50 protein-coding genes (2 of these 50 only partly in view) are annotated in these 57,671 nt (G+C 43.2%); 21 read left to right on the top strand and 29 right to left on the bottom strand.

Annotation, left to right across the window (positions count from 1 at the left end):
* From BCU34_RS20465 to BCU34_RS20475, 3 genes are all read right to left on the bottom strand, one after another.
* On the bottom strand, positions 1 to 1,299 hold the 5' portion of the coding sequence (locus tag BCU34_RS20465) for an SgrR family transcriptional regulator (protein ID WP_102478749.1). 393 nt of this gene lie to the left of the window's left edge; only the first 1,299 of its 1,692 coding nucleotides appear in the window; it begins with the start codon at positions 1,297 to 1,299; its stop codon lies beyond the left edge, outside the window.
* Between the two features lie 154 nt (positions 1,300 to 1,453).
* Positions 1,454 to 1,687, bottom strand: coding sequence for a DUF3389 domain-containing protein (locus BCU34_RS20470; protein ID WP_065675335.1), 234 nt, complete (start codon positions 1,685 to 1,687; stop codon positions 1,454 to 1,456).
* 72 nt (positions 1,688 to 1,759) lie between these two features.
* The gene (locus BCU34_RS20475) at positions 1,760 to 2,185 is read right to left on the bottom strand and encodes a hotdog fold thioesterase (RefSeq protein WP_048660192.1); all 426 of its coding nucleotides are present in this window, start codon (positions 2,183 to 2,185) and stop codon (positions 1,760 to 1,762) included.
* A 139-nt stretch (positions 2,186 to 2,324) separates the two neighbouring features.
* On the opposite strand from BCU34_RS20475, the gene BCU34_RS20480 reads away from it, so the two are divergent.
* Entirely contained in the window at positions 2,325 to 3,113 is a 789-nt protein-coding gene (locus BCU34_RS20480) for a M48 family metallopeptidase (RefSeq protein WP_102478750.1), read from the top strand.
* A 137-nt stretch (positions 3,114 to 3,250) separates the two neighbouring features.
* Here the strand turns inward: BCU34_RS20480 and BCU34_RS20485 are convergent, their stop codons facing one another.
* Positions 3,251 to 4,333 (bottom strand): site-2 protease family protein, encoded by a 1,083-nt coding sequence (locus tag BCU34_RS20485; RefSeq protein WP_102478751.1) that lies wholly within the window; start codon positions 4,331 to 4,333, stop codon positions 3,251 to 3,253.
* A gap of 357 nt (positions 4,334 to 4,690) precedes the next feature.
* On the opposite strand from BCU34_RS20485, the gene BCU34_RS20490 reads away from it, so the two are divergent.
* From BCU34_RS20490 to BCU34_RS20500, 3 genes are all read left to right on the top strand, one after another.
* Complete coding sequence (locus BCU34_RS20490) at positions 4,691 to 5,944, top strand: outer membrane protein transport protein (protein WP_102479729.1); 1,254 nt, start codon at positions 4,691 to 4,693, stop codon at positions 5,942 to 5,944.
* 18 nt (positions 5,945 to 5,962) lie between these two features.
* A complete protein-coding gene (locus tag BCU34_RS20495; protein ID WP_102479730.1) occupies positions 5,963 to 8,467 on the top strand; it encodes a VolA/Pla-1 family phospholipase in 2,505 nt (834 codons plus the stop codon).
* Positions 8,468 to 8,695: 228 nt separating this feature from the next.
* A complete protein-coding gene (locus BCU34_RS20500; protein WP_017060062.1) occupies positions 8,696 to 9,253 on the top strand; it encodes a PhnA domain-containing protein in 558 nt (185 codons plus the stop codon).
* 72 nt (positions 9,254 to 9,325) lie between these two features.
* Here BCU34_RS20500 and BCU34_RS20505 read toward each other — a convergent pair whose 3' ends face one another.
* Positions 9,326 to 10,240: a LysR family transcriptional regulator gene (locus BCU34_RS20505; RefSeq protein ID WP_048661999.1), complete on the bottom strand. Its 915-nt coding sequence runs from the start codon at positions 10,238 to 10,240 to the stop codon at positions 9,326 to 9,328.
* A 198-nt stretch (positions 10,241 to 10,438) separates the two neighbouring features.
* Here BCU34_RS20505 and BCU34_RS20510 point away from each other — a divergent pair, with 198 nt between their 5' ends.
* The 3 genes from BCU34_RS20510 to BCU34_RS20520 are packed head-to-tail and all read left to right on the top strand — an operon-like array spanning position 10,439 to position 12,891.
* Positions 10,439 to 10,651 carry a DUF1656 domain-containing protein gene (locus BCU34_RS20510; RefSeq protein WP_050620770.1) on the top strand — a complete coding sequence of 71 codons (213 nt, stop codon included), beginning with the start codon at positions 10,439 to 10,441 and terminating at the stop codon, positions 10,649 to 10,651.
* Positions 10,652 to 10,661: 10 nt separating this feature from the next.
* The gene (locus BCU34_RS20515; protein ID WP_102479731.1) at positions 10,662 to 11,522 is read left to right on the top strand and encodes an HlyD family secretion protein; all 861 of its coding nucleotides are present in this window, start codon (positions 10,662 to 10,664) and stop codon (positions 11,520 to 11,522) included.
* Between the two features lie 13 nt (positions 11,523 to 11,535).
* Complete coding sequence (locus BCU34_RS20520) at positions 11,536 to 12,891, top strand: FUSC family protein (RefSeq protein WP_102479732.1); 1,356 nt, start codon at positions 11,536 to 11,538, stop codon at positions 12,889 to 12,891.
* Positions 12,892 to 12,999: 108 nt separating this feature from the next.
* Here BCU34_RS20520 and BCU34_RS20525 read toward each other — a convergent pair whose 3' ends face one another.
* The 5 genes from BCU34_RS20525 to BCU34_RS20545 form a co-directional block, all read right to left on the bottom strand.
* Entirely contained in the window at positions 13,000 to 14,286 is a 1,287-nt protein-coding gene (locus BCU34_RS20525) for a DEAD/DEAH box helicase (RefSeq protein ID WP_004730920.1), read from the bottom strand.
* Positions 14,287 to 14,429: 143 nt separating this feature from the next.
* Positions 14,430 to 15,170: a DUF1223 domain-containing protein gene (locus BCU34_RS20530; RefSeq protein WP_102479733.1), complete on the bottom strand. Its 741-nt coding sequence runs from the start codon at positions 15,168 to 15,170 to the stop codon at positions 14,430 to 14,432.
* A 192-nt stretch (positions 15,171 to 15,362) separates the two neighbouring features.
* Entirely contained in the window at positions 15,363 to 15,551 is a 189-nt protein-coding gene (locus BCU34_RS20535) for a hypothetical protein (RefSeq protein ID WP_017079198.1), read from the bottom strand.
* A gap of 312 nt (positions 15,552 to 15,863) precedes the next feature.
* Positions 15,864 to 16,865, bottom strand: coding sequence for a TerC/Alx family metal homeostasis membrane protein (locus tag BCU34_RS20540; protein ID WP_102479351.1), 1,002 nt, complete (start codon positions 16,863 to 16,865; stop codon positions 15,864 to 15,866).
* 638 nt (positions 16,866 to 17,503) lie between these two features.
* Positions 17,504 to 19,243 carry a bifunctional metallophosphatase/5'-nucleotidase gene (locus BCU34_RS20545; protein WP_102479350.1) on the bottom strand — a complete coding sequence of 580 codons (1,740 nt, stop codon included), beginning with the start codon at positions 19,241 to 19,243 and terminating at the stop codon, positions 17,504 to 17,506.
* Between the two features lie 238 nt (positions 19,244 to 19,481).
* Between BCU34_RS20545 and BCU34_RS20550 the strand changes: the two genes are divergently transcribed.
* Entirely contained in the window at positions 19,482 to 21,281 is a 1,800-nt protein-coding gene (locus BCU34_RS20550) for an ATP-dependent endonuclease (protein ID WP_102479349.1), read from the top strand.
* 183 nt (positions 21,282 to 21,464) lie between these two features.
* On the opposite strand, the gene BCU34_RS20555 is transcribed toward BCU34_RS20550, so the two are convergent.
* Both BCU34_RS20555 and BCU34_RS20560 read right to left on the bottom strand, forming a co-directional pair.
* Positions 21,465 to 21,959, bottom strand: coding sequence for a DUF1097 domain-containing protein (locus tag BCU34_RS20555; RefSeq protein WP_017059817.1), 495 nt, complete (start codon positions 21,957 to 21,959; stop codon positions 21,465 to 21,467).
* A 204-nt stretch (positions 21,960 to 22,163) separates the two neighbouring features.
* On the bottom strand, positions 22,164 to 23,069 hold the full coding sequence (locus BCU34_RS20560; RefSeq protein ID WP_010429535.1) for a LysR substrate-binding domain-containing protein: 906 nt from the start codon (positions 23,067 to 23,069) through the stop codon (positions 22,164 to 22,166).
* Positions 23,070 to 23,342: 273 nt separating this feature from the next.
* Between BCU34_RS20560 and focA the strand changes: the two genes are divergently transcribed.
* The gene (gene focA / locus BCU34_RS20565; protein ID WP_076651292.1) at positions 23,343 to 24,794 is read left to right on the top strand and encodes a formate transporter FocA; all 1,452 of its coding nucleotides are present in this window, start codon (positions 23,343 to 23,345) and stop codon (positions 24,792 to 24,794) included.
* Between the two features lie 293 nt (positions 24,795 to 25,087).
* Here focA and BCU34_RS20570 read toward each other — a convergent pair whose 3' ends face one another.
* The 3 genes from BCU34_RS20570 to BCU34_RS20580 form a co-directional block, all read right to left on the bottom strand.
* Entirely contained in the window at positions 25,088 to 25,657 is a 570-nt protein-coding gene (locus BCU34_RS20570; protein ID WP_102433336.1) for a YceI family protein, read from the bottom strand.
* Entirely contained in the window at positions 25,654 to 26,193 is a 540-nt protein-coding gene (locus tag BCU34_RS20575) for a cytochrome b (protein WP_102433335.1), read from the bottom strand. Before BCU34_RS20575 ends, BCU34_RS20570 begins: the two co-directional genes overlap by 4 nt.
* A 153-nt stretch (positions 26,194 to 26,346) precedes the next feature.
* Positions 26,347 to 26,592 (bottom strand): DUF2164 domain-containing protein, encoded by a 246-nt coding sequence (locus BCU34_RS20580; RefSeq protein ID WP_065675359.1) that lies wholly within the window; start codon positions 26,590 to 26,592, stop codon positions 26,347 to 26,349.
* Positions 26,593 to 26,844: 252 nt separating this feature from the next.
* Here BCU34_RS20580 and BCU34_RS20585 point away from each other — a divergent pair, with 252 nt between their 5' ends.
* Both BCU34_RS20585 and BCU34_RS20590 read left to right on the top strand, forming a co-directional pair.
* A complete protein-coding gene (locus BCU34_RS20585) occupies positions 26,845 to 27,480 on the top strand; it encodes a hypothetical protein (protein ID WP_102433334.1) in 636 nt (211 codons plus the stop codon).
* 576 nt (positions 27,481 to 28,056) lie between these two features.
* On the top strand, positions 28,057 to 28,794 hold the full coding sequence (locus BCU34_RS20590) for an EAL domain-containing protein (RefSeq protein WP_102478855.1): 738 nt from the start codon (positions 28,057 to 28,059) through the stop codon (positions 28,792 to 28,794).
* Between the two features lie 167 nt (positions 28,795 to 28,961).
* Here BCU34_RS20590 and BCU34_RS20595 read toward each other — a convergent pair whose 3' ends face one another.
* From BCU34_RS20595 to BCU34_RS20605, 3 genes are read right to left on the bottom strand one after another with little or no spacing between them, the layout of a single operon-like run.
* Positions 28,962 to 32,021, bottom strand: coding sequence for an efflux RND transporter permease subunit (locus tag BCU34_RS20595; RefSeq protein WP_102478854.1), 3,060 nt, complete (start codon positions 32,019 to 32,021; stop codon positions 28,962 to 28,964).
* On the bottom strand, positions 32,018 to 33,073 hold the full coding sequence (locus tag BCU34_RS20600) for an efflux RND transporter periplasmic adaptor subunit (protein WP_102478853.1): 1,056 nt from the start codon (positions 33,071 to 33,073) through the stop codon (positions 32,018 to 32,020). The genes BCU34_RS20595 and BCU34_RS20600 overlap by 4 nt, the downstream gene beginning before the upstream one ends.
* Positions 33,073 to 34,161, bottom strand: a complete 1,089-nt coding sequence (locus BCU34_RS20605; RefSeq protein ID WP_102478852.1) for an efflux RND transporter periplasmic adaptor subunit — start codon at positions 34,159 to 34,161, stop codon at positions 33,073 to 33,075. Before BCU34_RS20605 ends, BCU34_RS20600 begins: the two co-directional genes overlap by 1 nt.
* 150 nt (positions 34,162 to 34,311) lie before the next feature.
* Between BCU34_RS20605 and BCU34_RS20610 the strand changes: the two genes are divergently transcribed.
* The gene (locus BCU34_RS20610; protein ID WP_102480545.1) at positions 34,312 to 35,052 is read left to right on the top strand and encodes a TetR/AcrR family transcriptional regulator; all 741 of its coding nucleotides are present in this window, start codon (positions 34,312 to 34,314) and stop codon (positions 35,050 to 35,052) included.
* A gap of 127 nt (positions 35,053 to 35,179) precedes the next feature.
* Here the strand turns inward: BCU34_RS20610 and BCU34_RS20615 are convergent, their stop codons facing one another.
* The 3 genes from BCU34_RS20615 to BCU34_RS20625 all read right to left on the bottom strand — a co-directional run bounded on the left by BCU34_RS20615 (position 35,180) and on the right by BCU34_RS20625 (position 37,421).
* On the bottom strand, positions 35,180 to 36,451 hold the full coding sequence (locus BCU34_RS20615) for a DEAD/DEAH box helicase (protein ID WP_108145169.1): 1,272 nt from the start codon (positions 36,449 to 36,451) through the stop codon (positions 35,180 to 35,182).
* Positions 36,452 to 36,508: 57 nt separating this feature from the next.
* Positions 36,509 to 37,120, bottom strand: a complete 612-nt coding sequence (locus BCU34_RS20620) for an ACP phosphodiesterase (RefSeq protein ID WP_102478502.1) — start codon at positions 37,118 to 37,120, stop codon at positions 36,509 to 36,511.
* A 172-nt stretch (positions 37,121 to 37,292) separates the two neighbouring features.
* Positions 37,293 to 37,421: a hypothetical protein gene (locus BCU34_RS20625; RefSeq protein WP_017059831.1), complete on the bottom strand. Its 129-nt coding sequence runs from the start codon at positions 37,419 to 37,421 to the stop codon at positions 37,293 to 37,295.
* A 448-nt stretch (positions 37,422 to 37,869) separates the two neighbouring features.
* On the opposite strand from BCU34_RS20625, the gene BCU34_RS20630 reads away from it, so the two are divergent.
* Together BCU34_RS20630 and BCU34_RS20635 are read left to right on the top strand one after the other, a co-directional pair.
* The gene (locus BCU34_RS20630) at positions 37,870 to 39,093 is read left to right on the top strand and encodes an aromatic amino acid transport family protein (protein ID WP_102478503.1); all 1,224 of its coding nucleotides are present in this window, start codon (positions 37,870 to 37,872) and stop codon (positions 39,091 to 39,093) included.
* A 148-nt stretch (positions 39,094 to 39,241) separates the two neighbouring features.
* Complete coding sequence (locus tag BCU34_RS20635; protein ID WP_048662013.1) at positions 39,242 to 40,666, top strand: methyl-accepting chemotaxis protein; 1,425 nt, start codon at positions 39,242 to 39,244, stop codon at positions 40,664 to 40,666.
* 406 nt (positions 40,667 to 41,072) lie between these two features.
* Here BCU34_RS20635 and BCU34_RS20640 read toward each other — a convergent pair whose 3' ends face one another.
* The 3 genes from BCU34_RS20640 to BCU34_RS20650 form a co-directional block, all read right to left on the bottom strand.
* A complete protein-coding gene (locus BCU34_RS20640) occupies positions 41,073 to 41,798 on the bottom strand; it encodes an HAD-IA family hydrolase (protein WP_048660219.1) in 726 nt (241 codons plus the stop codon).
* Between the two features lie 304 nt (positions 41,799 to 42,102).
* The gene (locus BCU34_RS20645) at positions 42,103 to 43,911 is read right to left on the bottom strand and encodes an HD domain-containing phosphohydrolase (RefSeq protein ID WP_102478504.1); all 1,809 of its coding nucleotides are present in this window, start codon (positions 43,909 to 43,911) and stop codon (positions 42,103 to 42,105) included.
* Positions 43,912 to 43,971: 60 nt separating this feature from the next.
* Positions 43,972 to 44,466 (bottom strand): hypothetical protein, encoded by a 495-nt coding sequence (locus BCU34_RS20650; protein ID WP_102478505.1) that lies wholly within the window; start codon positions 44,464 to 44,466, stop codon positions 43,972 to 43,974.
* Between the two features lie 248 nt (positions 44,467 to 44,714).
* On the opposite strand from BCU34_RS20650, the gene BCU34_RS20655 reads away from it, so the two are divergent.
* From BCU34_RS20655 to BCU34_RS20670, 4 genes are all read left to right on the top strand, one after another.
* Positions 44,715 to 45,191, top strand: coding sequence for a CreA family protein (locus BCU34_RS20655; protein WP_017059837.1), 477 nt, complete (start codon positions 44,715 to 44,717; stop codon positions 45,189 to 45,191).
* Between the two features lie 142 nt (positions 45,192 to 45,333).
* Complete coding sequence (locus BCU34_RS20660; RefSeq protein WP_017064646.1) at positions 45,334 to 46,638, top strand: inosine/guanosine kinase; 1,305 nt, start codon at positions 45,334 to 45,336, stop codon at positions 46,636 to 46,638.
* Positions 46,639 to 46,931: 293 nt separating this feature from the next.
* The gene (locus BCU34_RS20665) at positions 46,932 to 48,680 is read left to right on the top strand and encodes a formate--tetrahydrofolate ligase (protein WP_102478506.1); all 1,749 of its coding nucleotides are present in this window, start codon (positions 46,932 to 46,934) and stop codon (positions 48,678 to 48,680) included.
* 237 nt (positions 48,681 to 48,917) lie between these two features.
* Entirely contained in the window at positions 48,918 to 50,822 is a 1,905-nt protein-coding gene (locus BCU34_RS20670) for a diguanylate cyclase (RefSeq protein WP_102478507.1), read from the top strand.
* 35 nt (positions 50,823 to 50,857) lie between these two features.
* On the opposite strand, the gene BCU34_RS20675 is transcribed toward BCU34_RS20670, so the two are convergent.
* Entirely contained in the window at positions 50,858 to 51,463 is a 606-nt protein-coding gene (locus BCU34_RS20675; RefSeq protein WP_102478508.1) for a beta-phosphoglucomutase family hydrolase, read from the bottom strand.
* 87 nt (positions 51,464 to 51,550) lie between these two features.
* On the opposite strand from BCU34_RS20675, the gene arfB reads away from it, so the two are divergent.
* On the top strand, positions 51,551 to 51,961 hold the full coding sequence (arfB, locus tag BCU34_RS20680) for an alternative ribosome rescue aminoacyl-tRNA hydrolase ArfB (RefSeq protein WP_102478981.1): 411 nt from the start codon (positions 51,551 to 51,553) through the stop codon (positions 51,959 to 51,961).
* 93 nt (positions 51,962 to 52,054) lie between these two features.
* On the opposite strand, the gene BCU34_RS20685 is transcribed toward arfB, so the two are convergent.
* Positions 52,055 to 52,372: a helix-turn-helix transcriptional regulator gene (locus BCU34_RS20685; protein ID WP_048662017.1), complete on the bottom strand. Its 318-nt coding sequence runs from the start codon at positions 52,370 to 52,372 to the stop codon at positions 52,055 to 52,057.
* 201 nt (positions 52,373 to 52,573) lie between these two features.
* On the opposite strand from BCU34_RS20685, the gene BCU34_RS20690 reads away from it, so the two are divergent.
* Positions 52,574 to 52,900 carry a hypothetical protein gene (locus BCU34_RS20690; RefSeq protein WP_102431266.1) on the top strand — a complete coding sequence of 109 codons (327 nt, stop codon included), beginning with the start codon at positions 52,574 to 52,576 and terminating at the stop codon, positions 52,898 to 52,900.
* 85 nt (positions 52,901 to 52,985) lie between these two features.
* Here the strand turns inward: BCU34_RS20690 and BCU34_RS20695 are convergent, their stop codons facing one another.
* From BCU34_RS20695 to BCU34_RS20705, 3 genes are all read right to left on the bottom strand, one after another.
* On the bottom strand, positions 52,986 to 54,047 hold the full coding sequence (locus BCU34_RS20695; protein ID WP_102478980.1) for a S1 family peptidase: 1,062 nt from the start codon (positions 54,045 to 54,047) through the stop codon (positions 52,986 to 52,988).
* Between the two features lie 279 nt (positions 54,048 to 54,326).
* Complete coding sequence (gene gcvT, locus BCU34_RS20700) at positions 54,327 to 55,460, bottom strand: glycine cleavage system aminomethyltransferase GcvT (protein ID WP_102478979.1); 1,134 nt, start codon at positions 55,458 to 55,460, stop codon at positions 54,327 to 54,329.
* Positions 55,461 to 55,908: 448 nt separating this feature from the next.
* On the bottom strand, positions 55,909 to 56,532 hold the full coding sequence (locus BCU34_RS20705) for a helix-turn-helix domain-containing protein (protein WP_017105927.1): 624 nt from the start codon (positions 56,530 to 56,532) through the stop codon (positions 55,909 to 55,911).
* 441 nt (positions 56,533 to 56,973) lie between these two features.
* Between BCU34_RS20705 and BCU34_RS20710 the strand changes: the two genes are divergently transcribed.
* Positions 56,974 to 57,671, top strand: partial view of a serine hydroxymethyltransferase gene (locus BCU34_RS20710; protein WP_059018605.1) — the 5' portion only. It continues 595 nt past the right edge of the window; the window shows 698 of its 1,293 coding nt (coding positions 1-698); its start codon is at positions 56,974 to 56,976; the stop codon falls past the right edge of the window.

Below are 57,671 nucleotides of genomic sequence, written 5' to 3' on the forward strand. Positions count from 1 at the left end.
TTGTTTAAGCACAGTAACAATGGCCTTCGCGAGCGTAGGAAACATTGGGTGCTGGCATTGGTAAGCTAACTTTATTGCAGGCTTACTATCGGCTGGTGGACATTCCGGAACCTTTAACTTGATATCGTACCAACCAGGCTTGATGCCATAAGCATGCAAAACGCCCAAATCGATGACGGTCTCTTTTGGGATATGAACAAACAGATCAGCTGCATTCAATGCGTTAGACAAAAACTCCGCCCATGCGGGATCTTGTGCGATACCCTTCTTTCTATTGAGTAGTAAATACGTACAGCCCGGATCAAGTTCAACTTCATCGCTATCACCACGATCTGCCATTACTGGCTTAGAAAGACTTGGGTACACCATTGATGAATAAGCCTCATCGACCACCCAAACTTCAACGCGATCAATCAGCGGCCTAAAACCAAAATATCCGTTGAAAGCCGTTAACACGAGTTGTTTCTCGTCGTTCTTTTCGATGCGGTAAGGCCCTGTTCCAATCGGTCGAATATCGTAGTCTTCACCACGTAAAGTGACCGGTAAAGTGACTTTAGCGACCGATTCCGTTAGTGCGAGCGGAAAATACTTGTCTGGACGTGTGAGGAAAACATCTACAACACAATTTGCAGGTGAAGAGACATCTTTGATATGCGAAAACATGTTGAGAGGTTCAAGGGCAAGAAGTGTATCCACAACATGATTGGTTAACAGAGGTTCCCCGTTATGAAAACGAACACCTGGCCTCAAGAAGAACCGCCATTGATAGTCACTGATCTGCTGCCACGAGTGAGCAAGATCAGGCTGGAGCTGATCGTTTTCATCCAAACGCGTTAAACCACTGAAGACTTGGCAGGCGATGTGTTGCTCTGAACGACGCATAGACTTTGTCGGATTAAGCATGGATAGCGGACGATAATAAGGCAAACGAATGACCTGTTCGCCCTCTTGATATTGCACACCCAAGTAGTTTTGAATGACTTGGGTGAGTTTCGCAGCATTGTGATCAAGCACTGACAGCGCCTGTCCAATTTTGCCTTCCTGTAAGTAGCGTCTCGCTAAGTTCTCGCTCACATCACAACGATTTTGCTTAAAGATAAGTTGAGATAACTTCCCTCGACCCGCTGCCGGTAACCATTCGACCCATCCTTCTTCCTCAAGCTTGTTGAGTACCATTCGGGCATTACGACGGGTACAACAGAGCACATCCGTGATGTCGTCTAACTGAACATCAGAATCTTTACCATCGAAGTATTCAAACAGGGTTTCAAATTGAACGCGAAGTCTTGGGCTGCTCATAAAGAGGAAAACTTATTCAAAGGACATTGAATTCAGTTTCCCTATTTTACGGCCTAAAAGCAATATTACTGGCACAATTTTATTATGGATTATTGAGTATGACATCCTAAGACGTTATTCAATCTGAAGGGCTAAGTGCTTTTACAGCATAGGATTACATCACATCGCAGCCAGTTTCATTAGCGATCTCACGAAGCTGCTGTTCGTCGTCCAATTTTATCGACCATTTACACTCAGAGCCATTGGCTGAAATGACATTTGCCCCTTTTCCGATCAGTTGAATGGCATCAACTTGAGCTTGTAGCGTGACTCTATGTTCACCATCTAAACGAACAACCAGCTCATGTGCCGTTGCGATGACTTTTCCACTTTTAAACGTTATGACCATGGGATTCTCGGGCTACTTCTTTAAATACTAATAACTTCTTCTAAATACAAAAAACTGATGACTTTAAGTCTATTATCGCTTGTGTTTCTTTACAGCGATGGTTAAGCGGCTGGTGCAAACTAAACGTTGACGTTCATCTGTGATATTGATCTGCCATACTTGTGTCGATACACCAAGGTGAATGGGCTCAGCAGTACCGATGACGTTGCCTTCGCGCATTGATCTTACGTGGTTAGCATTGATATCGAGTCCAACGCAATAGTAGCCTTCTGGAACGCAGAAATTTGCAGCCAATGAGCCAAGTGTTTCTGCAAGCACAACTGATGCGCCTCCATGAAGCATGCCAAGTGGTTGATGCGTAAAATGACAAACCGGCATGGTTGCGACCAAGGAGTTATCGTTTACTTCGGTGTAAACAATGTTGAGGTGTTCAATTAAGGTATTTTTTGAGGTCGCGTTGAAGGTATCTAGGTCAACGGGCTTTTTCCAAATACTCATATAGGTTCCTTAATTATTGATCTTGTTATCGCGTGCATAGCTTTTTTCTATATTACCGCTGTTAGTTATCTTACAGCCCTTAGCTATTACGCAAGTTGATGTTAACATGCATAAAAACCGAATACACAGAGGATATTGTATGACGTCATGGATGAAGTTTGCCTCGCTTCTCACACTTGCAGGCCTAACCGCATGTAGCGCTTCTCCGACAGGCAGAAACCAATTGCTGCTTTTTTCAGATAAAGACATGTCTCAGCTCGGAGCACAATCTTTTGAACAAATGAAGAAAGAACAACCCATCAGTAAAGATGCCAACACTAACGCTTATGTACAGTGCGTAGCGAACAGTATTACTCAACACATTCCTAAGCAAGGTTTTAGTGAATGGGAAGTGGTGGTTTTTGATAGCGACCAAGTGAATGCATTCGCCCTACCTGGCGGAAAAATCGGTGTATACACAGGCTTACTTAAGGTTGCAGTTAATCAGGACCAACTCGCGACGGTTATCGGTCACGAAGTGGCACACGTTCTAGCGGACCACAGTAATGAGCGCCTTTCTCAGTCTCAAATCGCTAATACTGGCTTATCTATTACTAACGTCGCGCTAGGTGCATCAGAGTACAAGCAGTATCAAGGTATGACGATGGCCGCGTTAGGTTTAGGCGTTCAATATGGTGTTATTCTGCCGTATGGGCGAACTCAAGAGTCTGAAGCCGATGTTGTTGGCTTAGAGTATATGGCTCAAGCTGGGTTCGATCCAAACCAAAGTGTCAACTTGTGGCAAAACATGGCGAAAGCATCAGGTGGAAATCAGCCGCCAGAATTGCTTTCTACGCACCCTTCCCACAGTACGCGTATTAAAGATCTTCAAGCAACGATAAAGATGCTTCCTCAATCGGGTTCACTAAGACCAAATTGCAAAGCGTAGTCTAAGTTAGAATCGCTTAGTTGGTGTATCTACAAAAATGCCCTATCCATATTGGTTAGGGCATTTTTAGTTTCTTGCTAACTAACAGTTCAAGTGCACTATGCAGCTAAATGAATCCAACAACAGAAACTCACTGGTCAAGTACCAAGAATTTGTAAAGGTAGGCTCAATAGCTGATCACCTGTCGATGCAAAATACCAGATAACACCGATCAAACTGCTCACTAAACCCACATACCAAACGAACGACACGACTTGACCGTATTTGTCTAACGGCAACAAATGACTGTGATGACGCCCTTTCCATTCGAACAGTATTTCAACACTGCCCATGATCAATAAGAAACCAAACAGGGTTAAATTCAATTGATAACTCAATACCACGCCAGCAACAGCTGCCGCGACACACAATACAATGCCAAGCACACTGTTCATCGAGAAACTGATACTTTTAAGAACATGACCGCCATCAAGAGGCAAAATCGGCAGTAGATTGAACAGGTTTAACAAGGCATTAAATACCGCAAGCCCAGCAAAGAACATCTCGCCAGTCGCCCAGTACAACACCATAAATATCAACGACAATATCAAGCCAAACAATGGCCCCATGATCGAGATAACGACATCTTGCCAACGAGTATTAATCTTTTCGTCTGAAAGTGCTAACCCGCCAAGGAACGGGATCAAGTAGATCCCTTTTGTCTTCATTCCAAAGTATTTCATCGCTCTGATATGACCGTACTCATGGAACATTAAACAGGCGATTAAGGCCAGAGCAAACTGAATTGAAAACAACCATGAGTAAGCCGCTAAACTCGCGGAAGCAAGAACGACCTTAATTAGCTTAGCGCTTTTCAGCGCTTTCATGCCAAGCGACACCAACCCAATTAAGCTAAAACGCCTCTCTGGTTTAGGAGCAACAACAGGGGTTTGTTGCTCGATATCTTTGGTATTTCGATTGCCTTCGGTAATAGTTTGGCCATTAACCGATGCTTTATACGTCATCTCAAACGGTTGCCACTGAACGGTCGACTCAACGTGACACTGCAACGTTTCTTCTCCAGCACGTAGTGCAAATTCGTGTGTTCGTGCGTCTTCTTGGTCTGTGGTCGCATCTAATTGAGATACCAGAGTGTTGTCCCAATACAACTGTTGCCACCCTGCCATTGACCCTTCTAATCGAAGTGGTTTACCAAGAAACTCTATCGCGAGTAATTCCAAACTCAAATTCCAATTTAATGACTTCTAACGAGTGTCGATATTATGCCGATTTAGCGATCGGCGGTAAACATAAACAAAGTTGTTACATATTGAGCAATTGAACATTATTTGTACCAACAGCTAACATAAACATTCTGGTCACACCTCCAACCACAAATAAACTATTGATTGTAGTTATATTATTAGTGTTAAAGTGCCGCCCCTCGAAAATATAACCTCACAAAATAGCAACTATTTCTTTGACTTTATATAAAACATGAATTTAACATACTGTTTACATTGAGGCTTCGACACCAAAAATGCTCAGTGTGTTTTCAAACGATAATAATGAAATTCGATGCCCTAGGAGGGTCAAGGATGAAAACAATACAACGCTCTCTCGTTTCACTTTCTGTGCTATTTGCGTGCAATTCACTTGCGGCTGGCTTCCAAGTTGCTGAGCATTCTGCCTCAGGTCTTGGTCGCGCATTCTCAGGTGAAGGCGCTGTAGCCGATAACGCGAGTGTACTAGCGAGAAACCCCGCCGCAATGACCCTATTTGATACAGCCCAATTTTCAGGCGCGGTTTCTATCGTTGATCCCGAGGTAGACGTTACTCAAACCAAAATCAATGACAGCGACTTCAACCAAAAATCATCAGATGTCGCTCCTTTACAAATTGTCCCTGCTGCTTATTACATTAGTCCTATCAACGACAAATGGGCTTGGGGAATTGGCATGTTCACGACTTACGGAGTAGCCACTGATTACCCAGATGATATTTATGCAGGTGATTTGGCAGGTGACACATCACTAATTTCAGTCAACTTAAATCCAAATATCGCGTACAGAGTTAACGATAGTTTTAGTGTAGGAGCTGGCGTTAACTTTGTTTATGCAGAGGCCGAGCTCAACAGACACAAAGGCAGCCTTCCTGTTGGTGGCTCACCAAGTGACAAACTAATCTCGATGACTGGTGAGACTTTTGCTTTTGGTTGGAATGTGGGCGCGTTATATGAACTGAACGAGTACAACCGTTTTGGATTTGGTTACCGATCATCCGTTGAACTCGACTTTGATGACGGTGAGTTCACTGATTACACAGGTCTAAAAATGGAAAACGGCGCTCCTGGTAAAACCACAGGGCACCTAGAAATTGAACTGCCCGATATCTTCGAATTATCTGCTTTTCATCAACTTAACGATGCTTGGGCAATACACTATGGTTGGCAGTTAACTAAGTGGAGTAAGTTCAAAGAGTTAAAAGCCACTAGTTCAGATTGTAAAAACAATGAATGTTTCTTAAAAACCGAACATTACGAAGACAATCAAAGATGGTCTGTAGGTGCAACCTACATGGTTAATCAAAATTGGACGGTACGAGCGGGTCTAGCGTATGACGAGCAAGCTGGTGAAGCGACATTAAGCATTCCAGACAGCGATCGTATGTGGTATTCAGCAGGCCTCACCTATTCTATTTCAGAGAATATGACTGTCGATGCTGCATTTGCACTCGTACAAAGTGAAAGCGGTTCGTTTACCGAAACTGATGCGGCGGGACAAAAGCTTACATTTGATGCTGAAGGCGTTGCTTACCTTTCAGCGATACAACTTAACTACACCTTCAACTAACCGTACGGGAATAATTACATGAACAACAAATTTTCTTTATCTCTCGTATGCTCAGCATTACTACTTGCGGGCTGTGGGGACAATAGTGAAAGCTCTGGTGATTCAACAGCGGCACCTTATTCAGATGCAATCAACCAATCATTAGCTAGAAGTTCAAAAATTAGCTTCACTCTTCTAGGTAATGAAGCGGATGTTCCTCTTCCTTCATTTTTCTTGTTCGATACCAACGATCACACTCTAAATATTCCGTTAGATGCAAATTCAACGGGACTCTTGAATGATCCAAAAGTAGCCATGGGTGAAGCTGATGGTTGGAGTACTATCATGCCGTTCACTATCAATGTGAATCTTCCAAGTGATAGGACGCTGAAGAATGATGTCGTGATGATGGGTACGACACCGTTTAGCGCGCACCTAAATGCCGGTGTAAAAGTTGCTAAAGTGGATGTTGACCTGAGCACCGGTGTCATGTCTAACTTTACTGCTCTAACTGCTGGAGTTGACTACTTAGTGGTATCTAGCGATTTTAAGACCATACAAGTTTTACCTCTTAAAGGTTTAGATCCTAGCTCTGACTACATCTATGCATTAACTGACTCAATTGTTGATAGCGCAGATGAACCACTTGGAACATCAAGCTCTTACGCATCTTTAAAAACGAAAGATATTGACCAAGCAGGCTCGCTCGATTTACCACAGAAAATCATCCATCAAGTTGAAGCGTTGTTCGCTGGCTATGGTTCTGTATCAAGCTCAGATGAAATCATATACTCATCTTGGTTTACTACGGCGTCGGCAGGTAACGTTATGAACGGGACCAAAGCTGCAATTGCACAAACAGTTAGCCCCGCAGTTACCCCGTCTGATATATGGAAGAACCTAGCGAATCCAAATAGTATTTCGGAAGCTGATCTTGATAATCTGTATACATTTACAGTTGATGGAACGAAACAGGATTTTGCTACAGCTGTACAAGCTGACGCGATGTTTAAGAGTGCATTTGGTGACGATGCTGCAACACAATTAGCTGCGGGTTATAACACTAACTTTTCAACACCAGCAGCAGCTTCTATTCAAGTGTATCGAGGAACAGTTGAATTACCGTACTTCCTGTCAGATTCGTTAACTAACAATGCGTGGAAAACAACGCCTTGGCGCAGTGCGATGCCTAGTGTTTTAACTATCTTGAATGTACTCAGCTCAGGAAGTGACTCGGACAAAACAGCTATTGCTACACAGCTGGCAGGTTTAGGGATCACAGAGCCTGCTACTCAACTCTATCAAGCAGAGTACCAACAATTACTCATTGGAGAAAAGTTAACTCTTGCAAGCGGAGAGCAATTGGATAGCGCTAGAGTTATGACGAAATACAGCGCTGTACCGCAAATTCGAGCAGCAAAGTCAGTGCCATTCGTTATGTTTGTACCTGAAGGAGCAGCTATCGACAGCAGTTTACCAATTTTACAGTACCAACACGGTATCACTAGCATCAAAGAGAGTGCTTATGCTTTTGCGATGCAGCATATTGGCGGCGCACTTACTGGAGCAGCACCATACAAACCCTATGCAATTATTGCTATAGACCAACCACTTCACGGTCAACGCGCACTAAGTGCAGATGTTGTTACGACACCAACAACACCTACTGTATACATGAATCTTGAGTATTTACCTGTTGCACGAGATAACATCCGTCAGAGCGCCATTGATGGTCTTGGAGTTCGTTTTGCGTTAAATTCTGCTACTGATGCAGCATTTAGTAACCTCGACAAAACGAATGTGTCTCTATTTGGGCATTCTATCGGGGCGATTACAGGTATCAGCTCTTATACCGTTGGTAACAGTTCGTTGAACCCTGCTATTGATTCTATGTTTAGTTATACAAGTGCAACACTTGCTAACCCAGGTGGTGGCATTGCACCTTTCTTGCTTAAGTCAGGCTCGTTTTCTCCTGAGATTAAGCACACCGTGAGCCTATCAAGTGTAACCGAGTACCAAGCACATTATGTAAGTAACTGTGTGCCAGTCAGTAAGTCAGGTGGTGATTGCTTTAATGAATACTACACAGCCCTAAGTAATGATAGTGCTTCAGCCTCAGACAAAGCAGTCAAAGCGACAATCGATTCGACCCTTACTTCATTCACTTATGCTGCGCAAACAGTTCTAGATAACGTTGACCCATATAATATTGCATCTACAACTACGGGACCTGTGCTTGGTATTCAAGCGAATGGTGACGAAACGATACCAAACTCGGTCGCTGAGTTTCCAACAGCAGGTACCGAACCCCTGTTTAAAAAGTTATCCTTGGTTAATACTGCACTGGACTCTTCGGGAGACAAGCTGGCTTCGTATTTTGACAAAGCATCTTCAGAAGCAGACCACTCCACTGTAATTTCTCAGCAAAATGCTGGTGATGCAGCAGCCAACGCAGAAATGACCTCACAAATTGTACAATTTACCTTGTCGCAAGGTACTGGCATTGCAACCGTAACCGCTGGCTTGTTAGATGCGAGTAAGTAAGCGCATGAGCAAAATTTAATTTAACCAAATGCCAGCCTAACCGCTGGCATTTTTGTATCTGTCGTTCGAACAAGTCCCCTAGTTAACCGTTTGCATAAAACTTTAAAACACAAATGGTTGATCTCAGCTGAAATTAATCAAGACAGAATACCGTACGACCTCTTTCTTTATTGTAAATAAAGTGGATAATAGCCCCGTAATTTAATACCTAATAAATGTGAGTCCATTATGTCTTCTGAAGCTACTATGCTAGAACGCTGCCAATCTAAATGTGAACTATGTGGTTCTGATTCTTCTCTTACTGCATACGCAGTGCCGCCACACAGCCACGTAACAGTGGATCACGGCATCATGGTATGTGACAAATGTCTTGGTGAGATTGACGACCCTAAAGATATCAACCACTGGCGTTGTCTGACTGACAGCATGTGGAGTCAAGAAGCGCCAGTTCAAGTAACTGCATGGCGTCAACTTACTCGTCTGAACACAGAAAGCTGGGCTCAAGACGCGCTAGACATGATGTACCTTGAAGAAGAAACGTCAGTTTGGGCACAAATCGGTATGTCTGCTGATGACAAACCTCTTGACGTGAACGGAGTTGAACTTAAGAAAGGTGACGACGTAACAGTAATCAAAGACCTGCCAATCAAAGGTACTAACCAAGTGATTAAGCAAGGTACTGTTATCCGTGGTATCAGCGTTGGTGACGATCCTAAGCTTGTTTCTGGTAAAACAAACGGCGGTCAATCAATGTACGTAATCGCTGAGTTCTGCCGCAAGAAGTAATTCTTCTTTAAGCTGAACAAAATCTAAAAAGGCGCTAATGAATAATTAGCGCCTTTTTAATATCTCAAATTTTCACGGCTTAAGACTATGAATAAGTTGCTCACGGTACTCCTTAATGACAGACACCAAAGAGCCTTTGATACCACTGACTTGTTTTGAGTGCGGGCACCACAATGCAAATCCAAATTTGAATCCTTCCACCATTTGCGCAGAGTGAATGGGCTCTATTGAATGTTTTGAAAATTCAGAGGCGGTAAAAAATGCCTTAGGAAGAAGTGCCCACCCAAAACCCTCTTCAAGCATTTTGATCATTAGCGAAAGCTGATCAATCTCTTCATAGTCAGAGCTCACGATAATCTTTTCAGACATACCTTCGTCAATCAGAGACTTCAATACGAACTGTTTAGAGTTCCTTAGTGCGACTAATACTTCGTCTTTATCGATATGTGAGAGTTCTCCCCCTTTCTGTCCGAATGGGTAGAACTCAAAATGCCCAAGGAAAGTAGAATCAAAACTATGCATCGCCCGGCTATTGTGAGCATTCACAAGTCCAAAGTGATATTCCCCACTTTGTATTCCTTGTTTAATTTCGTTCTTATTCCTAACCAGAAAGTTCACTCGCATCATTGGGAAATCGTGCTTGAGTCGTTTACGTATATCGACCAACACACGTTGAGGAACGAAACTAGAATACGCGATTGTTATTTTCTCTAACCCACCATAAGAAAGGCTCAACGCCACCTTATCAAAAGTACGTGCTTGCTCAATCGTCTGTTTTGCGTAGTGATAAAGGAGGTGCCCGTCCTCTGTTGGTTCAACAGAGCGCCCGACTCTTTCAAAAAGATTCACCGCCAGATGATCTTCCAAGTTTGTAATCACCTGACCCACGGTCGTTCTGTGTTTATTGAGCTTTATCGCGGCTTTACTGAACGAAAGCTGTTCATAGACAGTCACAAACGCGAGAAGTTGTTCAATACTAAAATTCATGTTGATGTGCTTCGTTTCTTAATAATTCATTGAATTCAGAGTAAGAGATAGCAATTACTCTTTTACCCGTTTACAACCTTACTCTCTAGTATATACCTAAATTTACTTACTTTTGATGGATCTGGTCCTCTATATACGATTATTAACATTGAACTACTTCCGTTATCGTTACCTTCTCAAAACGATAGAGACAAACCCATGAACACAATGCCGCATGAACTCGTGTGGGGTGAAATCTATTTCCCTCCTTTATTATTGGTTATCGCGTTAGCTTATGTATTGACGATACTGACTGGCTCAATCGCAACAAAACTTGGGCTACATAAATATATCGCTTTTCCTGCAATTGCCGAATTAAGCCTAATCGTGATTTTCGTCGGCGTTATCGGCCAATTCATTACCATTTTCTGAGGCACTAACCTTGATTAAACGTTATCTCATCACGCTACTACTGGTCGTTGCTGCAAGCTCTGTGGTTTATAGCTATTACCAATCTTATTCGAGTACCCCCTGGACTAGAGATGGTCAAGTCAGCGCTTACATAGTTTCAATTACTCCCCGAGTTACAGGGCAAGTGACTAAAGTCCATATTGAGGACAACTCACAGGTGGCTAAAGGCGACTTACTGTTTGAGATCGACCCAAGCATTTATCAAGCGGCCTACAATAAAGCGTTGGCGGCACAGAAACAGGCTCGCGCGCTCTTAGCAAAAGCTAAAAACGAAGAGCAACGCGCGTTGAACTTAGAAAAGAGAACGCCTGGCGCAATGCCAGTGCTGACGTTGAATAACCTGAATAATGCAGTTGAGACAAACGCCGCTAACGTTGCACTAGCAAAAGCCAACGTTGAAGAAGCGCATTTAAATCTTGAATACACCAAAGTGTACGCGCCAACAAACGGTTACATCACGAACTTAAACCTACGAGAAGGCTCTCAAGTGGTCGCCAATACACCGGTAGTTGCGTTGATCGATGAAGACAGTTTCTGGATCGAAGGCTATTTCAAAGAAACTGATCTGGTTAATGTTAGCCCTAACGACAAAGCGCTTGTCACTCTTATGATGCACAACAATATTCAATTGGAAGGCCATATCAAAAGCATTAGCTTTGGCATTGCGACACAAGATGGCAGTACTGGTAATGACCTTCTTCCCAACGTGAACCCAAATTTTCAATGGATTCGCCTCGCTCAGCGTATACCAATTAAAGTAGTACTTGATAACGTGCCTGAAGACTTGCAACTTCGTGTCGGCATGACAGCTTCAATCAAAATAATCAAATAGTTGGATGGCATTTATGTTCAGTGCATCGACCAAAGAAGCAATTAAGGCTTCTCTCGCGATTGTTATCTCTATCTGCCTTGCGTTGTGGTTTCAGTGGGAAAAACCCTATTGGGCGGCAATTGCGGTTGCTGTCATGGCATTGAACGAGAGTTTTGCCCATTCAATAAACAAAGGCCATAACCGATTAATGGGAACCTTGTTAGGGACGGGTTATGCCTTTTTCTTGATTGCGATGTTTTCTCAGGACCGCTTTCTGTTTCTGATGTTTTTCACCTTATTTCTCGGTACGTGCATCTTCATGTCGAGTGATGAAAAATACGGTTATGTCTTTTCTATAGGCTTTGCTGTCTGCTCCATCATCTCTTGTATGGGGGGATTCGATAACCAAATTACATTCTATTTTGCAGTTCTACGAATACAAGAAACTTTGCTAGGCGTTATCACTTTCTCGATTGTTTATCGTCTAATCTGGCCGGTAAGCACTGAACAAAACTTCGTACAACGATTTGAAACAAGCAGAGAAACGCTGATAACAGCAATGAGCGATACCAATAACCTTGATATAGAAGCCTTAGAGTCCAATACCGCTAATATTAAAAAGCTTTATCAGCTGTTGGATTTACCGCTCACTGGCAGTTATCACCTAAAGCAAAATATCCAAGCGTGGCGCTTACGTGTCCGTGAAATGGCTCATATTCAAGATCGTCTGCTTGTACTCGCCTCGGATGAACTTACTCAACCTATTGATTGGCCAATTCTCACAGAAAAACTGGAAAAACTAGAGTTAATGGCGCCACACTTGTCATTGATTGATGATGTGCCGTTTGTGAAGAGTGAGAAGAAAAACGTTTCTTGGCACCATGAGCACCGTACCTTTGTTCAACACCTGGATGAAGATGGGAGAAAAGTCTTACAAGGAGTCTCGATGTTCGTAACGTCGCTACTGGTTTGGATATATCTACCTGTGCCGGGCGGTTTTATTTTTCCGATGATTGCAGGCGTATTTTCTTCCATGTTACCGACGATGCCACCAAGTGTTATCAAAGATGCGTTTTTCGGGGTGATAGGCACTGGTACCGTTATTTTACTTCAATACATCTTTATCATGCCGATGATGACTGAGTTGTGGCAATTAGCACTGTTCTATTTCATTAATAGCATGGTGATATGGAAAGTGTTCGCAACGCCTAAACTGATGGTGCACCGAATACTTGGCATTAACCTGCTGGTCGTACTGACGTCTGGCGCGCTTAATCTAACACCGGTTTATCAGATTCAAACACCATTACTGATGTTAACCACACTGCTCATCATTTTGATGATCGGCAAACTATTTACTGACCTCTTTAGAGTCAAGAGTGTCGTTTAATCTCGTTATGCGGATTCGTTAAACTTAGGGCTAAAAATAAAAAAGGCGCAATTAAGCGCCTTTAGAAATTCTATTGCTTACTGACTCATATAGCTTGCTGACTCAATATCAGTTGTTTCTCAGCCACACATCTTGGTTTTTAGGTGCTTTCTTCTTTTTCTTCTTGCCTGTGCCAGCCGGTGGCGCAACGGGTTTTAGTGCAGCAACAAGTTCAGCGGTTGCCTCTTCATCCACTTCAAAACCTTCAATTTGCTCACGCTCAAGACGGATTTTGTTCTTCTTCTCAATGATTGTGAAGTGATGGTAATCTTCGTGGTCGATCAAAGATAGCGCTAGACCAACCTCACCCGCACGACCACTTCGGCCAATACGGTGCATGTAGTCTGATGGGCTACGCGGTAGGTCAAAGTTGATTACTACTGGTAGCTTTTCGATATCCAGACCACGTGCCGCGATGTCTGTCGCGATAAGAACGTCAATCTCGCCAGATTTAAAATCTTCAAGAATACGAGTACGTGAACCCTGCCCTTTATCGCCGTGGAATACTTCTGCGATGATACCGCGCTTGTAAAGCTTGTCTGCAAGGTGCTCACAGCTGTTTTTCGCGTTTACGAAGATAAGAGCCTGGCGCCATTCGTGCTGTTGAATCAGGTGCGCTAACAATGCTGTCTTACGACCTTTTTCTACTTCGAATACACGCTGAACCAATGTGCTCGCATTAGCACTTTGAAGTTGAACTTCAATTGGATCATTCAGTAGTTCGTGAGTCAGCGTTTTAACTTGCTCGGGGAAAGTCGCAGAGAACAACAAGGTTTGTTTTTTGCTTGGCAGAAGTTTCAAGATCGCGTCTAGTTCTTCTGTAAAACCAAGGCTTAACATTCGGTCAGCTTCATCAAGCACTAACGTTTTTACTTTATCTAGCTTGATAGCGTTGCTTGAGATCAGATCCAGCAAACGACCCGGTGTTGCCACCAAGATATCAGTGCCGCCACGTAGCGCTTGCATCTGAGTGTTTACCGATACACCACCAAATACACAAACCGTTTTGATCGCACCATTGAAGTGTACTGCGTAAGACTTAACGCTGTCAGCCACTTGCTTAGCAAGTTCACGTGTAGGCACCAAGATAAGACCAGACACAAAGTTACCTTTGCCTGCTCTGCGGTCTAAAGGCGCATCTTCATGGATTTGTTGTAACAGCGGCAGTGCAAATGCTGCAGTTTTACCTGAACCCGTATTTGCACCTGCAATTAGGTCGCGTCCTGCTAACACACTTGGAATAACTTGCGCTTGGATAGGCGTTGGCTGTTGGTATTCAAGCTCGGTAAGACGAGCCATCAAAGGAGAGATTAAGCCAAGATCAGAGAAGTTGGTTGGTGTTGTGGTGTTAGTCATTAATTGCAGGAACTCAAAGCTAAAATAATAGCGCGCTATATTAACGTATTTCAGCCGTATTACGTAACTAAATCGCCCCTTTCTCCCGCGTTTCAGCGATTAAGCCCCTCTAAAACACATCCAGATATCAAGTTATCGCAAATTTAGTTAAGCCACCCCGCTACCGTTTGCTCTGACGTGTACGAGTTGAGCTCAGTTAACCACACGGCTACAGCATCTGGCGTGGCGACTAAAGGAGAGAAATCGATATTGAATTGCCAATCAGACTCACCACGTTGATAGCCGTCGTAAACCACGACAAAATCGTGCTTAAGTTTCTTACCTCTGTTCTCGCCCGCTTTAACGCTGGTGACTTCGTTCATCGCCAACAAGGCAATATGAGCGACATAATCCCCTTTGCCTTCGTAACTCACGTTGAACGTATCGCCTTTATGGTTCACTGTTAATTTGGGATTAGTTTGTTGTTGGAGCGAAGGCAACGTTCTGTCTAGCCAATTAAAGTAACCACGCCACTCTTTTCCATCGACAACAAAGCCCGGTGTATAAACGCCACTTGTTACCCCATAAGCTTTGTATAAACGCTGCTTCTGACTGAATGCCTTGCTGGCGAACTTGTCTCCCCAGCCTAAGTAGTCCCAGTAGTCCACGTGATAGGCAAGCGGTATGACCTCGGTCCAAAGTTTTGGATGATCTGCAAAAGTACTGAGGTACGTGTCAGCAGGCGGGCAACTAGAACAACCTTCAGAGGTAAACAGCTCAATAACCTGAGCAGGCTGGCCTTCGTTACTCCACGTTTGTGCAAACGACACAGAGGAATAGGCGCCGATCGGTAAGGCAAGTAAACAAAGTTTAATCAATGATGAATTGCGTGTGGCGTGTGACATACCGAGATCCTTGTACAAAGCGAATTTACTGGCGCTCAAATAAAGACCGTTATGCCTAAGTATTTCTTTCAGGTGATGAGTTTATTTCAGGTGCTGGGTTTATTTCAGATGCACAGCTTGTTTCAGATACAAAAACGCCAGCTTTAGAAGCTGGCGTTTTTTAAATTCTATATTTACATGTTAACGCTGAGATTAACGGTTGATACCGATATCGCGTTGCATGTGACCAGATAGGTCGCTTGCGTAGTAACTACGTGGAGAGTTGTCTACGAAAAGAATATCGAAAATGTGTGCAATCAATCCTTTGATGTTAACCGAGTAGGTCTTCTTATCCATAGAGTTAGGAACAGCGATAGTATTCATTTGCATTGCTTGAGCCATGATTGCCTCTCTATAAATTTGTTTATGTGGTTCGTTCTGATGACAAGAATAATAGGTGATCTTTTACAGGTTAAAAAATGACTAAAATTAGAAATTCAGATTAGTTTTTCTAATAAAACAATCCATTAACAACACCTCGAAATACATATTCACGCTTGATGAGTAAAAATTCACAACAGTGCCTAAATCATGCATTTAGTACAAATAACGCTCAAACAACAGTGGCCAATGTCACAAAAAATTTACATAAATAAATTTCAAGCTTCATTGACCACCTAATCCTTATCGAGTTTTCGATAAGTTATTTTTGTTTTAATTTACTTGTTCAATGTCTGGCTTCTTCGCATAAATCGACGCGATAACCGCAATCGTCATAGTAGAAATCAGAACAGCTAGCGACCAATACGTTGGGATAGCCCACTCACTGTCAACCAATAGCATTTTCACACCAATGAACACCATGATGAATGCCAGTGCAGGCTTCAAGTAGATGAACTTATCCATCATGCCTTGCAGAACAAAGTACAAAGAACGAAGGCCAAGCAATGCAAATACGTTTGCAGCCAGTACTAAGAATGGCTCTCGCGTAACGGCGAAAATTGCAGGAATAGAATCCAGTGCAAACATCACATCCATAACCGCAATGGCACCGATGACCAACATCATTGGAGTGAATGCCCATTTAGCACCCTGTTTAACCATTAATGCAGGGCCATGGAAATCCTCTGTTACCGGCATCACTTTACGAAGTAGCTTTTCAGGCAGTGTATTCACACTCTCTTCTTCGCCCTTGTCTAATGCCAGCTTAATACCCGTACCAATCAAGAACGCAGCGAACACGTAAAGTACCCAGTGGTATTCCGCCAATAGCTGTGCGCCTAGTGCGATCATAATTGCACGAAGCACCAATGCACCAATTACCCCCCAAAGAAGCGCACGAGGTCTTAGATGCTCAGGAACTTGGTATTGAGCAAAGATCATCGCGAAAACAAACAAGTTGTCTACGCTCAATGATTTTTCTAGCAAGTAACCGGTAATAAATGACACGGTTGCTTTTTGGGCTGTGTATTCACTATTCGGCGCATAGATGTCCCAAAAAAGGTAAATGGAACCAGCAAATAAAAACGCGAGCACAAACCAGAAAACGCTCCAAATTGCCGCTTTCTTGATGGTTACACTACCACCACGAGTCTGATAGATATCAATAGAGACGAGAATGACTGTCAGCAGGAAAAAGCCCGCATAAGTCGTCATGATTGGCGATGAAAAAAAGGGTTCACTATTTGTAGATAATAGAGATTGAGTTGAGTTCATTATTCCTCCGGGCGGAAGAACTGTACAAAGACCTTCCGCAAACAAAACTATCAAGTTCCACGACGGATCTTGATTGTGATTGCGTTGGTCTCGTTGAAGTGAAATATGGGATTTCACCTTTACATACCGGATAGACTCTTGGCCTAACGAGATGACGATATGTAAACTTGCGCTAACTACTCCCCAAACGCGTGGATAATATTCCTCTATCTTTGTTTCGTCTAGAAAAATTTTCGGAAATAAATAAAAAAGGAGCAAAACGCTCCTCATTTATTTCTATAGACTTGTCAAAACGACATTCGTATTGATTCTGAGAATACTACTGAGAGGATTAACCCCTAATACCGTTACTCATGATACAAATCCGTTACTCAATGATACAAATAACGAACGAGTCTTGTACGCGCTTTGTCTTACAGTTAACTTAAAGGCACGCTACGTTATAAACCTGCAGCGGGTACCAAGTACACTAACGCGGACCAAACCGATACCCAACCAACCACTGCTACCGCATCTAACCAATCTTTCTTATCCATGCTTATCTCCACAAGAAGGCGACTTGCAGGAATAAAGCATAAACAATGCCAAATTTATAAATAGGCAAAACTAATAATACTAATCACAAGTATTATCTATGGCTATCTAAAACACTCCAAACAATTCAGCGGCTCGTTGTGTTGCAGCGACTCTGGGTGGTCTTGTAGAAACTCGATGAAACAGTCTGCCATCGAGTCGGTCGTGACCATGCCATCACCTATCATATCCAAGACGGCGTTATAGCCCTCTTTTCCTTTCATGGTATAGGCTGACGACGCGCCTCGGTAAATTCGGTAGCGAGACACTGGCTGCCAACCGGATGTTTCAGAGTGTATTTCTAGATGATGAATACGATGTCCTAAGGGTGCTTCTTTGTGATAACAAAATCTCAAGTTATGAGTATAAGGAAAGCTGCCAGAACCCGTACCTACCACACCATTATCCAGCGCGTTGTTAATTGCCCCTTCTAACATGCCTGCGATCGTTTCACCTTTTACGTCATACACACCAATAGGTACGGCAAACGGTAGTAGTTTTCCGGCAATATCGGCAACGGAGACGTCTCCGCTATTGAGTGAGTTTCTCACCCCACCAGAATTGTGGATCGCAAATTCTACGCCGTGTCCTTTTTTGTTCATCAGATATTGAAACGACTGGGCAACCAAAGGCGCAAGTTGACTAGGCCCTTGTTCGTCAGGGATACGAACATGGCGGAGTTTTGTGCCAGCATGAGCGATAACTTGTTGTTGAAGCTTTCGAACTCTCGGCTGATATTTATCCGTCAGAATGCTTTGCAGTTCAGGATCTTTTTTACATACCGCGATATTCGAGTGGTTGTTTAAAAACTCACACGCCATATCGTGAGCATCGCCTTGCCCTACTTCACTTAATTTGGCGTCTATAAACAATCGACGTCCCAACAGCAGTTCATTCTTGCCATTAAAGTGTGTCACTTTGCCTGCAGAATCGAACTCAATTTCACAGTGTCCGAGGCTCATTGCGTGGAAACCGGCTTGTACAACATAGGTGTCGCCAATTTTTACGCCGTAGTCATCGTCTTTCACTAAGCCGATATCTGAGAAATCACCTTGTAAGCGATGACTATGACCACCAACAATGACGCCAATACCTGTTACGTTGGCTGCTAACTCTAAATCAGCTTCGTAACCAAGATGGCTAAGTAACACAATCTTGTTGATACCAGCTTTATGAATCTGCTCAATGGTCGCTTTTGCTGTTTCTAAAGCATTTTCAAATGGTGTATCGATATCTGGATTGGCAATGCCTGCCATTTTGTCGATGCTTAAGCCGAATATTGCAACCTTCTCGCCATCAAACTCTTTCGTTATAAAAGAAGCACTTCGCGTTTCAGTCAGATAAGGCTTAACAATTTCGTTGTCCGCTAAGGTATGAGTTTTATTGATATCCTCATTCGATAGATTCCAGTTACCGGCCAACAGTGGGAATTTGATTCTTTTAGCGAAAATCGCAACGGGCTCATTACCCATGTCTAGCTCGTGATTGCCGAGCGTCATGGCATCTATATTAAGGGCATTCAACAAATCGGCGTTGGCTTTTCCCTTGAATAAAGAAAAGTACAAAGTGCCCTGGAAGCAGTCACCAGCATGCAGGAACAGGGTTCCAACCTTCTGACGCTGGGCATCTTGTTCTATTTGTTTGAAGCGTGTTGAAATTCGAGCAAAGCCACCAGTACTGACATAAGGTTCAATGATGTGGTTGTTCATTTTAAGTGATAGCTGTAACGAGGTTGGTTCAAAGTATGAGTGGGTGTCGTTGATGTGTGCCAACACTATTTTTGTCGGCTTATTCTTTTTAGTCATATTTTCTTCTCTCTTTGTCCCTTCATACTAGGTCGAGAATCATGACAGAATCGTGAATTTTATGAAACTGCACTGCAAAAAAATTCTCGAGATAGATCAAAAATCCCATTTTGATCCGTATAAATAAACAACGGGTTTTGTGACAGGTGAACATACCGGATTGGTATTTTTCGATTATGATTAAAGATATCTGTTAGCTTTCAAACAATTAGCAGAGCCTTCCGTTAGGAGTAAGCCTATGCAACTAGAAAGAATCGAGATTTCTGGCTTTCGAGGCATCAAGCGCATGTCACTCGCGTTTGACGAGCTAACCACGCTGATTGGTGAAAATACTTGGGGTAAGTCTTCTTTACTTGATGCTTTGTCCGTCGTTCTTCCCTCAGACGGTGTCCCATATCACTTCGAAATGACTGATTTTCATGTCGATTACTCGGTTTCACATCCACAGTCTCAACATCTTCAAATTGTTCTCGCATTAAAAGCCAATGACAAGAGCGAACTCAACGCTGGTCGTTATCGCAAGCTTAAACCTATATGGGTTCAAGATGAGTTTGGCGTCTGTCGAATCTATTACCGAATCAGTGCCACATTAGAACAATATGAAACGACCACAAACTACGCATTTTTAGGTTTAGACGGTAATCCGCTCAAACTTCATCATTCAGAAAAGCTCGCTCAAGAATTAATGACCTTACATCCTGTGATCCGTTTACGAGACGCAAGGCACTTTGATCGCCCTTTCAACGGAAATTCACTCAACCACAATGCTCACCTGCCGTCTAATGTTCACGCTAATAACGGTCACGCTAACAATGCAAACGGAAATGGGAACAACAATCCAAATAACGGGCATGGGAACGGACATAATCACACAACCAATGGTCATGGCACGAATGGAAACGCCAGCAACGGCAATGGCAATGGCCGTCAGGCAAGAATAGAAAAGCGCATCGACAACACCTGCCGCCGCCTTATGGCGATACCCGGACATGTTAATAAAGGTGAAATGCGCAGTAGTCTTGAGTCAATGCAAAGCTTAATAGAACACTATTTCTCATTTAAGAGTGTCTCACGTAAGAATCCGAGAAAACCGCGTGACGGGCTACTGTACTCAGCTGGAGCGAACGACAAGAGCATTCATCAATTGGTCGAGGAGACCAAGAATAAACAAACTCGGCTGTTATTCATGGGGTTACTTAACGCTTATCTACAGGCCAAAGGGCCGACAGACTTAAGACGATGTGCGCGCCCTCTTTTGATCCTTGAAGATCCAGAGGGTCGACTGCACCCAACGCACCTAGCAAGGGCTTGGAGCTTGATGCAGAAATTACCGATGCAAAAAATCCTTACCACCAACAGTGGCGATCTACTTGCTGCTGTACCACTTCAATCGATTCGTCGTTTGGTGCGTCAGTCCGATAAAACCATCGCTAACCAACTCAACATGAACCACTTTAGCAAAGATGAGCTTCGTCGAATTGGTTTTCATATTCGTTTCCATCGTTCAGGTGCTCTGTATGCTCGCTGTTGGTTATTGGTAGAAGGTGAGACTGAAGTCTGGTTGTTTAACGAGTTAGCCAACCAATGTGGGTATAACCTTGCTGCGGAAGGCGTTCAGATTATCGAGTTCGCTCAATCAGGGCTAAAAGCGCTGATTAAAGTCGCGCAAGAGTTTGGCATCGATTGGCATGTCGTCACCGATGGTGATGCAGCTGGTAAAAAATATGCGGCAACAGTCCTATCTAAACTTGGGAACGATCAAGAGCGACATCGCCTCACAGAACTGCCTGACAGAGACATCGAGCACTACTTGTATATGAATGGGTTTGAGAATTTTTTCAGAGACATGGTTAAGATTCCTTACGATCACCCTATCCCAGCGAAAAAAGTCGTAGCTAAAGTTCTTAAGAAACACGCAAAACCAGATCTGGCTTTAGCGATTGTGTCTCATTGTGAGAATCAAGGACAAGACTGTATTCCCTTGTTATTAAGGTGGACGCTAAAACGTGTCATCACCATGGCAAACGGGAACACCTAAGCGCTTTAATTAATTGATAGATGCTATTGGTTCTTCTGCAGATGATTTTTTTAACTGATGGGCCTAACCAAAACCAAAAAAGGCACACCAGATGGTGTGCCTGTATAAATCGATATACAAATTAATTGGGGGTTATCTTGCAAGAGTTCACAGTAACTAGAGCATCATTGCTTAACGTATTCGTTACGCCTTTGCTTGCTTAGCGTGTTGTTCAACAACTTCCGAAGATTGAGTCGATTTCTCGTGAAGCCATAGCCCCGTTGCTTTCATCAAGTATCCAAATACACCACCAAGCAGTAAAGATGGTACTACAAGTTGCCAATCGCCACCTGCAGCAAACGTCGCACAGCAACCAATAAAGGTTCCCGGGATATAACCGAGCCACGCTTGTTTTGCTTGAATACACATAAAGAAAGCCACAATAGCAGTAATCATGTAGCCTAAAATCTCTAACCCTGCGAAGGTTGAGCTTTCGATAATCACCATTGCCCAGAATACGCCTGTCATGTTGGTCAATAAGCTTCCTGCTAGTCCTTTAACACCGCCTGTTGGCGAAGCAAAGTAGCTGGTGCAGCCTAGGAAACCTGCCCATGACAATAAGCCGAAAGAGATAGCTATCCATCCCCAAAGACCTGACAAAATACCTGTTGTTAATGAAATCGCGACTAATGTACTCATACTATTTCTAAAGCCTAATTACGTCATTGAACGCAACCGGATTTAGCCTCACTTAAAATCAAGTAAGCATACTATGGTAAGAACGCCTTCATTTAGACGATCGTGATCACATTAATAATGTACGCGAATGTGCATTTATCACCAGATAGAGACCGAAATCGCTTATTCAACACAATCGGTTATCAGCATTCTATCAATTTATCGTTACAGAACTGAACGTTTGCCTTTCATCATGCGCTTGCCTTCACGTTTGATACACTCAGCAAGTGGGTTCTCTGCCATGTCAGCTCGCCAAATAAAGGACAAGGTTCTTTCCATTTCAAGCTCAGGAACATTCAACGTCACCAGTTGGCCTGACTCAACAAACTGTTCGACATCTAGATAAGGTAAACACGTTAAATATGGGCCGTTTGCTACCAAACTTCTTAAAACAGGAACGTGTTCATACTCTCGCCAAACATCGAGATCACCAATTAAATGGTGAATAGAGCTATCAAAAACTTTGCGAGTACCCGAGCCGTGTTCGCGTAATACCCACTTCGCTTGCTCTAACTGTGCCAAACTCACTCGTTCACGCTTCGCAAACGGGTGATGAGCCGAAGCAACCACCGTTAAATGGTCAGTACACCATACTTCTTGGTGAACTCGATTGTCATCACAACGACCTTCGATAACGCCCAGATCGTATTGATAATCCAATACACCATCAATGACAGCATCGGTACTTTGTACGCCGAGCGAGATTCGCATCTCAGGAAAGTCGTTATCAATAATACTGATGAGATCCGGAACGAGGTGTTCCGCTGGAGTTTGGCTAGCACCTAATTTGAGTTCGCCACTCAACAAATGCTGCTCATAGAAGCCCATCTCAATTTGCTGTGCGTCTTGCAGTAAACGCTTCGCTTTTGGTCTTAACCACATGCCCCAATGAGTCAGGGCCATTTGCTTTCCCTGCCTTTCAAACAAAGGTCTGCCGAGCATTTTTTCCAACTGTGCAAGAGACATACTTGTCGCCGACTGAGTCAACGCCAATTTGTCTGCTGCCTGACTAACGCTCCCGGAGTCTGCTACTGCATCAAATACCGCGAGTTGCTTTAATGAATAACGCAAAATTCATCCTTAATGCTTTTAATTATTTGTGTCCTGATGCTCATTTTTTATTAAGCCGATGAGCAACCAATTTCATTCTACGCGTAACCAAATCTATATCAATAAATTTGATGTGGTTTCTAAAAATTATCAATTTTACCTCTACCCCTCAACGCCCTAATCTGGAATGGCAGGACACAAGAAGCCCTGCAAAACACAATTGATTAACCATTACGGATTAACCAAGTCATTAATACTAGGAATTACACATGACGGATTGTTCAAGGGGGGGATATGGCAACCAGCACTTCTGAAAATCATCAACTGTTCTCACCAACAGAAATGATGGCGGAAGCAGAGAAGTTTGCATTAAGCAAAGCAAATAAAACCAGCAGCATGACATTGAGTTTAGCAATCATGGCTGGCGCATTCATCGGGCTTGCTTTTCTATTCTACATCACGGTAACCACGGGCAGCGCTGATGCTGGATGGGGATTGAGTCGCTTAGCCGGCGGTCTTGCATTCAGTATGGGTTTGATCTTGATTGTGATTTGTGGTGGAGAGCTGTTTACCAGCTCAGTGTTATCAAGCATCTCATGGGCTAACAAGCAGATCACCTTCACTAAGATGCTGTCTATCTGGGGCAAGGTGTATGTCGGTAACTTTATCGGTGCCATGTTCCTATTAGCTTTGGTAAGCGCAGCAGGTCTGTATCAACTGGATGGCGGGCAATGGGGCTTAAACGCTCTGAACATTGCTCAACACAAGCTACACCACAGCCCTGTTCAAGCATTTGCTTTAGGTGTGCTTTGTAACTTGTTGGTGTGTTTAGCGATTTGGTTAACGTTCAGCTCTGCTAATGCAATGACCAAGGCAATGATGACCGTACTACCCGTAGCAATGTTCGTAAGCTCAGGCTTTGAACACTGTGTGGCGAATATGTTCATGGTTCCACTAGGCATCACGATTCAAGCATTCGCACCAGAAAGTTTTTGGATGCAAATTGGCGCAACACCAGCCCAGTACGCAGACCTAAACATCATGCAATTTGTCACCGCGAACTTAATACCAGTGACAATCGGCAACATCGTAGGTGGTTCAGTATTGGTCGGCTTAGCCAATTGGAGCATTTACCGTCGCCCACAACTTAAAGCAGCAAAAATTACCGCTATTACACAAACAACAGAAATTACGTCAGTTAAGGAAATTACTATGAACACAGCAACGACTATCAAGCAAATCATGAACACTCAGCCTATGACACTAAGCGTAGAAATGCCTACATCAGTGGCAATTGATTCACTTTTAGACGCTCAACTTGTTAGCGCTCCTGTTTGCGATGTTGAAGGTCGTCTGGTTGGTATCTTCTCTGTTCATGACGTAATGGTGGATCTTTGGTGCCAAGATTACATCCCAACTAAAGGCCAGAAAGTCGTAGACTTAATGAGCCGTGACGTTGTGGCTATCGATGCAAACGACAAGCTAGTAGACGTTGCTGAGTTCTTATGCATCGACAAAGAGCAACTTTACCCGACAACAAGCATGGGCTTCGCGACTCGCCTGACTTCTCTTTCTCTAGAAGAGCGTGCAAAAGCGATGAAAGTGAGCCAACCACATATGCTTCCTGTGCTAGAAAATGGCGTAATGGTGGGTGTGTTGACTCGCATTGAAGTGATGCAAGCACTACGTCCAATTTACGGCGACCGCCTAAACGTGGTTCCACAAGCTGAACTAGAAACAGCTTAACTAATCTAAAGCTGAACTATTAGGGATTAGTAGTTCAGCTAGATAAATCAGTCATGGCAACGTTGACTGGCTAGAAGTAAATGGAGGCTTAAAACGCAACTCAAGGTTTGACACAAAACAGATCTAAACGCGTGGCCATTTACCTCAATAAAAAAGGCGCAAAGTCATTACTTTGCGCCTTTCTCTATTTCTAGCTACTTGTTCTTTTTATAACTAACCTGCTAGTTGATATCGACCAAACTTTTGATGTTTCTAAAAATGTTGATACCAGTCAGCAACTATTGATAGCTAGATTACTTCTTTACACCTTCAACGTGTAGATCCATATCTACGTAGCTTGAAGCGCCCATTACTGGAATGTTGAAGTCAGCAAGCTCTAGACGAGTTGTACCAACGAAACCAGCACGCTCACCGCCCCATGGGTCTTGACCAGCACCGATGAATTCAGCTTCGATAACGATAGGCTTAGTTACGCCGTGAAGTTTAAGGTCACCCATAACTTCAAGTTTGCCGTCACCTTTATCGACCACTTTTGTGCTGTTGAATGTTGCGTCTGAGAATTTACCAGCATCGATGAAATCGCCGCTACGGATATGCTTATCACGCTCTGCGTGGTTTGAATCAAGGCTTGTAGTGTCAACCGTTACGTTTACTGTAGACGCTTCAACGTTGCTTTCATCAAATGAGAAGTCACCTGAGAATGTGTTAAAACGACCTTGGATAAAGCTGTAACCTAGGTGGCTAACTTTAAAGTTAACTGAAGCATGCGCACCTTTTGTATCAATCACGTAATCAGCGGCGTTCGCAGCGAAAGGCATTGCCATTGCAAATGCTAATCCTGTAGCGATAATTGACTGTTTCATTTTGAAGCTCCTATCATTTTTCGTAGCGTATCGTCTTTGTCGATAATGTGGTGTTTTATCGCCGCTAAGGCGTGCACTGATGCCATAATGATCAGTACCCATGCAGCATAGTAGTGAATCGTTCCTGCGAGATCAGATTGGTTTGCAAACAGTTCACCCATACTTGGTACAGTGAACCAATTGAATACGTCGATCCCGCGGCCGTCTGATGTTGAAATCAAATAACCTGAAATAAATAAAACCGCTAAGTTAATGTACATAAAGCCGTGAGCGATCTTCGCTGCAGCAACTTCATAGCTTTTACCTTCCACCTTAGGTGACACGGTAACCAATTTCCAAACCAAGCGGATAACGGTAACTGCAGCCAAAAGAATGCCTACCGAGCGGTGATAGTCTGGTGCTGTTTTGTACCACTCGCTGTAATATGAAAGATCAACCATCCACAGGCCTACACCAAATAAGCCAAATATTGCGAGTGCTGAAATCCAATGCATCGCTCTTGCTAAAGGGTTGTAATTTCTAACGTTGTTGTCCATGCATCTCTTCCGAATGTTAACGAGTGGTGAAGTTTTGCAAAGCGTACCCTACACCGAGTTTGTGTAACATAGTATTTACCAAGCTTTACATTGGTAACATCATTTCAAATTAAACGAGTTATTCAAATTATTTGAACAAGTTTGGGGTTAACATTAAATTTCAACGATTTGTTCAATCTCGTAAAGCTCATCAGAGATGTCTAACATCTTACGCTCCATCACCTTTTGAGCGTCTTCTATCCCCTTGTTGTAGTAGACCGCACCAAACTTTTTACTGATGAAGTCGACTAAGAATTCCGTGTCGAACTGACCGAGTTCTACATCAAGTTCATCTTGCATGTACTTTTGAAGGGCATGGGTAAGCTCAGACTTTTGCTTCGAATCTAATTGAATAGTCATGAATGTTTCCAAGTAAAGAGTAAGTAGATAAATCGTTATTAGCTAACTAGACTATAATCGTGGTAACTAACTAGAATTCCTCATAATTTAGAATACAGACCATTGAAGTGCCAGTGCTATCCATAAAATCACGTGGCAATGGCTAATTTTGATAGAGAGATCAAGAACTCACACTTTGACGATAGGTAACGGAGCCACAATTACCGTACTATTGCCCATCAATAAGATAGTAACCGTGTATAAGGGACTTCATTGTTATTAGATCTAGTGATTAAAAGCGTTAATCAATTTCAGGACGATTGCCTAAAGCTCTGTGAACGCCACTACCCGACAGTACACAATCAAGGGATCAGTGAGCACCATATAGGTAAGGCATTTGCCCGCCGGATGGAGCACACCTTCGTTAGTTTTAATCACGCAAGCAACATCAGCCCACTTGAAATGCTCTCCTCTGGCGAAACGCCTCGACACTTCCGAATATCTTCTGAGATAGGTACGGTTTGGATGATCAGTCATCATATGGTGAGTGCAGGGAAAACCTGTCGCAGAAAATTGATGTTGGACATCCATAATTGGCAACAAGAGTATGGATTTTCTATTCAACCGAGTGACGTTTTGATCATTGTTTCCGACCATTGGATTAGCCGAAGTAAAAACAGTGGTGAGTTATTGCATTGGTGGATGGGTGAACTCCCAGACGAGATCACTGAATATAGCCAACAAGGCATCACGCTAAGAGAGAGTGATTCTCAATTCGCCACTGAATTAAATAGTAATTTTAAAATCAGCCCTTGCTTTATTAAATTCGGACATCCTCTCAAACGGTCAGGAAATCAACAATTAGTTCGTAAATACCTGCAACTTTATGCCGTACTTCAATGGCAGTAACAATATGGGTCAACTTTTTCACTCCATCTTTAAAGTAAATAGTTAGACCTTCATCCCAATACTTTATAAGACCCAATTCAAACCCTGCCCAATAATCAATCAAAGTTTATCTTCTTTAAAATAATAACTTACACGCTCATCGTTGATATTTTGAGAAGTAGATATCATTTATATGCAAACAGAGCTGTTTGTTAATATCGTAACTTTGACATTCCCCCATAACTTAAGGCTTTGCCCCTACTTTTACCTGGTGTATTAGCGCTGAAAACATATATTGATTGACGTTGATATGAGATAGATTACTCAGGGATTAAATTCACAATAATCATTATTAATGGTGAATGATAAGTAATTTTAATGACTAATATCAATTATCATGCTGTTTTTTCGTTAATTATATTTATTTAAATATTGACTCTACAAATGAGTTTTTATTAATTGACAATTTACTTACACCTGTCAATATTGTGACAGCCGCGACATTTACGTCCGCCATTGAATAAGCCCTCTTTACTAGCGACTATGATTTTATCAGACAGAAGTGAATTTATTAGCTGTATATCCGTAGATGCTGATATGCAGTTCATTGCGAAATACCAAGACCTGACGCTTAGAAGTGTCTATCAGCCTATATTCGATTCTTCTATGACTCAAATAGGCGTGGAAGCTTTGGTGCGCATTTCAAATAACAAAGGTGATACCGTTCGTCCCGATCACTTCTTCCATTCAGACGAAACCTCATGCACAGACAAAATTAATGTAGAGAGGTTGAGCCGAGCAATTCATATCCGCAACTTTGCGCAATCAAATGTTCGTCATCTAAACCTGTTTTTGAACGTTCTTCCAAACGTAGGTGAGCTGTTTGCTGCAGAGAAAGTAAGTGACAGCTTGCTAGCCAAACGCCTTCACGAGCTCAACCTTTCGTGCGAGCAAATTGTAATGGAATTGGTTGAACTCAATGTCGAAAGCGAAGAGCGTTTAAAAGACGCAGCCCTCTCACTTGCAGATAATGGCTTTCAAATAGCAGTCGATGATTTCGGAACACAAGCATCAACCGAGCAGCGCGTTCGCCATATCAACCCTCATATAATCAAGATTGATCGCTCTGTTATGTTGGACTTTGAACAAGGTGAAACTCAAGAAATGACCTTGGTACTCGATCTTGCAACCCAAATTGGCGCAAAGACAGTGATTGAAGGCATAGAAACCCAACAACAACTCGAAGCGATGCAGAGCCTAGGCTTCGATATGTATCAAGGCTATCATTTGGCCATGCCAAAACAGATTGAGTTGGATATACGCCTCGCAATCTAGCACTGCCTCTATTTCCGACAAAGCCGCTTTACCATTGGTAAGCGGCTTTTTTAATGTTTATCTATTCGTACCCTTTGCCACTCTCACGTGTCGTCAAATCACACGTATAAAAAAGCCCAGTCAAAACTGACTGGGCTGGCTTAAAAGAATCTGTTTTATATCATTCCCTAATAACCCGCAGTGGACGGTTTGATTCTATATAGAATAGCGAACATCACTGGTACTACTATTAGCGTTAGTACTGTAGCAAAGCCTAAGCCTGCCATGATGGTAATCGCCATCGAGCCGAAAAATGCATCGAATACCAAGGGAATCATGCCCAAGATAGTCGTAAGTGCTGCCATAGATACCGGTCGTACACGACTGATCGCGCTGTCGACAACCGCTAAATATGGGTCTTTACCTGTTTGTAGCTCACTGTTGATCTGGTCAAGCAGTACGATTCCGTTCTTCAAAATCATGCCGCTTAGACTCAATAAGCCTAGGAACGCCGTGAAGCTGAATGGCATATTGGTACCTAACAAACCAATTGAAACACCAATGATAGAGAGCGGGACCGTAAACCAAATCACAAGCGGCTTGCGAACCGAGTTAAACAGAAGCATCGTGATGATAAACATCAGCAAGTAACCCATTGGCAGTGAGCCAAACAGAGATTCCTGCGCATCTTTAGAGCTTTCGTACTCACCGCCCCAGCTAATGCTGTAGCCTTCTGGTAAATCTAATCCTTCTACCTTTGGTTTCACTCGAGCAAACAGACTCGCTGGCGTTTCATCACCAAGAACATCGTGATCAGCCAATACCGTTAGCGTACGTTTTCTGTCGCGACGCTGAATCAGTGGCTCAGACCATTGAAGCTCGACGCCATCAATCACTTGCTCAACTGGGATGTAAGTTTGCAGTGATGGGCTCCAAATCTTCACATTGTTCAGTGATTCAAAGTCAAAACGCTCTTCTTCAGGCAGGCGTGCCACGATAGGTAACATGTGCGTACCATCACGCAATAAGCCTATGTTGTAACCACCAAACGCCATCTGTAGTGTCTCAGACAGATCCGCCTTTGAAATGCCAAGGCGACGTGCCTTTGATTCGTTAAACAGTGGCACGAGCTCTTTGGTGCGTTCACGCCAGTCATTGCGCACATTTCGAGAGCCAGGATCGGCAAGTAAGATATCTTCGACTTCAACCGCAATATTACGCAGTACTTGTGGATCGGCGCCGATAATACGCGCTTCAATTTTTGAAGCTGGTGACGGGCCAAACTCAATCAACTTGAATTGGAACGTCGGTTTTTCAAATTCGTTTGCTAAGTCTTTGTCTAGCGCCGCTAGAGCCTTAAACATAGTGTCACGGTCAGTCGTTCTTACTTGCAACTGGGCGTAAGCTTCGTAGCTTTTCTCTGGTTGGTATGTCAGAGCGAAACGTTGCATGCCCTGCCCAACCGTTGTGGTTACAAACTCTACGTCGTCTTGTTGACGAATGTAGCTTTCAACCTTCTCAGTCTGCTTGATCGTTTCACGAACATCGGTACCTTCTGGCATCCACATGTCGACGTAGAACATCGGTGTGTTTGATGGCGGGAAGAACTGTTGCTTCACCATACCAAAACCAACAATTGATGCAGCTAGCAGAGCAATGATGCTCACTACCGTTAACCATCTGAAGCGCAATGCTAATTTCAGAGACGCGCCGAATACAACAAACAGGATACCTTTGTAAGGGTCTTCGTTTTCATCGACCTTGTCTTCTTCTTTTAGCAACATCTCAGCAAGGAATGGCGTTAGTGTTAGTGCCGTAACCCAACTTAAGAACAATGAGAAACACAATACCCAGAACAGTGAGCCCATGAACTCGCCTGTCGCGTCTTTCGATAAACCAATCGGCGCAAAGGCTGTGATAGCGATAATGGTCGCACCTAACAATGGCCATTGTGTTTGCTTCACGATGTCTTTCGCTGCTTGAAGCTTGGTTTTGCCTTTCTTCAAGCCAACCAAAATACCTTCAACGACAACAATCGCGTTATCCACCAGCATACCCAGTGCGATGATCAAAGCACCCAACGAGATACGGTGCAGTTCAACATCGTTGTAGTCCATCAAGATGAAGGTACCGAACACCGTCAGTAGCAGTACTAAACCGATGATCAAACCACTACGTAAGCCCATTGCGAACAGAAGTACGATGATAACAATCGCTACCGCTTCAACGAGGCTGATTAAGAAGTCAGCGACTGATTTGTCTACTTCTTGCGCTTGGTTATAGAAGTAATTCAACTCAACACCGGCTGGCTTAATGCTTTCTAAGCGCTCAAGTTCCGCATCAAGCGCATTACCAATCTCAACCACGTTTACGCCTGAAGAGAAAGCAATACCTAAGTTGATCGCTGGTTTACCATTGTACGTTAATACATTGCCCGGCTTTTCTTGAATACCACGAGTCACTTCAGCGACATCTTTCAAACGAATGAGGTTACCCGTATCACGACCATGAATGATCAGGTTTTCTAGCTCTTCAACCGTGCTCAATGTGCCGTTTGGCTTGATCGCTAGGCTTTGACCATTTAGCATCACCTCGCCCGCTGATACCACACTGTTTTGTTGTGCGAGCAGTGATGTCACAGTCGACATATCTAAGTTCAATGCGGCTAAACGTTCTAGTGACATCTCAACGAACAGTTGCTCTTGTTGATCACCGGCAATACTTACCTTGCCGACCCCTTCAACCAGTTCAATTTCGCGAGTTAGATAATCTGCGTACTGTTTTAGCTCTACGTAATCATAGCCATCACCTGTCAACATGATCATCACGCCAAACACATCACCAAAATCATCGATGATCTGGACAGAGTTAACACCACTAGGCAGCGTTGGCTGTAGATCGTTGATCTTTCGACGCATTTCATCCCAGATTTGTGGTAGCTCATCCGGACCGTAATCCATCTTCATGCTAACCATAATTTGAGACATACCATTCGATGAGGTCGATGTGATCTTATCGATGTAAGGGAGCTGTCTTATCTCTTTTTCAAGCGGGTAAGTCAGTTCTTCTTCAACTTCCATAGACGTAGCGCCAGGGTAAGTTGAAATAATCATTGCATCTTTAATGGTAAAAGCTGGGTCTTCTAAACGGGATAGATTACCAAAAGACGTCACACCGCCAATGGCCAAAATGACGAGAAACAGCCAGCTGATTACTTTGTTCTTTATTGAATATTCTGCGATGTTCATTCTGCTTTTCCTGACAATTGGATTCCGTCACGGAGTTTTCTTAGATTTGAATTTACGAGTACGTCACCTTGCTCAACGCCATGAGCGATTAATGCGCCTTGGCCACTGATCTTGTCGACTTCTACTTCGCTTTTGAATGCTTGTCCGTCTTCCATTTTCCACACGTAAAATTGGTTCGCTTCAGCGCCTGCTTGTAGTGTCGTCATCGGCAACTGGTAGCCTTGAACATCACTTAGGCCTGCTTTTGCCATGTCGACATTTACTGTAACGCTCGTACCCGGCAGAATTTCACTTTCAGGTTGTTGCATCTGCATCCAAAACTCGTATGTACGTGATTGTGGGTGCAATTCACTGGTGTGCTCTAGATACGTCAGAGGATATTCTCTAGAGTTACCACCAAAGGTCGCTTCAGGGCGGTAGCTACTTGAACGCATGTCAGGACTGATCGACGCTAAGATCGAATCGGATACTTGGATTCGTACGTAGACCTTATCGTTCTGGTACAAACTAAGAAGCGTTTCACCTGGTGTCGTGTTTTCAAAACGCTGTTTATCAACCGTTGAAACTGTTCCTGGGAATGGCGCTAAAAGCTCCGTGTAACTTAGCTTGCGTTTTGCAGCCGCCAAATTCGCCGACGCCAGCTTGTAGTTAGCAGTCAGTTGATCGTGTTCTGATTGCGATAACATCTCACTGCCAAACATCTCCGTACCACGGGCCAACTGCTTGCTCGCCAGTTTAAATTGAGATTTAGCATCAGTAAGATCTTGGAGGTACGTTGCGTTATCTAAGGTTGCTAATAGTTGCCCTTTTTCGACGTTATCACCCGCTTCTACTAATACTTGTTGAATCTCACCTGATAGCTTAAATGCCAAAGGAGTCAATTCAGCTGGCATCACCTGTCCATTGAAACTTCTGAACTGATTAGTCAGCGGCGCGCCAACTTCAAAGGTAGACACCAACAAAGGCGGTTGTTCACGGTGTACAGCTTCATTGTTACAGGCTTGAAGTAACAGAGCCGACGCGACAACGACTGATAATTTTGAAAGGTTCATTAAATACCGCCCTCACGAAGCCAAGCTTTTACTTGTTGTCCGTCTGATAACACATCGACACCTGCTTCAACAATAAGGTCGCCAGACGACAATCCGTCGATAACCTTGCCTTGCTCATCAAGAAGGACTTGTACTTTAGAAATCAGTTGAGAGTCAGGGTTATAACGCCATAGTTCACCATGGCCTGCGTCTTTGTTTAACCAAGCTGAATCCACAATACCAATGCCATAGTCAGATTTACTTTTCTGAACTTCAACTTGCGCTGTCATGCCAGAAAGTAGATTGATGCCTTCTGGCTTTTCGATAGACACAACCGCTTGGTAGCTGTTGGTGTCTTCATCTGGTTGCGTTGAGATTTCTTTAAAGCGAGTCGGGATACGAATGCCGCGGTGGCTGTCCATCACAACCCACATGTTTGAGCTCGTTAGGTCTTGAATAGAACGGTCTTCAAGCTTTGATACTGGAATTGAAAACGTCACATCCATTTCACTGTGATTCAAGATATTCAGTACAGGCTGCTTTTCTGCAATCAATTGATATTGCTTTCCAAACACCATCGATACCACACCATCGAATGGAGCAACTAAGGTAGTGTAGCCAAGGTTTGTTTTTGCTTGATCCAACTCAACTTCAGCGGCAGTAAAGGTGTTCACGGCTTGGTCGTAGTAATCGGTACTGACCAGCTTTTTTGCATACAACTCAGAAGCTTGTTTGTATTGGCTGTTTGCAAGATCAAATTTAGCTTGGGCTGCGTCAACGGCAATACTGTAATCCGTCGCGTCTAATACGGCTAACACCTGACCTTTCTTCACTTCTTGTCCCATACGAATATCGAATGTTTCTATATCGCCACCCACTTGGAAAGAAAGTGCCGCACGGTCGGTTGCATCAACCTTTGCAATGAAGCTATCAAGATCAATATCAGTCTGTTGCGGGATTTCGAACAGCTTTACAGGCTTGATTACCTGCTCATTTTCCTCTGACTGAACTTTGTCACATCCAGTTAGAGAGCCTGCGAGCAATAGTGCTGCAATAACAGCTCCCATGCGCTTGCTCGATATGGCATTGATAGACAAATTGGACTGCATGATGTCTCTCCATTTAATTATTATAATTTATTACACAGATGGGCAGTATATTTAATATTAAAGAATTCTCAAGCTTTACTTTCCACTTGTGCAGTATTTTTTATTTCAGTAAAAACAGTGTAGAATGTGGTAATCAGGTAAATATGTGAAATGAAGATGACTGAAAAGAAACAAGGTAGAAGAAGCGCGAAAGATGCTGAAGAGACGAGATTTTTGATCATGGGTGTTGCCGCGGATATGTTCTGTGAGCATGGTTATGATAGCGTTTCGCTTCGTAACATTAGTGAGAAAGCAGGCGTATCGCATAGCCTTATTCGCCATCATTTTGGTAGCAAAGAAAAGATCTGGCATGCTATAAGCGATTGTTTACACGACTATTTTCAGTCTTATATTGCTAAGATAATGGAAGAACTACCAAAAGGTATTGCGCCGAATATTTCGATTTATTTATTCGCTATGCGCTTGTTTACTAATATGATTCACTCACGCAGACCAATGCAACTTCTCTCAGATTCAGTGCGTCAAGAAGATAACTTGGTTGATTACTTTATCGATAACGTTGGTGATGTTGAGAAAGAAATTAATGGACTGGCGAAACAATATAACGACGCCAATCCAGATAATCTGATCAACATTTACGAAGTAAAATGGCAAATGATCATCTACGCGAACGCCGCGGTGTGCCTAACACCGTTCATGGAGAGTACGTGGAATGAAGGCGACATGGTCACCTCCCCCGAAGAGTCCTTAATCAAGCATTGGCAACTATTCAACTCACAAATGGTAAGTAAATTTAGAATCGAAGAGCAATGGGTGCTAAACCCAACTAGCTTAGAAGAACTGATTTACGAAGTGCCCTGTGTATGGAAGTGCAATCAAGAACATAATTAACCCAGTATTTTTATCTGCATTGGTCATAAATTGATTTACTTGAAACAAAAATGCGCCGTTACAGAGCCAACTGTAACGGCGCATTTTTATATGTATAGAATTTTAAACTGGAGCATGTTCCAGTTTGTTAACGACGTGCTTTACCGCGGTTTTGGTGAATCTTAAGCTTTGCTTTCATCTTACGTTTTTCTGATGAACGACTCTTACTGCGACCACCGCGCTCTGGTGCTAGATCTTTTTCTAGGCTAGGTTCAAAGCCTTCTAGCCACTCTTGAGGCAAGCGCGTATCAAGCAGTCGCTCAATGTCACCCAATAAGTAAGCTTCATCCTGACTCATCAACGAAATCGCTAAACCGCTGTTACCTGCGCGACCAGTACGTCCGATACGGTGAACGTAATCTTCAGCTTTGTATGGCATGTCATAGTTTACAACTTGTTCTAACTGCTGGATATCAATACCACGAGCTGCTACGTCGGTTGCGATCAACGCACGAACTTTGCCTGATTTGAAATCGTCTAATGCTTTTTGACGCGCACCCTGGCTCTTATCACCATTGATTGACGCCGCTTTAATACCGTCTAACTTAAGCTCTTTAACGAGAGCGTCGGTGCCCTGCTTAGTCTTTGTAAACACCAACACTTGTTGCCAGTTTTTTGAGCCAATCAAATACGCCAATAATTCACTTTTTCGCGACTTATCTACCGGATAAACCATCTGTGTTACGGTTTCAGCGGTGCTGTTTTTTGGCGTAACTTGAATTTCACTTGGCTTCTGCATCATACGATGCGCAATCGCTTTGATTTTGTTATCAAACGTTGCAGAGAAGAACAGCGTTTGACGCACTTCGTTCATGCGAGAAAGAATACGTTTGATGTCAGGCATGAAACCCATATCTAACATACGGTCAGCTTCGTCTAGCACCAGCACTTCCGTTTGGCTCAACATGATGTTCCTAGTAAACATATGGTCAATAAGACGACCAGGCGTCGCAACAAGAATATCAGCGCCTCCACGTAGGTTATCAGTTTGAACCTTCATGCTAACGCCGCCGTAAGCCACCACAACTTTGATGTTGGTGCCCTTTGCGTAGCTAGTTAAGTTATCAAACACCTGCTGTGCCAATTCACGAGTTGGTACTAATACAAGCGCACGAACGAGCTTCGGGTTTGGAATAACGTTGTCTTTCGTCTCGATTAACCTTTGAATAATCGGTAAACCAAACGCAGCCGTTTTACCCGTACCCGTTTGAGCACCCGCCAGTACATCTTTGCCTTCTAATACCAATGGAATCGCTTGTTCTTGAACACTGGTTGGAGCCGTAAAGTTAAGCTCTGATAGCGTAGCAAGAAGGTGCTCAGACAATCCTAGTTGGTTAAAAGATTTAGTAGATTCAGACATAGTATGATGCTCAAAGATTAAATAGGCGCGGATTGTAGCAAACCTGCATTACGCTGTTTACCTTTCCTTGTGATTTTTCTTCATTTGAAGCGCATTAAACTGCTTCGCTTCTTCTAAAACATTGGGATAAAGCTCATAAAAGTGACACTGCAACGTATCATAGTGACGTTCGAGATCATCGTAACATGCCTCGAGCATACCGAACTTTGGTCTTCTCAAAGCCATTCGCTGCAATACCACCTCGATTGATGACATGTCTTGATAGCTCTCTAACCATCTATGCTCAGCCATTTTCTGATGAACCATAACGAAATTTTCTGGCCAGTGTGGCTCTTGATTTTCAAAGATCTGCTCATGGCTATCGAAACAAAAACGTTCTAATGTCTGCTGCGAGAACTGAGCCCAATGATTGGCTAAGCAGTGATCCCAAAATACATCGAGTGCGATAGGCGCAAAGCGTCGTGTTTGGTCTGAAAAGAGAGATTTTGCAGAGCGAGAAACATCATGACGATCAGTATAGCTATCAACAAATCGATGAAGCCTAATGCCGTCAGAGAGTGAATCCGAATACTGTTTATTGGGGTTGCCTTTCACAAAATCACCCAACAGGTTACCTGCTAAGTTGCTGTTACAGTGCTTGGCGATGTGAAGGTGTGCAAGAAAGTTCATTGAACCTCATTAAAGTATCGAGAACTAAGTAACATGGTAAACGTACTCGTTTGTCTTCGCGAACTTTAATGAGGATAGTTTTGATATGACGTGTGAGCGAATGAGATTTGCTCAGTCTAAGAATTGTCTATTTTGAGAACATTGAACTCTAACATCTTAACTAAGGAAAACCTTAGTTAGAAGATTTGAAAAGTTCTTCTGCTAATTGTTTAACTGTCTGTTCATAGTCAGACAAGTCAATGCCAATTTCCATAGCATCTAACAACTCAAGACTTTCGTCATTATAAGATTGGTCACTCATTGTGCCCCCTCTATTCCTTGGTGTGGACATGATGTCCTGTTAACTAGTGCACCATCTTGGACTTATATTATGTCACTTTGATGAACGCACTCTACTCTACCCATTCCATATTTATAGCTTGAAGCTACTCGCGATCATTAGCGCTTTCTTTACGCTAAAGGGGTATACGCGAACGACATATGTACTGCCACCTTACACCAAGTACAACTGATTACTCTACAAATTTTGAAGCAGATCATAGTCAAACGTTTGCTTCTCCCTTTTCAACACCTAACCCTCAAATGAATGTAAATTAATATTTACAGTGCATATTTTTAATTACATTAGATATTGCATTTGGAATTAAACTCAATCAGAATACTTAAAAATCGAGATATTCTTTGGGTTTATGCGCTTAAGCTAGAAGAATTACAATGAAAATACACCCTAACGTAAAGAATTATATACAATGAATAAATCAAAGGTTTTTGGTAGTACTTTGATCATTGCAGGCACAACGATTGGTGCTGGCATGCTCGCTCTTCCACTTGCTTCTGCAGGTATTGGCTTTTCAACTTCACTTTTCTTAATGCTGGGTTTGTGGGCTTTAATGGCATTCACTGCCTTATTAATGGTCGAGCTTCACCAATTCGCAGAATCTGATGCAACCCTACACACCTTAGCTCATACAATTTTAGGGACGAAAGGAAAGTGGATCGCGAGCTTCGCAGTGATGTTTCTGTTTTACGCTTTATGCGCTGCATACATCGCGGGCGGTGGCGCTCAGTTTAACCAACGTATTTCAGATATCGCGGGCATTGAACTCAATGGCCAAGTCACGACCCTTCTATTTACCCTGCTGGTTGCAGGCGTTGTGACGATTGGTACACACAGTGTCGATAAAGTTAACCGCGTTTTATTTGGCTTGAAGCTGGTTGCAATGGTTCTGGTACTGAGCTTCCTAGCGCCTAACATCACTTCTCAATACTTGCTGAGCATGCCTTTACAACAAGGTCTGATTGTTGCAGCTATCCCGGTTGTGTTCACCTCTTTCGGTTTCCACGGCAGCATCCCATCGATCGTTCGATACCTAGATGGCGACGTTCGCTCTCTACGCAAGGTAATGATTGTTGGTTCTGCGCTACCTCTGGTTATCTACGTATTCTGGCAGAGCGTCACTTTGGGCGTAGTAAGCCAAGAACAACTGTTGTCAGACACAAGCTTGGGTGCACTTTTAGTTTCGCTTTCGCAAACCGTTCATCAATCAAATCTAAGCGTAATCGTAGGCGTGTTCGCTGACCTTGCTCTTCTTACCTCATTTATTGGCGTGAGCTTAGGTCTATTCGAATTTATGGGTGACTCGCTAAGCAAAAAACTAGGCAGTGCAAAGCGCGTTAAAACCGCTGTTATCACCTTCTTACCGCCTTTAGGCTTCGCCCTGTTTTACCCACAAGGTTTTATCATGGCGTTGGGTTATGCTGCGATTGCACTTTCAGTGCTGGCGATTCTTCTACCTACCGTAATGGTATACAAAGTTCGCTACACAGATTTCTCGGTAAAATCTCATGGTACTGAAGCGACTTACCAGGTGTTGGGTGGAAGCAAAGCGTTATTTTTAGCGGGTAGCATTGGCGTATTTATCATTGCCATTCAAATCCTTATATCAGTAGGCCTATTACCGTCTTTGGGCTAGTAAACCCATACAGGATATAAATACTTGATTGAGATCTCATAAATGACATGTTGCTATCATTAATTTTCACAATTAGTCGATTGATATCACATTTTTATTGAGGTCGGTTATTTAGAGTCCACGGTAAAGGATTTACCGTGGAGTTTTTATGAAAGAAGTACAATTTCGAACGATAGACAAACTGTTTATTAAAATGTCTATCAACGATAAGTTTTGGGTCATTTTCTTAATCTTTTTCGCCGCTGTGGCGAGCCTAGCTGGACTCAACTACGTCAATAAAATGGAACAAATTGACGCAAGTGCAAAACAGCAAGTTGAGTATCAACTCAAAGGTATTTTATCAGCGTCAGATTCCCCTGCCTCTGTTCGTACTGTTAGCCAACAAACTCGTCCTCAAGAGACCATCATTTCGAACAATGGCACGGTTACCGCAACGGCTATTGGACAAGATGGTAATTATTACTCTCTTACCGTCTCAAACAACGATACACAAAACCAAAAGCAGCAAGCACTGTACACTTTATTACTCAGTCTTTTATGGTGTGTACCTTTTGGTCTTTTCTGTTACTGGGTAGCGACCTTCTTAGGTGGTGCGCTGTGGGTACTTTATTCAACCACTCAAAAGATTGGTGATGGTGACTTAACTTCACGCCTTGGCTTCCATCCTGGCCGTGACGAATTCGGCACAATTGGTTGTGCTCTTGACCGTTCAATGGACACGCTCAGTGAGTTAGTTAACAACGTAAACCACAGTGCAGCAACCCTAAGTGAAACGTCGGCTTCTTTCGAAACAGAGATGAAGCGCAGCGAAACACAAATCATGAGCCAAAACGCATCTCTAGATTCGGTTGCTACTGCAATGGACCAGATGACCGCATCTGCTAATGAAGTGTCTAACATCTCTGCACGTTCAACAGAGCAAACAGAGCAAGACGCACAGCAGATCAACGACAGCCACGCGAAGGTTCAACAAGCAATCTCAGAAATCACCACCCTTTCTTCTTTGATTGAACAAACCTCATCTTCTGTGACCAGCTTGAATGTGAACACGAGCCAAATTAACGAAGTCATCACGACGATCAACGCAATTTCAGAACAAACCAACTTACTGGCTTTGAACGCTGCGATTGAAGCCGCTCGTGCGGGCGAACAAGGTCGTGGTTTCGCTGTTGTTGCTGATGAAGTAAGAACACTCGCAAGTCGCACTCAGTCAGCTACCGTTGAGATCCAAGCGATGATTGAGCGCTTACAACAAGAGAGTCAAAATATTGCAAAGATCACAGAGCAAACGGTCGATCAGGCGCAAACCAGTAGCCAGCTGATTTCTAACATTGGTCACGACGTAAACTCGATTGCAGATTCTGCACAAGCGCTGATGGACATGAGTATCCAGATTGCAACATCAGCCGATGAACAAAGCAACGTTGCCAATACGATTGCAGCAGAACTTAACGATATTCGCAGCCAATCCGATGTGATTAAAGACGTCGCTCAGAATTCGTCAAATGGTGTATCTAGACTAACGGAAGCGTCGGTTTCTCTGTCTCAGACGTTGGCGCGATACCGCACTTAAGGATCAGCAGGCTAACTAGCGGCGTGAATTGAAAATAAACTAATGAGGACTCGTAATGGGTCCTTTTTTTGACTTTTGTTTAATAACATTACAAGAACCATGGTCAATAACGATGACATTATCAATTACCATGAAGCAAGTCGCAAAGGAGAGATTAAGAAGTGTCAGAACTGTCTAATATTCGAGCTTAGGAGTAATCTAATTGAACGGGTCTTTTTTCGCTTACCCTCTTGCTGCAGGTGACACATAATGAATAAAACAGAAACACAAAACACCGACGACATTACATGCCCTTTATGCCAACATGACGAGTATCTGCTTTCAGAAAGTGGAGAAAAGTTTACTTGTGCATCTTGCGGTTTCCATACCAAACAATTCAGTAAGGTAGTCAGTCTTCAACTAGGCTCTACCCCACCAAAGCTGCAGAATTCGATATACCACCATTTGAGCAGTGCTTGCCATTAATCCAAACTGAAATTTCTTCTAAACTGTAGATATCCTGAGCCGCGAGTTCTAATGAGTCGGCTTCGGGATCTACGATTGCTTCATCAATACTCGGGCGTAATCGAAACGATTGGATACCCGCACGAACACCAGCCTCAATCCCTTTTAACGTATCATCCACGTAGATGCACTCATTTGGTAGAAAGCCCATATTCATGGCCGTGTACATGATTAGATCAGGTTCTGGCTTCCAACTGTTAGCATCAAAAGCTGAGAACACTTTACCTTTAAAATCATCGAGCATGCCTGTCATCGCCAATGAAGATTCAACTCTAGATTTCGGTGCATTGGAAGCGATACAAAACTCAATGTCTTGTTGTTTGAGGAATTCAATAAGTTCGATAGCGCCGTCCATCGGCTTTAAATGACGCTGAAACAATGCTTCTAATTCGATCCGGTATAACGGTTCTAGTGTATCAATTGAGATAGATAAGCCTAAACGCGCTTGCGTATCCATTAAGATGTCGGCCAGCTTCCCACCTTGGAAGTGCGCATAACAGTCGTTGACGTTCAACTTCGCCCCAAAGCCAGTGAAAACGTTTACCAAAGCTTGGCAGCACAGCTTTTCACTGTCGATAAGTGTTCCGTCACAATCGAAAATTACACATTTAGTCTGTTCTAACCGCATAGGTATCTCACTAAGATTGAATCCAAGCTTTATCCTATAGTGTTCTTTCAATGCGCGAGATGATTGAGGTAACAGTTTGCGGACACAGGCTTATTTCTCTTCGCGAAATATGGAGTTGATCACTTTATCGCTCAGCATAAGCAACAGTTTTCATCAAATTAACCGAGATCCTACGAAATCAAATACTGCGAGGTTTACATAAGCGACTCAATTTCAGGGGAAAATATAAATCACCACTTCCTAGCCGGATCCTGATGACTAGATAAAAAACCAAGACGTATAAACGATTAAGATAGACCGAGACTTAGCTAACAACCGACTCTTCAAAAACCTTAGCTTCAAGCGAACGTGAAATCGCATATTCCACAGTTCCAGTATCAGGATACGAATCTCGGATAGCGACAAACTCGGGTAAGTGTTTCAGTAGCAATTTCGTTAGCTGAGGATCAAACTGGTAGCCACACTCTCGCTCGAAAAAATCGACTACCATATCTAACGGCCACGGTTCTTTGTAGCAACGAGCACTAAGCAGCGCATCAAAAACGTCGGCTGCGGCAGTGATGCGAGCAAACAGGTGAATTTCATCTCCCACTTTGCCATTCGGGTATCCTGTTCCATCCCAGCGCTCGTGATGTTCGTTAGCAATGATTGCCGCGAGGTTGGTAATATCACCCGCTCCGCTCTTCAGTAAGTTATAGCCAGCCGTAGTATGAAGCTTCATCACCTCCCACTCTTGGTCGGTTAATTTACCAGGTTTATCCAAGATCGATTCAGGGACAGAAATCTTACCCACATCGTGCATCGGGCTGATGATCTCAATCATCTCGACCTCGCGATGGCTCAAGCCACGATACTTAGCGAGCAATGAGGATAACTTGGCTACACGCTTAACGTGATTACCGGTTTCGCCAGAGCGGGTTTCAATCGCCTCGCCGAGAACATGAATCATATCCTTTTGGATATTCAAGGTCTGTTTCTGAAGCTTTAAGATTCGTTTGTTCTTATTGGCCAACTCTTTCTTTTGGCGCAGAGTGACAAATTGCATCAAGATGATCAGGCTCAAACCCGCAATCACCATCGACAGCCCCATTAACAACTGGAAGTTTTTGCGAATAAAGGAAGAAGGTTCGTTAATGAATACCGCTTCATCAGGTAATGCGTTGGCACTAATCCCGTATCGTTTCATTGCAGGGTAGTTGAATACAAAACGTTTGTTATCTCCGGGAGTTAACGGTTCTGCAAAACCGAGAGGAAGGTATTTGTCTAGCGCATCAACTGCCTCCTCACCCATGCTTTGTGAGTGATTCACATAACCACCGAGAACATCGCCCGAAATATAAAACTGCCACAATGCGAACACTGGTGCAGCACTCGCTTTTGACAAGGTATCCGCAATCTCTTGGTAAGTGTGGTAAACCCCTTGTTTCAACTCAGTGTTGTAATGACTGAGCAATACCGCATCGTCTGCAGAGATTCCTTCCAAAAACTGGCTTGTATGCTCCAGCGAGAGATCGCGAATTTCTATGAGGTTAATATTTGGAAATTCAGCCATCATTCTGTTCATTTCATTATGAATCAATTCAGACGTGACACTGTAATCATTTACAAAATAGAGGTTCTTTAGATTAGGCCTTAATTTGGAGATCAGCTTAATATTAAGGTCTATCTGATCGTTCTCGTAAAGCACAGTTGCTCTGTCAGACACCGCGTACATGTCAGTACTGAAGTCATTGATGCCGGCAGCAACGACAGGTGTGGAGCGATCAATCAAATTAGGCAGAGATTCAAGAAAATTGGCCGCATTATCGTCCGTCGCAATTACGCCATCAAACTTATAACCTGCATATTTCGCACGTAAGTAGTTCGCGAGAGAGTCATAGTACTCTGGGCTGTGGACACGCTTTGAATCCAAATACTCGATTGAGAGTTTAACTTCGGTTTGAGACTGGCTGAACGCACTGTCTATCCCTTTTTGGAAATCAGCGGTCCATTGGTAAGAAGGTTCGTATGAGTGTAAAACTAGGATACGTTTGATATCCCAGTCGTTAGCAAAACTGAGTGAAGAATAAGCGCTAGTACACAATACAGCGATTGAGATCAATAGCTTGTACATACAATACCCTTTAAATAAGACGGGGTATTGTACTTAGATTAACGCTTTCTCAAAGAATCTTTAGTTCTCGATCCACACTTTATCGCAAGAAGCATGATCTTGTGCCCAAAAATCGTGTAACTGCTTAGCAAAGTCGTTGATACTTTGACCATTTCCAGCAACAACGTCCGATATCAATAGAGAATCCTCTAACTCTGTAATGATCGCACTCGCAACAACTTCGCCATTGTGAGTGCCGATGTATAAAACATGTTCATCAGACAGCATAATTTGGCTCAAGAACTCAAGCATGTGTGCCCTTTCGGCTTCATCTTGGTACACGCTTGCTTGGTTAAGTGAGAATAGTACGGTCAATTTATGGAAATCAACTTTATGCAGTTCATCAATTTGGGAAGGAGTTTGATCGTGAGCGAGGAGTTGGTATGTCTTGGATGGGAGTTTGCTTTGATAAAGTTCGCGGCCTAGGAGGCTCTCTTTTGCGGGGTAAGCAATGTCGAGCTGACTAAACAGCCATTGGTTTTTCTTTTGTGCAATTTCAGGTATTTCGTTATTCATTCTTTTAGTACCTACGGTTAGTATCCCCAAATATCGCAGTTATTTGGAAGACATACGGTCGGCTGAGGTGCCGAACTACAAGCAGAAAGCATACAGAGCATGACCAAGGCCAACAAGTACTTTAAATGCTTCATATTTTTCATTATCCAACAACATCCTTTAAGAACTTAACGAAAAGCTCTACACTCGTATTCAAGCTTTCAATATCCTTATAGTAAACAGAACTATATAAATAAAAAGGACTTCTTATGAAAAAAGCCTTAATAGCAGCAGGTATCGTCACAATGTTAGCTGGCTGTTCGGACAACGAGGTTGGCGACGTCTCACTGGGTTTCTTCACAATGAAGGATATCAAGATGTCTTCATTAGATGACGATAAGATCGCAGGTGTTACCTGTCATATCGCATCAATCGAAGCAAACCTTAGCCTTTCAGATCCAAGTGATAGCTCTATCTCTTGTCGTCAAACAGGTGAAATCACACCAGAAATGATTGCTCAAATAGACAAGAGTAAGTCTGGCGAAGTGGTATTCAAGCAATCGAAAAGTATCTTCTTTAAAACAATGAAGGTTCGTCGTATCTACGATGCAGAGAATCAGTCGCTGCTTTACTTGTCTTACACCACCAAAGAAACCGAAGGCAGTTTCAAGCATAGCCTTTCAACCGTTCCGCTTTGGGGTACAGAGGCTTACGTAGATCCAGCAACACTTGTTCCAGCTGAATAGTCTCACACGAATGGTCTGAAGCAAAAGTAAGACGATTCACCTGTACAGACATTGTGCAGGTGATTCAAAATGTAATAAAAATGAAAGAAACAGAAACAAAATGTGATATCATGCGGCAAAATTTTTTCACTGTATTTTTCATATGAAGTTTCCTGGACAGCGTAAATCTAAGCATTACTTTCCAACTCACGCACGTGATCCGTTGGTCAACCAAATTCAACAAACACCTAAGCTTCACCGCGCAACGATTGTCGGTGTTGGCCAAACGATTGTTGATATCGAAGCCCGTGTTGACAACGAGTTCCTAGAAAAATACGAGCTGAGTAAAGGTCACTCACTGGTATTGGAAGAAAGTAAAGCAGATGCGCTGTATGAAGAGTTAGTTGAGCGCGGTTTGATCACGCATCAATACCCTGGCGATACTATCGGCAACACACTGCACAACTATTCCGTACTTGCAGACAGCAAATCTGTACTGCTTGGCGTTATGTCTAAGAAGATTGAAGTTGGCTCATTTGGTTATCGTTATCTTTGCCGCACTTCTTCTCGTATGAATCTAAATCACCTTCAAACTGTTGATGGTCCAATCGGTCGTTGCTACACGCTTATTTCTGAAGATGGCGAACGTACGTTTGCAATCAATGAAGGTCACATGAACCAACTTCTTCCAGAGAGCATTCCTGAAAAAGTGTTCGAGAAAGCGTCTGCATTGGTTGTCTCGTCTTACCTAATGCGTGGCAAACCTGAAGATCCGATGCCAAAAGCGGTACAAAAAGCGATTGAATACGCGAAAGCGCACAATGTGCCTGTTGTACTAACGCTTGGTACTAAGTATGTGATCGAAGGTAACGCTGAATGGTGGCAAGAATACCTGAAAGAGAACGTAACCATCGTCGCGATGAACGAAGACGAAGGTGAAGCGCTAACAGGTGAAAAAGACCCTCTATTGGCGGCTAACAAAGCGCTTGAATGGGTCGACCTAGTTCTATGTACTGCTGGCCCTATTGGCCTATACATGGCAGGTTACACTGACGAACCAGCGAAACGCGAAACCACACTGCCATTGTTACCGGGTAACATCCCTGAGTTCAATAAATATGAATTCAGCCGCGCGATGCGTAAGCAAGACTGTAAAGACCCTGTAAAAGTGTACTCTCATATTGGCCCTTACCTAGGTGGCCCACTTGAGATTAAGAACACCAATGGTGCTGGTGATGGTGCACTTTCAGCACTACTTCACGACATGGCAGCAAACAGCTACCACCACGTGAATGTACCAAACTCAGAAAAACACGAGCATGCTTGTCTAACTTACTCTTCTCTTTCTCAAATTTGTAAGTACGCAAACCGTGTAAGCTACGAAGTGTTGACTCAGCACTCTCCTCGTCTTTCTCGTGCGCTACCTGAACGCGAAGATAGCTTAGAAGAAACATACTGGGATCGTTAATCGACCATATTAGGGGTTAACTGATTGAGGTTAACGCCAAGTCAGATTACCTATTCCTTGAAGGGCTGCTATATGCAGCCCTTTTTGTATTCAACACCAATATAACTGCAACTGTAGGTAATCAGATCGAATATTTTGCTCGTTTAAGATTTGATCTCGCGCAATGACTCTTTAGATCTGTTATCTTCCAGCACATAATTCGTGTGGTTTGCCTTTACTTGGCAGATTTATACAGTACTATCGCCACGCAAACGTTTACGTGCCACCTTTCGGTTCTGATATAAGGATCAAATATGCTGTCTGATATTGATATTTGTCGCTCTACTCCCCTTAAAAACATCAGTGAGGTTGCCAAGCAAGCTGGCCTACAACACAACGAACATCAGCCATTAGGGCAATACAAATCTAAAGTGTCTCTCACATCACTTGAACGCCTCTCCAACCAACAAGATGGTAAATTGGTCGTAGTCACGGCGATTACACCCACGCCACTCGGCGAAGGCAAAACTGTGACCACCATCGGGCTCGCACAAGGTCTTGCCAAAATTAACCAATCAGCGATGGCGTGTATTCGTCAGCCTTCAATGGGCCCTGTATTTGGTGTTAAAGGTGGCGCAGCTGGCGGTGGCTACTCTCAAGTCGCTCCTATGGAACAGTTGAACCTACATCTAACTGGTGACATTCATGCTGTTACGGCCGCTCACAACCTTGCCTCTGCAGCAATTGATGCACGTTTGTATCATGAACAGCGTGAAGGCTTAGAAGCCTTTGAAGCGCGCTCAGGCTTAAAAGCACTGGATATCGACCCCACTAGAATCGTATGGCGACGTGTACTCGACCATAATGATCGCGCGTTACGCATGATCACGGTAGGCAAGAACGAAGCAAGCAAAACAATTAACGGCTTTGAGCGCGAAGATGGATTTGATATCTCAGCCGCTTCAGAGCTGATGGCTATCCTTGCTCTAGCAGATGACCTTCAAGATTTAAGAAAGCGCATTGGACGAGTGGTACTTGCTTACAACAAACAAGGCTTGCCGTTAACCGCAGATGACTTCAATGTTGCAGGCGCAATGACCGTAACAATGAAGGATTCTATTGAACCAACATTGATGCAAACCCTTGAAGGCGTTCCTACCCTAATTCACGCCGGGCCTTTCGCAAACATCGCACATGGTAACTCTTCAATTATTGCCGATAAGATTGCTCTTAAACTGAGTGACTTTGTGGTAACTGAAGGCGGTTTCGGCTCAGACATGGGTTTCGAGAAAGCATGTAACATCAAGGTTAAGGCATCCAACAAGAAGCCTGACTGTGCCGTTGTTGTTGCGACACTACGCGGATTAAAAGCGAACTCAGGTTTGTACGATTTAAGACCGGGCACCCCACTACCAGATTCAATCTTTAATGATGACCAAGACGCGCTTTTTGCAGGGTTTGAGAACCTAAAATGGCACATAACCAACGTTAAGCAATACCAAGTGCCAACAGTTGTTGCGATTAACCAATTCCCACAAGACTCAGCTCAAGAGCTCGATGCTTTGAAACAGATGATCACCGACTTCGACCCAAGCGTTAGCGTTGAAGTAAGCGAAGCATTTGGTCAAGGTGGCGAAGGGACGACTCAACTGGCTCGCGCCGTGGTAAAAGCTTGCCAAAAGGAGTCTGAATTTGAGCCTTTGTACCACTCTGAGCAAACCCTAGAAGAAAAGCTAATGGCTGTCGCTGAAGTCGGTTATGGCGCGGCAAGTATTTCACTATCTCCACTGGCTAAAAAACAACTAGCTGAATTCAAACTGCATGGCTATAGCAACCTATCAGTTTGTTTGGCAAAAACACCACTATCGGTCTCGACAGAAGCACATATAAAAGGTGCTCCCACTCAATTTGACGTACCCGTTAGAGAGCTAAAATTGTGTGCTGGTGCTGGCTTTATTTACGCGTTGTGTGGCAATGTGATGACCATGCCAGGCTTACCTGACAAACCAGCGTTCATGTCGTTAGATATTGACAGTAATGGAAATATCGTCGGCCTAAGCTAAATACCCTTAGTTAGATAAACGACAAATAATCGCGATTAATCTGGCTCAATTTTCAGACCGGTGTTCTATATTGAGCAATCATTTCCTAACGAAGTAATTGCTCAACAATCAAGCTTAAGTGCAAGAAGTTGCAATAAAAACGTAGTTATATGCGCATATTGTCTTAAGTTCTGGGGCAAGATCACATTAAAAACCTTATAAAATATATAGTATTGCGCTGATTCTTTGAGGACAGTGATGAATACAAGTATAAAAAAACTAGTCGGGCAATTTCTATGCACCATATTTGCCCTAGGATTAGTCCCTGCCCTCTATATTAACTCTGAATTTGACAGGGTCGATGCTCAGCACACGCTAAATATCAAACAATCCAGCCAGAACCAAATCGAATACAGTTTTCACGAACTCGCCGTTATTGTTGAGCAAATATCTAACTCTGTTCCTTCTATTGCAGACTCTCAAACGTTACTTCGTGCCGTTCAAGAACCTTCACTCATCCACAAAGAAACGCTACAAGATCTTTGGGTAATGTTAGCTCGTGGCCAAAAATACTATTCTCAGCTTCGTTATCTCGATCTAGCCGGCAACGAAGTGTTCCGCGTTAACTACAAAGACGGTCAAGCAATCGTGGTCCCAGATAACGAACTGCAGAACAAGTCTTCACGTGATTACTATGAGGAACTGCAACGATTAAAGATTGGTGAAGTTAGTTCTCGCGGCATTGACCTAGAAGTTGAAAACGGAGAGATCGTTCGTCCTTTAATACCAGCGCTTCGCATTATGACGCCTGTCGCTGAAAACAATCGCATCATTGGTTACTTCATCGCAAACCTAAACATGCTCGAGATCTATAAGCGCCTTCACTATCAGATTGGTGCATCGTCTGCTGTTCCGATTATTCTCAACAAAACCGGACACATCATTATGGGGCCAGACCCAAAGGAATCTTTCGGACATGTGATTGAGTCACGTTCAGAGCGAACTTACGCAAAGTTATACCCGGAGCTTTGGAAAGCCATTCAAGAAAATACCTCTTCTAGCTATTTTGATGGTAAGAACTGGTATTTCCACTCTGATATCAGCCCCAACATAAAACAGTTCGAAGGCCCAATCTACATGGTTCTTCATATTGAAAATCAGCAGTTCAGCAGTCAATACCGACAAGAAAAACAAGCGATTGTCGTTCAGATCATCACATTATCTTTCTTGATTTCAATGATCTCTGCTGGCTTCGTATTGTGGAACAGCAATCACAAGAAGAACAGTATCGAGAGCCAACTGGCTAAAGCAGCAATGAATGGCATGTCTGCCTTGGTGATTACCGACAGAAACAACCGCATCATCAAAGTAAACCAAGAGTTCACCCGCGTGAGTGGCTACGAGTTAGAAGACGTAAAAGGTCGTCAACCATCGATGTTTGCCTCTGGCCGCTACAATGAAGAGTTCTACATCAAGATGTGGAGTATCATCAAAGAGAAAGGCATGTGGGAAGGCGAAGTCGTTAACCGACGTAAAGACGGGTCTTTAATCACGGAAATACTGCGAATCCAAACCATCAAAGATTCGAAAGATGTGATTCAGTTTTATGTCGCTTCATTTGTGGATATCAGTAAACACAAAGAGCTAGAAAACAAACTGAGAAACCTGAGCGAAAAAGATGCCTTAGCTGGGTGTTGGAACCGCCGTAAGTTCGATCTTGAGCTGCGAGATGAGTGCTCTCGTGTGAATCGTTATCCTACTCGTGAACAGTCTTGCTTAGCGATCTTAGATATAGACCACTTCAAACGCATCAACGACAGATTTGGTCACGATTATGGTGATCGCGTCATTCAAACGGTTGCTCAAGTACTCCAGCGAGAATGCCGTGAAACAGATTTTGTCGCTCGTATTGGTGGTGAAGAATTTGGCGTTATTCTGCCTCACACTACAACAGAAGAAGCTGAATACGTTCTTAATAGGCTCAGAATCGCTGTCAGTATCGAACTCGACAACGTAGTCACCGTGAGCGGTGGGATTACTAACGTAACAAATGATCCAGCACTTAATTACAAGTGCGCCGATTTAGCCCTATACCAAGCTAAAGCAGCAGGGAGAAACAATGTGTGCTTATTCCTAGATAAAGAGATGAGCGAAATAGCCTAGCAAATGACAATTGCATTCACTTGCCCGGCAAACGATCAGCTTGGAGCCGGATAAAATTCTAACTTGCTCCCCTCAACGACAAGAATACAATCCATGTTCGCAGCATGAGCAGCCTGCTTACCTAGGTTCGTATCTTCAAAAACAACACACTGCTTTGGCTGCAAACCCATACCAAAACACGCATCTAAGAAGGTATCCGGATTGGGCTTGTGATTCTTAACGTCTGTTGCTGTCACTAGGATATCGAGCTTACTCAAGATGTCTGTCTTATCCAGTAACTGTTCGGCACTTTTACGTTGACTGCCCGTTCCTACTGCAATCTTCTTATTACCCAGATGCTCTAACAGCAGAGAGTGAGTAAAAGGGATAACGTCTCCTTTGTCTTCAATAGCCGCAAACGATGCCATTTTAAACGTGGACACAGCTTGTGGGTCGAGAGACAAACCGTATTTACTGTTCACCTCACCGGCTATTTTGTAGCTCGGCATGCCACCTAAGCTATGCAGCCAAGACGCTTCAAAATGAAAGCCGAACTCTTCAGCCGTTTGCTGCCACGCCTTTACATGTGCAGGCATTGTATCGATCAGCGTACCGTCCATATCAAAGATCAATCCTTCATACGCCGCTAAATCTATTTTCATCACTACTACCACTCTTTAAGAAAGTTACTGATACCATAACCAATATTCAGTATCATGACCCCATATTACCGTTCAAAATGGATGTTTATGTTACAAATATCTAACTCTGTTTCGATTCAAGACTGGGAACTCCAGTTAACAGCGATCAGAGCACAAGGAGCCGGCGGTCAGAACGTCAATAAAGTATCGAGCGCGATACATTTACGTTTTGATATCACACACTCCACCCTGCCCGACTTCTATAAAGAAAAGCTTTTGGCACACAAAGATAGTCGCATCACCAAAGACGGGGTGATTATCATTAAGGCGCAACAATATAGAACTCAAGAACAAAACCGAGATGATGCTTTAGTGCGTTTGAAAGAATTGATCTTGGAAGCGACAAAGGTTCAAAAAGTAAGAAAAGCAACAAAGCCAACGCGTGGCTCTCAGAAAAGACGTTTAGAAAGTAAGAAGCAAAGAAGTACCACCAAACAGCTACGCGGAAGAGTGAGCTGATGGCTTCATGCCCTCAGTAACCACATTACTGTAGAAAGACCTGTCAATTTGACTAACGAATAGATCCATTACGCTGTTTATTTGAAAGTAAGTTTACTGCTTCTTTTTGACCGACAAAATCAGTTTGATCAACAACATTCGCTCTTCGCTGGTCAGTAAGCGACTGACCGCTGCAACGTCTTCCGCTGTTGCTTGTGATGCACCCACAATATCAAGAACCACATCCAAATCCGTCACCTTTAAGGTTCTGGTGATTGAACGATACTGAGACATCTTAATGTCCGCCTCGCCACGTTCAATCCGTTGATAGGTTTTTAAACTCATTCCTGAACTCGAGGCTAACTTTTCTTGAGACAAGTTAGCTTGTTTCCTACGCTCAATCAGCGCCACTATTATGGGTTCTTGTGACATAAGCTCATCCTCAAAAGACAGTTATGACCTAAATTCAGCAAGAAGCAGACCATATTGACTTGTGATGGTTTACATAAGCCATCAAAGGCATATTATCCAATTATTAAAAAACGTTACGTATCATAAACTTTCACGCTTTGATTGGTCGTGAGCGTAAAGGCTAGAAGACTTGAAGACTCAAGTGTTGGGAAATTAAAAAAATTGCATATTGCGAATAAGAAAAACGTCAAATTGGAAATTGCGAATCACTATACATTGGCATTTCCTTGCATTAGTCACGCATTAGAATCAGACAATCCCCGCCCAGAAATTATTGCAATACAACATAAGCTACTCACTTACAAAGAGGTGTTGCTACACGGGAGCATGTTGGAAGGTAAGGAATTAAAGCAGGCTTTTTCTGCATTGAACGAAAATGAAAAAGGTGTAGCGCAAGGTGGGATTAAAAGCATCAATGCTGCGATAAAAGAGATGGATGAGATTCTAGAAAGATACAGCCGTAAAGCAGTAATCGAGCTGAGTAACTAGTTCGACAAACAACTAACCAACTGTAAAAGTAAAAGTCGACGCTATCGTTAGATAAAGCGTCGACTTGTTCAAACATTTTGAAGTTCTACCGTTTAACTGTTTTTCTAACACCAGCAATCAACATCAGCATACCTAGCAAACCAAATGAAACACTACCTCCGCTGCTGCCAGAACCAGATGAAGTTCGCGCATTCACATAAGCTGTTCGCTTAGCGTCAGTAGAAACAAATTGAGCGGTTTCAGTTCCAGCAATTACGCTATCAATCCAAGCTTCATAGTCAAGGATTTCAGTAAATACAGATGTCACCGTAGAGTTTCCACCACATGTGTCTGGCCCAAAGCTAGTGATACCAACCTGTCTATACTCAGTGCCATCTTTCCAATAGACTGGACCACCAGAGTCACCTTGACAAGTACCATTATAAAGACCGGTGAATACGCTATAGTCACCATTAAAACAAATTTGATTATCAGTTAATGTCGAGCCATCAATAAAAGCAGTTGCACAAGTCGCATTGTCTACGTAATTAAGAGATGCTTTTTGCAATAAGGTCGTGCTGTCAAAACCTGAACGTGTATCACCATGGCCAACAGCAACGAAGTCATTAACACCAATTCGATAATCATCGTTTGAAGGACGCTTAACAACATCATTGATTGAGTCGACATTCAGTGCGCTTTCTAACTTAAGTATAGCAACGTCATTGCGTAATAGGTCGCTCAACGCATTTGAATAATCACTGCGATAGTAAACTTCGGATACACGTGCTTTTTGAATGTTACCGTTAGGAAATTGAGACGAATCTTCAAGTTGAGGGACAACAGTAGTAAACAATTGACCTTCTTCGTTACCGTAAATACAGTGCGCTGCGGTTAGAATGTGGGTCGGGTCTAAAATGGTTGCGCCGCAATAAGGGCCTGTTGAGTAAACACCATCATAATCAATACGATCAATGAACAAACTCGCCATGGAAGGGAATTCCGTCACTGAAGCATCACTACCATTCACAATATAAGGTGTTACGTTCGCGTCAGGAGAAGTTTCGACCAAGTTTTCTGTCGCCAAAACACTTGATGTATAGATTAATGGCGCTAAAAGCCCAACGACGGCCTTACAAACTGGACTCATTGTATGGTTAACATTCATAGATAACTCCTTGTAACCCCTACTACTTATTTACAAAAATGATGAATCGCCACCATAACACGTCACAACCAACAGTATAGTAAGTATTTGTAACGATATGGCCACATCTCTCATTTTATAGACGCATTCTAAGCAACCGTTATTAATGGTAGCCCTTAAACCTAATACGCCTCCAAAAACATACGCTTTCAAAAACAAAAAAGCCCACCGTCGGACTTCTCTATACAGGGAATCAAACAATAGGCTTTTATTATGTATTGCGGTTTCTCTTAAACGAGATTAGCCACGGTAGTAACGTTGAGGTACGAATGGCATTTTTTCTACTGTCATTGGTAGTTTTTTACCACGAACTTCAGCGAATACTTCAGTGCCAATAGTCGCTAGATCAGTGCGTACGTAAGCCATTGATACAGGCTTGCCTGCGTTAGGGCCCGCCGTGCCGCTTGTTACTACGCCAACCTTGTTACCTTCAGCGTCAAACAATTCAGCGCCTTCACGTACTGGTGCTTTAGTTTGACCAACAAGACCAACACGCTTGCGTTGAACGTCTTTAGTCGCGATTTGCTCAAGGATAATGTCTGCACCTGGGAAACCGCCAGCACGCTCACCGTCAGTACGACGCACTTTTTGAATACCCCATAGAAGGCTAGCTTCTACTGGCGTTGTTGTTGTATCTAGGTCGTGACCGTATAGACACAAACCACACTCAAGACGAAGTGAGTCACGTGCACCAAGGCCAATCCACTCTACTTCAGCTTCTGAAGTTAGCTTACGCGCTAGTGCTTCAGCATGATCATTCGGTACAGAGATTTCGTAGCCATCTTCGCCTGTGTAACCACTGCGGCTTACGATACATTCCACACCATCGATATCCACTTTTTGAACATCCATGAACAGCATTTCTGCAACGCTAGGTTGGAAACGAGCCAGTACTTCAGACGCTTTAGGGCCTTGAAGTGCTAGTAGAGCGCGGTCATCAATCACTTCCATTTCTACGTCTGCAGGAAGGTGAGCCGTTAGGTGGTCGATATCTTGTGTCTTACAAGCTGCGTTCACAACAACAAATAGGTGATCGCCAAGGTTCGCAACCATCAGGTCATCCATGATGCCGCCCTGCTCGTTAGTAAAGAACGCGTAACGCTGCTTACCAGAAGGAAGGTCAATAATATCTACAGGAACCAAAGATTCTAAGACAGCAGCTGCATTTGCACCATGTAGACGAAGTTGCCCCATGTGAGAAACATCAAAAAGACCGGCAGCGTCACGAGTGTGTAAGTGCTCTTTCTTTACACCTAGTGGGTACTGAACTGGCATATCGTAGCCAGCGAAAGGGACCATTTTCGCACCCTCTTCAACGTGAAGTGCATGCAGTGGTGTTTTTAGTAGGTCTTGATTAGCGTGTTCTTGAGTCATTTTATTCTCCATGAAGCGTTGCAGGCTGTCCAAAATCGAGTCTGCCGCTTATATCTCTATTTAGAGTCGCCTCTAACGATACGGGTGAACGTTAGAAACAGTAGATAGTAAAAAGTGATGTCTTTTATATAGGCTTATATTGTTAGCGTTATAAATATGAATGGCTGTACAAATCCTATACAACTCACTTTCTAAGAATTCACTTCAGTAAACTTCAATCAACATGAGTAAACCGTGTTCACTATAATAAACAAGCCTGAGTCAGTTTTACACCCTTAACAAGATTAAAACAGCTCAAAATGTGACATTTAACAATTTAAAAACAATTATTCGATACATAAAAAAACGCGATATTGATGATTTTCACATCAATATCGCGTCATTTGACAAACGTTAGAAACAAAAGCAAACGTTTGCATTCACTATAAGAAATTCTAAGTTTGTTAACTTATTTTGCAGTCACCCACAAAATCAGCGCATCTTCTGCACTAGTAGAAATCAACATGTGACCCATATTGGCATCGTAATACATGCTGTCGCCTTCGCTCATTGGTACGGGTTCGTAGAATTCTGAGTAGAACATCACATCACCGGAGATAATCATTAAGAACTCTTCACCATCGTGACGAACCCAATCATTATATTCTTCAAAAGTACGCGCTCTTACGCGGCTTTTGAACGGCATCATCTTCTTATTAGAAAGCTCAGTCGCAAGCAGTTCATGCTCATAAGTCGGTGTAGGGTGAGGTTTGCCCTGACCTGCTTTGGTTAAGTCGCGACGTCCTGTTGCGACTTTTTTCCTTGGTGGCTCAAAGAGTTGCGGCATATCAATTTGCAAACCCATCGCCAGTTTTTGCATAGCCTGAAAGGTTGGCGAGATTTGTTCATTCTCGATTTTGCTGAGCGTAGAACGCGCCAAGCCAGTTCTTTGGCTTGCTTCTTCTAACGTAATCCCAAGCTTGCCGCGGATATCTTTAATACGCTGGCCTAGCCTAAGTGGTTCTATATTCTGGTCTAACGTTTCTTTCGCCAAAGTTAAAGATGGGTACTCATCATAAATGTCTTCTGACATAGGTCCCTCATTATTTTCTTACTTCCTGTCTATTCATTTCATTGTTGCATGAAGCGCTTTGTTGATTAAAGAGCACACACAGAAATAAAGCGTGCTCCCTGTAGCAAAACGAGAAAAGTTGTTTCCTATTGGAAATTTTTGTTGAAAATTGATTTTATCGGAGCTATGTTATCGACTTGTTAGATGAAGAGATGCTACTTCAGCTTGCAGCAAATGATAGATTTAACATTTGTAAGAGCTGTTTTTTACCCGAACTTTTTGGGAAACAATTCGTGCTGCATTGACCCTACAACGATCGCTTAGACGCTGTAAGAGTATATTTATAACGCAATTCACGTTTATCTATACCTATATAGCGCAAACGATACCGATGCAGAAATCAACGTAAGACCTAATGGACTATAAAAACAATCACCATTAGCTTAATGAAAGGTCTCGACAATGAACGCTTACCAAAACCATAGCTTAGACAGTTTTTTCTCTACGAACCTATCTGCGACTGACGACGCAGTATTTGCTGGAATCCAAGCAGAGAACACTCGTCAAAACGAACAAATCGAACTTATTGCTTCTGAGAACATCGTTTCTAAAGCAGTAATGCAAGCTCAAGGCACTTGCCTAACCAACAAATACGCTGAGGGCTACCCAGGTCGTCGTTACTACGGTGGTTGTGAGCACGTAGATACAGTAGAAGCTATCGCAATCGAACGCGCTAAGCAGCTGTTCAAATGTGAATACGTAAACGTACAGCCTCACTCTGGCGCTCAAGCAAACGGCGCAGTTAAACTTGCCCTACTTCAACCTGGCGACACTATCCTAGGTATGTCTCTTGACGCTGGTGGTCACCTTACACACGGTGCACGTCCTGCAATGTCTGGTAAATGGTTCAACGCAGTTCAATACGGCGTAGACCGCGACACTCTTGAAATCGATTACGAAGCAGTTCGCGCTTTAGCTATCGAAAGCCAACCTAAAATGATTATTGCTGGTGGTAGTGCTATCCCACGCGTTATCGATTTCGCTAAGTTCCGTGAAATCGCTGACGAAGTTGGCGCAATCCTAATGGTCGATATGGCACACATCGCGGGTCTTATTGCGACAGGAGCTCACCCTAGCCCACTACCACACGCTCACGTTGT

The sequence above is a fragment of the Vibrio sp. 10N.286.45.E10 genome (assembly GCF_002874195.2).
Classification (GTDB): Bacteria; Pseudomonadota; Gammaproteobacteria; order Enterobacterales; family Vibrionaceae; genus Vibrio; species Vibrio crassostreae.

Coding starts and splice junctions, on each gene's coding strand:
- BCU34_RS20470 (WP_065675335.1), bottom strand. CDS start 1,687: ATGGTCATAACGTTTAAAAGTGGAAAAGTCATCGCAACGGCACATGAG.
- BCU34_RS20475 (WP_048660192.1), bottom strand. CDS start 2,185: ATGAGTATTTGGAAAAAGCCCGTTGACCTAGATACCTTCAACGCGACC.
- BCU34_RS20480 (WP_102478750.1), top strand. CDS start 2,325: ATGACGTCATGGATGAAGTTTGCCTCGCTTCTCACACTTGCAGGCCTA.
- BCU34_RS20490 (WP_102479729.1), top strand. CDS start 4,691: ATGAAAACAATACAACGCTCTCTCGTTTCACTTTCTGTGCTATTTGCG.
- BCU34_RS20495 (WP_102479730.1), top strand. CDS start 5,963: ATGAACAACAAATTTTCTTTATCTCTCGTATGCTCAGCATTACTACTT.
- BCU34_RS20500 (WP_017060062.1), top strand. CDS start 8,696: ATGTCTTCTGAAGCTACTATGCTAGAACGCTGCCAATCTAAATGTGAA.
- BCU34_RS20505 (WP_048661999.1), bottom strand. CDS start 10,240: ATGAATTTTAGTATTGAACAACTTCTCGCGTTTGTGACTGTCTATGAA.
- BCU34_RS20510 (WP_050620770.1), top strand. CDS start 10,439: ATGAACACAATGCCGCATGAACTCGTGTGGGGTGAAATCTATTTCCCT.
- BCU34_RS20520 (WP_102479732.1), top strand. CDS start 11,536: ATGTTCAGTGCATCGACCAAAGAAGCAATTAAGGCTTCTCTCGCGATT.
- BCU34_RS20525 (WP_004730920.1), bottom strand. CDS start 14,286: ATGACTAACACCACAACACCAACCAACTTCTCTGATCTTGGCTTAATC.
- BCU34_RS20530 (WP_102479733.1), bottom strand. CDS start 15,170: ATGTCACACGCCACACGCAATTCATCATTGATTAAACTTTGTTTACTT.
- BCU34_RS20535 (WP_017079198.1), bottom strand. CDS start 15,551: ATGGCTCAAGCAATGCAAATGAATACTATCGCTGTTCCTAACTCTATG.
- BCU34_RS20540 (WP_102479351.1), bottom strand. CDS start 16,865: ATGAACTCAACTCAATCTCTATTATCTACAAATAGTGAACCCTTTTTT.
- BCU34_RS20545 (WP_102479350.1), bottom strand. CDS start 19,243: ATGACTAAAAAGAATAAGCCGACAAAAATAGTGTTGGCACACATCAAC.
- BCU34_RS20550 (WP_102479349.1), top strand. CDS start 19,482: ATGCAACTAGAAAGAATCGAGATTTCTGGCTTTCGAGGCATCAAGCGC.
- BCU34_RS20555 (WP_017059817.1), bottom strand. CDS start 21,959: ATGAGTACATTAGTCGCGATTTCATTAACAACAGGTATTTTGTCAGGT.
- focA (WP_076651292.1), top strand. CDS start 23,343: ATGGCAACCAGCACTTCTGAAAATCATCAACTGTTCTCACCAACAGAA.
- BCU34_RS20570 (WP_102433336.1), bottom strand. CDS start 25,657: ATGAAACAGTCAATTATCGCTACAGGATTAGCATTTGCAATGGCAATG.
- BCU34_RS20575 (WP_102433335.1), bottom strand. CDS start 26,193: ATGGACAACAACGTTAGAAATTACAACCCTTTAGCAAGAGCGATGCAT.
- BCU34_RS20580 (WP_065675359.1), bottom strand. CDS start 26,592: ATGACTATTCAATTAGATTCGAAGCAAAAGTCTGAGCTTACCCATGCC.
- BCU34_RS20590 (WP_102478855.1), top strand. CDS start 28,057: ATGCAGTTCATTGCGAAATACCAAGACCTGACGCTTAGAAGTGTCTAT.
- BCU34_RS20595 (WP_102478854.1), bottom strand. CDS start 32,021: ATGAACATCGCAGAATATTCAATAAAGAACAAAGTAATCAGCTGGCTG.
- BCU34_RS20600 (WP_102478853.1), bottom strand. CDS start 33,073: ATGAACCTTTCAAAATTATCAGTCGTTGTCGCGTCGGCTCTGTTACTT.
- BCU34_RS20605 (WP_102478852.1), bottom strand. CDS start 34,161: ATGCAGTCCAATTTGTCTATCAATGCCATATCGAGCAAGCGCATGGGA.
- BCU34_RS20610 (WP_102480545.1), top strand. CDS start 34,312: ATGAAGATGACTGAAAAGAAACAAGGTAGAAGAAGCGCGAAAGATGCT.
- BCU34_RS20615 (WP_108145169.1), bottom strand. CDS start 36,451: ATGTCTGAATCTACTAAATCTTTTAACCAACTAGGATTGTCTGAGCAC.
- BCU34_RS20620 (WP_102478502.1), bottom strand. CDS start 37,120: ATGAACTTTCTTGCACACCTTCACATCGCCAAGCACTGTAACAGCAAC.
- BCU34_RS20625 (WP_017059831.1), bottom strand. CDS start 37,421: ATGAGTGACCAATCTTATAATGACGAAAGTCTTGAGTTGTTAGATGCT.
- BCU34_RS20630 (WP_102478503.1), top strand. CDS start 37,870: ATGAATAAATCAAAGGTTTTTGGTAGTACTTTGATCATTGCAGGCACA.
- BCU34_RS20635 (WP_048662013.1), top strand. CDS start 39,242: ATGAAAGAAGTACAATTTCGAACGATAGACAAACTGTTTATTAAAATG.
- BCU34_RS20640 (WP_048660219.1), bottom strand. CDS start 41,798: ATGCGGTTAGAACAGACTAAATGTGTAATTTTCGATTGTGACGGAACA.
- BCU34_RS20645 (WP_102478504.1), bottom strand. CDS start 43,911: ATGTACAAGCTATTGATCTCAATCGCTGTATTGTGTACTAGCGCTTAT.
- BCU34_RS20650 (WP_102478505.1), bottom strand. CDS start 44,466: ATGAATAACGAAATACCTGAAATTGCACAAAAGAAAAACCAATGGCTG.
- BCU34_RS20655 (WP_017059837.1), top strand. CDS start 44,715: ATGAAAAAAGCCTTAATAGCAGCAGGTATCGTCACAATGTTAGCTGGC.
- BCU34_RS20660 (WP_017064646.1), top strand. CDS start 45,334: ATGAAGTTTCCTGGACAGCGTAAATCTAAGCATTACTTTCCAACTCAC.
- BCU34_RS20665 (WP_102478506.1), top strand. CDS start 46,932: ATGCTGTCTGATATTGATATTTGTCGCTCTACTCCCCTTAAAAACATC.
- BCU34_RS20670 (WP_102478507.1), top strand. CDS start 48,918: ATGAATACAAGTATAAAAAAACTAGTCGGGCAATTTCTATGCACCATA.
- BCU34_RS20675 (WP_102478508.1), bottom strand. CDS start 51,463: ATGAAAATAGATTTAGCGGCGTATGAAGGATTGATCTTTGATATGGAC.
- arfB (WP_102478981.1), top strand. CDS start 51,551: ATGTTACAAATATCTAACTCTGTTTCGATTCAAGACTGGGAACTCCAG.
- BCU34_RS20685 (WP_048662017.1), bottom strand. CDS start 52,372: ATGTCACAAGAACCCATAATAGTGGCGCTGATTGAGCGTAGGAAACAA.
- BCU34_RS20695 (WP_102478980.1), bottom strand. CDS start 54,047: ATGAATGTTAACCATACAATGAGTCCAGTTTGTAAGGCCGTCGTTGGG.
- gcvT (WP_102478979.1), bottom strand. CDS start 55,460: ATGACTCAAGAACACGCTAATCAAGACCTACTAAAAACACCACTGCAT.
- BCU34_RS20705 (WP_017105927.1), bottom strand. CDS start 56,532: ATGTCAGAAGACATTTATGATGAGTACCCATCTTTAACTTTGGCGAAA.